This is a genomic window from Ciceribacter ferrooxidans (genome assembly GCF_004137355.1).
Taxonomy (GTDB): domain Bacteria; phylum Pseudomonadota; class Alphaproteobacteria; order Rhizobiales; family Rhizobiaceae; genus Allorhizobium; species Allorhizobium ferrooxidans.
This window is the reverse complement of sequence record NZ_SDVB01000380.1, coordinates 1-57,256: the sequence shown is the minus strand read 5'-3', so window position 1 is coordinate 57,256 and position 57,256 is coordinate 1. Positions and strand designations below refer to the sequence as shown.

General features: G+C 64.8%; 50 protein-coding genes, 2 pseudogenes and 1 riboswitch (1 of these 53 cut by a window edge). Of the genes and pseudogenes, 31 read left to right on the top strand and 21 right to left on the bottom strand.

What is annotated here, in order from left to right:
- From EUU22_RS22650 to EUU22_RS22640, 3 genes are all read right to left on the bottom strand, one after another.
- Positions 1–461, bottom strand: partial view of an SRPBCC family protein gene (locus EUU22_RS22650; RefSeq protein WP_129334230.1) — the 5' portion only. The gene continues 4 nt to the left of window position 1, outside the view; only the first 461 of its 465 coding nucleotides appear in the window; the start codon lies at positions 459–461; its stop codon lies beyond the left edge, outside the window.
- Positions 458–787 (bottom strand): ArsR/SmtB family transcription factor, encoded by a 330-nt coding sequence (locus EUU22_RS22645; RefSeq protein ID WP_129334229.1) that lies wholly within the window; start codon positions 785–787, stop codon positions 458–460. The genes EUU22_RS22650 and EUU22_RS22645 overlap by 4 nt, the downstream gene beginning before the upstream one ends.
- Positions 788–878: 91 nt before the next feature.
- The gene (locus EUU22_RS22640; protein ID WP_129334228.1) at positions 879–2,288 is read right to left on the bottom strand and encodes a helix-turn-helix domain-containing protein; all 1,410 of its coding nucleotides are present in this window, start codon (positions 2,286–2,288) and stop codon (positions 879–881) included.
- Positions 2,289–2,421: 133 nt separating this feature from the next.
- On the opposite strand from EUU22_RS22640, the gene EUU22_RS22635 reads away from it, so the two are divergent.
- The 4 genes from EUU22_RS22635 (at position 2,422) to scpA (ending at position 8,751) form a co-directional block, all read left to right on the top strand.
- Positions 2,422–3,954: an acyl-CoA carboxylase subunit beta gene (locus EUU22_RS22635; RefSeq protein WP_129334227.1), complete on the top strand. Its 1,533-nt coding sequence runs from the start codon at positions 2,422–2,424 to the stop codon at positions 3,952–3,954.
- Positions 3,955–3,966: 12 nt separating this feature from the next.
- On the top strand, positions 3,967–4,344 hold the full coding sequence (locus EUU22_RS22630; RefSeq protein ID WP_129334226.1) for a hypothetical protein: 378 nt from the start codon (positions 3,967–3,969) through the stop codon (positions 4,342–4,344).
- Positions 4,341–6,359, top strand: a complete 2,019-nt coding sequence (locus EUU22_RS22625; RefSeq protein ID WP_165351273.1) for an acetyl-CoA carboxylase biotin carboxylase subunit — start codon at positions 4,341–4,343, stop codon at positions 6,357–6,359. Before EUU22_RS22630 ends, EUU22_RS22625 begins: the two co-directional genes overlap by 4 nt.
- A 253-nt stretch (positions 6,360–6,612) precedes the next feature.
- Positions 6,613–8,751: a methylmalonyl-CoA mutase gene (gene scpA / locus EUU22_RS22620; RefSeq protein ID WP_129334225.1), complete on the top strand. Its 2,139-nt coding sequence runs from the start codon at positions 6,613–6,615 to the stop codon at positions 8,749–8,751.
- Here scpA and EUU22_RS22615 read toward each other — a convergent pair.
- Positions 8,737–9,696 carry a LysR family transcriptional regulator gene (locus tag EUU22_RS22615; protein WP_129334224.1) on the bottom strand — a complete coding sequence of 320 codons (960 nt, stop codon included), beginning with the start codon at positions 9,694–9,696 and terminating at the stop codon, positions 8,737–8,739. The genes scpA and EUU22_RS22615 overlap by 15 nt on opposite strands.
- 176 nt (positions 9,697–9,872) lie before the next feature.
- Between EUU22_RS22615 and EUU22_RS22610 the strand changes: the two genes are divergently transcribed.
- From EUU22_RS22610 to mmsB (EUU22_RS22580), 7 genes are all read left to right on the top strand, one after another.
- Positions 9,873–11,075 (top strand): ABC transporter substrate-binding protein, encoded by a 1,203-nt coding sequence (locus EUU22_RS22610; RefSeq protein WP_129334223.1) that lies wholly within the window; start codon positions 9,873–9,875, stop codon positions 11,073–11,075.
- A 13-nt stretch (positions 11,076–11,088) separates the two neighbouring features.
- Positions 11,089–11,874, top strand: a complete 786-nt coding sequence (locus tag EUU22_RS22605) for an ABC transporter ATP-binding protein (protein ID WP_129334222.1) — start codon at positions 11,089–11,091, stop codon at positions 11,872–11,874.
- Position 11,875: 1 nt separating this feature from the next.
- On the top strand, positions 11,876–12,577 hold the full coding sequence (locus EUU22_RS22600; RefSeq protein WP_129334221.1) for an ABC transporter ATP-binding protein: 702 nt from the start codon (positions 11,876–11,878) through the stop codon (positions 12,575–12,577).
- Positions 12,578–12,580: 3 nt separating this feature from the next.
- A complete protein-coding gene (locus EUU22_RS22595) occupies positions 12,581–13,468 on the top strand; it encodes a branched-chain amino acid ABC transporter permease (RefSeq protein WP_129334220.1) in 888 nt (295 codons plus the stop codon).
- A gap of 1 nt (position 13,469) precedes the next feature.
- A complete protein-coding gene (locus EUU22_RS22590; protein ID WP_129334219.1) occupies positions 13,470–14,456 on the top strand; it encodes a branched-chain amino acid ABC transporter permease in 987 nt (328 codons plus the stop codon).
- A gap of 140 nt (positions 14,457–14,596) precedes the next feature.
- A complete protein-coding gene (locus tag EUU22_RS22585; protein WP_129334218.1) occupies positions 14,597–16,192 on the top strand; it encodes a GMC family oxidoreductase in 1,596 nt (531 codons plus the stop codon).
- 13 nt (positions 16,193–16,205) lie between these two features.
- Positions 16,206–17,096 (top strand): 3-hydroxyisobutyrate dehydrogenase, encoded by an 891-nt coding sequence (mmsB, locus tag EUU22_RS22580; RefSeq protein WP_280956513.1) that lies wholly within the window; start codon positions 16,206–16,208, stop codon positions 17,094–17,096.
- Positions 17,097–17,126: 30 nt separating this feature from the next.
- Here mmsB (EUU22_RS22580) and EUU22_RS22575 read toward each other — a convergent pair whose 3' ends face one another.
- The 5 genes from EUU22_RS22575 to speB form a co-directional block, all read right to left on the bottom strand.
- Positions 17,127–17,927 (bottom strand): ABC transporter permease, encoded by an 801-nt coding sequence (locus EUU22_RS22575; protein ID WP_129334217.1) that lies wholly within the window; start codon positions 17,925–17,927, stop codon positions 17,127–17,129.
- Complete coding sequence (locus EUU22_RS22570; RefSeq protein ID WP_129334216.1) at positions 17,924–18,778, bottom strand: ABC transporter permease; 855 nt, start codon at positions 18,776–18,778, stop codon at positions 17,924–17,926. The genes EUU22_RS22575 and EUU22_RS22570 overlap by 4 nt, the downstream gene beginning before the upstream one ends.
- Positions 18,775–19,806: an ABC transporter ATP-binding protein gene (locus tag EUU22_RS22565; RefSeq protein ID WP_129334215.1), complete on the bottom strand. Its 1,032-nt coding sequence runs from the start codon at positions 19,804–19,806 to the stop codon at positions 18,775–18,777. The genes EUU22_RS22570 and EUU22_RS22565 overlap by 4 nt, the downstream gene beginning before the upstream one ends.
- Before the next feature lie 261 nt (positions 19,807–20,067).
- The gene (locus EUU22_RS22560; RefSeq protein WP_129334214.1) at positions 20,068–21,156 is read right to left on the bottom strand and encodes an ABC transporter substrate-binding protein; all 1,089 of its coding nucleotides are present in this window, start codon (positions 21,154–21,156) and stop codon (positions 20,068–20,070) included.
- A 94-nt stretch (positions 21,157–21,250) separates the two neighbouring features.
- On the bottom strand, positions 21,251–22,306 hold the full coding sequence (speB, locus tag EUU22_RS22555; RefSeq protein ID WP_129334213.1) for an agmatinase: 1,056 nt from the start codon (positions 22,304–22,306) through the stop codon (positions 21,251–21,253).
- Positions 22,307–22,485: 179 nt separating this feature from the next.
- On the opposite strand from speB, the gene EUU22_RS22550 reads away from it, so the two are divergent.
- Both EUU22_RS22550 and EUU22_RS22545 read left to right on the top strand, forming a co-directional pair.
- Complete coding sequence (locus EUU22_RS22550) at positions 22,486–23,526, top strand: LysR substrate-binding domain-containing protein (protein ID WP_129334212.1); 1,041 nt, start codon at positions 22,486–22,488, stop codon at positions 23,524–23,526.
- Between the two features lie 23 nt (positions 23,527–23,549).
- On the top strand, positions 23,550–24,722 hold the full coding sequence (locus EUU22_RS22545) for an aminotransferase (protein ID WP_129334211.1): 1,173 nt from the start codon (positions 23,550–23,552) through the stop codon (positions 24,720–24,722).
- Here the strand turns inward: EUU22_RS22545 and EUU22_RS22540 are convergent.
- On the bottom strand, positions 24,712–25,671 hold the full coding sequence (locus tag EUU22_RS22540; RefSeq protein ID WP_129334210.1) for a LysR family transcriptional regulator: 960 nt from the start codon (positions 25,669–25,671) through the stop codon (positions 24,712–24,714). The two genes, EUU22_RS22545 and EUU22_RS22540, sit on opposite strands and share 11 nt — an antisense overlap.
- 171 nt (positions 25,672–25,842) lie before the next feature.
- Here EUU22_RS22540 and chvE point away from each other — a divergent pair, with 171 nt between their 5' ends.
- The 9 genes from chvE (at position 25,843) to EUU22_RS22495 (ending at position 36,727) form a co-directional block, all read left to right on the top strand.
- Positions 25,843–26,913: a multiple monosaccharide ABC transporter substrate-binding protein gene (gene chvE / locus EUU22_RS22535; RefSeq protein WP_129334209.1), complete on the top strand. Its 1,071-nt coding sequence runs from the start codon at positions 25,843–25,845 to the stop codon at positions 26,911–26,913.
- Between the two features lie 118 nt (positions 26,914–27,031).
- Positions 27,032–28,567, top strand: a complete 1,536-nt coding sequence (mmsA, locus tag EUU22_RS22530) for a multiple monosaccharide ABC transporter ATP-binding protein (RefSeq protein WP_129334208.1) — start codon at positions 27,032–27,034, stop codon at positions 28,565–28,567.
- Entirely contained in the window at positions 28,568–29,779 is a 1,212-nt protein-coding gene (gene mmsB / locus EUU22_RS22525; protein ID WP_129334207.1) for a multiple monosaccharide ABC transporter permease, read from the top strand.
- Positions 29,780–29,789: 10 nt separating this feature from the next.
- Positions 29,790–30,755 (top strand): AraD1 family protein, encoded by a 966-nt coding sequence (gene araD1, locus EUU22_RS22520; protein ID WP_129334206.1) that lies wholly within the window; start codon positions 29,790–29,792, stop codon positions 30,753–30,755.
- A 54-nt stretch (positions 30,756–30,809) separates the two neighbouring features.
- Positions 30,810–32,555 (top strand): L-arabinonate dehydratase, encoded by a 1,746-nt coding sequence (gene araD, locus EUU22_RS22515; protein WP_112691175.1) that lies wholly within the window; start codon positions 30,810–30,812, stop codon positions 32,553–32,555.
- 10 nt (positions 32,556–32,565) lie between these two features.
- Positions 32,566–33,495 carry a Gfo/Idh/MocA family protein gene (locus EUU22_RS22510; protein ID WP_129334205.1) on the top strand — a complete coding sequence of 310 codons (930 nt, stop codon included), beginning with the start codon at positions 32,566–32,568 and terminating at the stop codon, positions 33,493–33,495.
- Between the two features lie 104 nt (positions 33,496–33,599).
- Positions 33,600–35,114: an aldehyde dehydrogenase (NADP(+)) gene (locus EUU22_RS22505; protein WP_129334204.1), complete on the top strand. Its 1,515-nt coding sequence runs from the start codon at positions 33,600–33,602 to the stop codon at positions 35,112–35,114.
- Between the two features lie 18 nt (positions 35,115–35,132).
- Positions 35,133–36,086, top strand: a complete 954-nt coding sequence (locus EUU22_RS22500; RefSeq protein ID WP_129334203.1) for a 2-dehydro-3-deoxygalactonokinase — start codon at positions 35,133–35,135, stop codon at positions 36,084–36,086.
- Positions 36,083–36,727, top strand: a complete 645-nt coding sequence (locus EUU22_RS22495) for a 2-dehydro-3-deoxy-6-phosphogalactonate aldolase (protein ID WP_129334202.1) — start codon at positions 36,083–36,085, stop codon at positions 36,725–36,727. The genes EUU22_RS22500 and EUU22_RS22495 overlap by 4 nt, the downstream gene beginning before the upstream one ends.
- 25 nt (positions 36,728–36,752) lie before the next feature.
- On the opposite strand, the gene EUU22_RS22490 is transcribed toward EUU22_RS22495, so the two are convergent.
- Positions 36,753–37,115 (bottom strand): YbaN family protein, encoded by a 363-nt coding sequence (locus EUU22_RS22490; RefSeq protein ID WP_129334201.1) that lies wholly within the window; start codon positions 37,113–37,115, stop codon positions 36,753–36,755.
- Between the two features lie 73 nt (positions 37,116–37,188).
- Complete coding sequence (locus EUU22_RS22485; protein WP_129334200.1) at positions 37,189–37,425, bottom strand: hypothetical protein; 237 nt, start codon at positions 37,423–37,425, stop codon at positions 37,189–37,191.
- 284 nt (positions 37,426–37,709) lie between these two features.
- On the opposite strand from EUU22_RS22485, the gene EUU22_RS22480 reads away from it, so the two are divergent.
- The gene (locus EUU22_RS22480) at positions 37,710–38,150 is read left to right on the top strand and encodes a DUF3775 domain-containing protein (protein ID WP_205687961.1); all 441 of its coding nucleotides are present in this window, start codon (positions 37,710–37,712) and stop codon (positions 38,148–38,150) included.
- 68 nt (positions 38,151–38,218) lie between these two features.
- On the opposite strand, the gene EUU22_RS22475 is transcribed toward EUU22_RS22480, so the two are convergent.
- Complete coding sequence (locus EUU22_RS22475) at positions 38,219–38,767, bottom strand: HPF/RaiA family ribosome-associated protein (RefSeq protein ID WP_129334199.1); 549 nt, start codon at positions 38,765–38,767, stop codon at positions 38,219–38,221.
- A 97-nt stretch (positions 38,768–38,864) separates the two neighbouring features.
- On the bottom strand, positions 38,865–39,122 hold the full coding sequence (locus tag EUU22_RS22470) for a hypothetical protein (RefSeq protein ID WP_129334198.1): 258 nt from the start codon (positions 39,120–39,122) through the stop codon (positions 38,865–38,867).
- 151 nt (positions 39,123–39,273) lie between these two features.
- On the opposite strand from EUU22_RS22470, the gene EUU22_RS22465 reads away from it, so the two are divergent.
- Positions 39,274–40,365: a CapA family protein gene (locus EUU22_RS22465; protein WP_129334197.1), complete on the top strand. Its 1,092-nt coding sequence runs from the start codon at positions 39,274–39,276 to the stop codon at positions 40,363–40,365.
- Positions 40,366–40,376: 11 nt separating this feature from the next.
- Here the strand turns inward: EUU22_RS22465 and glgP are convergent, their stop codons facing one another.
- Complete coding sequence (gene glgP, locus EUU22_RS22460; RefSeq protein WP_205687960.1) at positions 40,377–42,890, bottom strand: alpha-glucan family phosphorylase; 2,514 nt, start codon at positions 42,888–42,890, stop codon at positions 40,377–40,379.
- Positions 42,891–43,079: 189 nt separating this feature from the next.
- Positions 43,080–43,211: riboswitch (TPP riboswitch) on the top strand.
- Positions 43,212–43,306: 95 nt separating this feature from the next.
- Between glgP and thiC the strand changes: the two genes are divergently transcribed.
- The 5 genes from thiC to EUU22_RS22435 are packed head-to-tail and all read left to right on the top strand — an operon-like array spanning position 43,307 to position 47,716.
- Positions 43,307–45,139: a phosphomethylpyrimidine synthase ThiC gene (thiC, locus tag EUU22_RS22455; RefSeq protein ID WP_129334196.1), complete on the top strand. Its 1,833-nt coding sequence runs from the start codon at positions 43,307–43,309 to the stop codon at positions 45,137–45,139.
- Between the two features lies 1 nt (position 45,140).
- Positions 45,141–46,136 carry a glycine oxidase ThiO gene (thiO, locus tag EUU22_RS22450; protein WP_129334195.1) on the top strand — a complete coding sequence of 332 codons (996 nt, stop codon included), beginning with the start codon at positions 45,141–45,143 and terminating at the stop codon, positions 46,134–46,136.
- Entirely contained in the window at positions 46,133–46,330 is a 198-nt protein-coding gene (gene thiS / locus EUU22_RS22445) for a sulfur carrier protein ThiS (RefSeq protein WP_129334194.1), read from the top strand. Before thiO ends, thiS begins: the two co-directional genes overlap by 4 nt.
- A 1-nt stretch (position 46,331) precedes the next feature.
- Entirely contained in the window at positions 46,332–47,105 is a 774-nt protein-coding gene (locus EUU22_RS22440; RefSeq protein ID WP_129334193.1) for a thiazole synthase, read from the top strand.
- Positions 47,102–47,716 carry a thiamine phosphate synthase gene (locus tag EUU22_RS22435; RefSeq protein ID WP_129334192.1) on the top strand — a complete coding sequence of 205 codons (615 nt, stop codon included), beginning with the start codon at positions 47,102–47,104 and terminating at the stop codon, positions 47,714–47,716. Before EUU22_RS22440 ends, EUU22_RS22435 begins: the two co-directional genes overlap by 4 nt.
- 13 nt (positions 47,717–47,729) lie before the next feature.
- Here EUU22_RS22435 and EUU22_RS22430 read toward each other — a convergent pair.
- From EUU22_RS22430 to EUU22_RS22410, 5 genes and pseudogenes are all read right to left on the bottom strand, one after another.
- Positions 47,730–49,031 (bottom strand): annotated as a pseudogene (locus EUU22_RS22430) (erythromycin esterase family protein); the annotation flags it as partial.
- A gap of 85 nt (positions 49,032–49,116) precedes the next feature.
- Positions 49,117–49,413, bottom strand: coding sequence for a DUF3175 domain-containing protein (locus EUU22_RS22425; protein ID WP_129334190.1), 297 nt, complete (start codon positions 49,411–49,413; stop codon positions 49,117–49,119).
- 150 nt (positions 49,414–49,563) lie between these two features.
- Positions 49,564–52,098: a methyl-accepting chemotaxis protein gene (locus EUU22_RS22420; protein WP_129334189.1), complete on the bottom strand. Its 2,535-nt coding sequence runs from the start codon at positions 52,096–52,098 to the stop codon at positions 49,564–49,566.
- Positions 52,099–52,276: 178 nt separating this feature from the next.
- On the bottom strand, positions 52,277–53,020 hold the full coding sequence (locus EUU22_RS22415; RefSeq protein WP_129334188.1) for a response regulator transcription factor: 744 nt from the start codon (positions 53,018–53,020) through the stop codon (positions 52,277–52,279).
- The gene (locus EUU22_RS22410; RefSeq protein WP_129334187.1) at positions 53,017–54,240 is read right to left on the bottom strand and encodes a GAF domain-containing sensor histidine kinase; all 1,224 of its coding nucleotides are present in this window, start codon (positions 54,238–54,240) and stop codon (positions 53,017–53,019) included. Before EUU22_RS22410 ends, EUU22_RS22415 begins: the two co-directional genes overlap by 4 nt.
- A gap of 270 nt (positions 54,241–54,510) precedes the next feature.
- Between EUU22_RS22410 and EUU22_RS22405 the strand changes: the two genes are divergently transcribed.
- Both EUU22_RS22405 and EUU22_RS22400 read left to right on the top strand, forming a co-directional pair.
- A complete protein-coding gene (locus EUU22_RS22405) occupies positions 54,511–55,527 on the top strand; it encodes an ABC transporter substrate-binding protein (RefSeq protein WP_129334186.1) in 1,017 nt (338 codons plus the stop codon).
- A 104-nt stretch (positions 55,528–55,631) separates the two neighbouring features.
- Entirely contained in the window at positions 55,632–57,080 is a 1,449-nt protein-coding gene (locus tag EUU22_RS22400) for a sugar ABC transporter ATP-binding protein (protein ID WP_129334185.1), read from the top strand.
- An 8-nt stretch (positions 57,081–57,088) separates the two neighbouring features.
- Here EUU22_RS22400 and EUU22_RS22395 read toward each other — a convergent pair.
- Positions 57,089–57,256, bottom strand: a pseudogene (locus EUU22_RS22395) (IS110 family RNA-guided transposase); the annotation flags it as partial.

The window sequence follows — 57,256 nt, the reverse complement described above, 5'->3', positions numbered from 1 at the left end:
TCCGCTTGCCGGATCGTTGCCTTCAGCCGTGGCACGACAACTTTCCAGCCATCGCCCATGTTACGGAAAGCGACTTCGTTCTTTGGCAGCTCGAAGCCTGAATGAACGAGGCGTACGCGCGTCCCCTCGGCCACCGACTCCAATGTCCAGGTGACGACGGTATCGAGCCTCGACCCATACCCCTCATTGCTGTCGTCACCACCACGCCATGCATAGGCAAACCGGACGTTTTCCTGCACTTCCAGCACTTCGCAGTGGATCGTACCGTCCCAAGCACCGGCCGGTTTGGTCTGGTAGGTAAACTGGTTGCCGACGACAGCCTCAAATCCGGAGGGCTGCATCAGCCAACGCGCGATCATTTCGCCTGTGGTCAGCGCTCGCCAGATGACCTGTGGCGCATGCGGAAAAATCTCGTCGACGACGATCTGCTGGAGAGAAGAAATCATGGCTGCGTCGGTCACGGGTCGATTTCCTTCAGAAGAGAACGGAGATTGCCGAAGCGTTCGCGCCAGAAGATGCCATAGTGGCTTATCCAGTCGAACAGGGGTTCGAGACCTTCCGGACGGACCCGGTAGAACGTGTTGCGCCCCTCCGGGCGTTCGATCACGAGCCCGGCCTGCTTCAGCGCTTTGAGATGTTGAGAGATCGCGCCCTGCGTTACCCCGCTTCCACGGGTCAACTCGACGACGGTGATCTCGTTCGTGCTGGCGATACGCTCGTAAATGCCTCGCCGGGTAGGATCGGCGAGCGCACGCATGACGGTGTTGACGGCTGCTGCTTCAATCATGCTTAAATCATTAGTACAGACTATTTGATGAGTCAACACTAATTATTCTTTCGGAGCCCTTGAACTGTCGCGGACTACCGGGTGAGGTGTCTCACTCGATCTCGTACGGCATCGGATTCCGCACCCGGTGATCCACCACCAGTTTGCGCTTCAGGGGAGGCACCGCGCGGCTGGTGCATTTCGTCCGCTCGCAGATGCGGCAGGAGATGCCGATCGGATCGTAGGCGGCGCGGTTGTTGAGGTCGAGGCCGTCGGCATAGACGAATTGATCCGCGTAGGAGATTTCGCAGCCAAGCGCCAGCGCGTAGCTCGGCTGCGAAGCCCGGAAGCCGACCGATCCCTTGTTCACCTGCGTGGCGACGCAGAGGTAGCGCACCCCGTCCGGGGTCTCGGCAAGCTGCCGGATGATCCGGCCGGGCATCTCGAAGGCCTGATGCGCGTTCCAGAGCGGACAGGCGGCGCCGAAACGGGCGAACTGCAGGCGGGCGGCACTGTGCCGCTTCGTGATGTTGCCGGCCCGGTCGATGCGGGCGAAGAAGATCGGCGCGCCCTTCAGTCCCGGACGCTGCAGCGTCGACAGCCGATGGCAAACCTGCTCGAGCGAGGCACCGAAGCGGGCCGCCAGAAGCTCGACGTCGTGGCGCAGGTCCCGAGCCGCCTGCTGAAAGATGCGGTAGGGCAGGACCAGCGCACCGGCAAAATAGTTCTCGAGGCCGAGACGGCAGATCTCCATCGCCTCCTCGGTACGGAATCCCGCCTGCTTCAGCACCTGCTCGATCTTCGGCACCGCATGCATCTGCGCGATCTGCACCGCGAGCTGGAAGTCGCGCGTCGGTGCCGCCGCATAGCGGCTGATCGTCAGGATGCGGCTTGCCGGGTCGAAGCGCCGGATCGCCTCGTCACCGGCCTCGCCGCGCACGACACGCACGCCGTATCGCCGGTCGAGGCAGGCCGAAAGTGCGGCGTGGTTGTCCCCCTCCCCGAGCTTGAGCTCCGCTGCGAGGTTCTCCGCCTCGACGTCGAGCTCGTGGATGTAGTTGTCGACGAAGTGGAAGAAGTCGCGCACCTCGTCATAGGAGGTCGTCTCGTTGGGAGCGGCACCGCCGAAGCGGTCGTCATAGCTTGCGAGCTGTTCGCTGTTGCGCCGGTAGGCCTGATGGCAGTCAATCAGCGCGTGCGCGAGGCCGGGCGCGTTCTGCGTCACCAGCTTCAGCTCCTGCAGGCTCGGCGAATATTGTTCGAAGAGCGGGTCAGACAGCGCTTCGGTCAGAGCCGAGAGCAGCCGGTCGTTTTGCCCCGACGAAAGCTCGGCGATGTCGATGCCGAACTTTTCCGCCAAGGCCAGCAGGACGGCGGCGGAGATCGGCCGCTGGTTGTTCTCGATCTGGTTGAGATAGCTTGTCGAAATGCCGATCTTGTCGGCAAACTGGGCCTGCGTGGCGTGGCTCGCCTGGCGCAGTTCGCGCACCTTGCGGCCGATGAAGAGTTTTCCGATTGCCATTTTGCAATTTCGCATTTCGCTGTTTGCAAATTTATAGATCCGCAACTGCGCCTGTTCAATCATTTTCTTTGCCGGGCACTGTGTTTAAGGGCACAACTTGACTTGCAGGCCTTGAAGACCATCGGGAGGAAGCATGCGATTGATATTGGATCAGCTCGAAGCCCGGCGCGCCGAAGCCCATGTGGGCGGCGGACAGCGGCGCATCGACGCCCAGCACGCCAAGGGCAAACTGACGGCGCGCGAACGCATCGAGGTCCTTCTCGACGAAGGCTCCTTCGAAGAATACGACATGTACGTCACCCACCGCTGCACGGACTTCGGCATGCCGGAGCAGAAGATCGCCGGCGACGGCGTCGTCACCGGCTGGGGCACGATCAACGGCCGCCAGGTCTATGTCTTCTCCCAGGATTTCACCGTCCTTGGCGGCTCACTGTCGGAAACCCACGCCCAGAAGATCTGCAAGATCATGGACATGGCCGTGAAGAACGGCGCACCCGTGATCGGCCTGAACGACTCGGGCGGCGCCCGCATCCAGGAGGGCGTCGCCTCGCTCGCCGGCTACGCCGACGTCTTCAAGCGCAATGTCGATGCCTCCGGTATCATCCCGCAGATCTCCGTCATCATGGGCCCCTGCGCCGGCGGCGCGGTCTATTCGCCGGCGATGACCGACTTCATCTTCATGGTCCGGGATTCCTCCTACATGTTCGTCACCGGCCCGGACGTCGTGAAGACCGTGACCAACGAGATCGTCACCGCCGAGGAACTCGGCGGCGCGCGCACGCACACGACAAAATCCTCGGTCGCCGACGGCGCCTATGAGAACGACATCGAGGCCCTGGAACAGGTCCGCCTGCTGTTCGACTTCCTGCCCTTGAACAACCGCGAGAAGCCGCCGGTCCGGCCGTTCCATGACGACCCCGCCCGCGTCGAGATGCGCCTCGACACGCTGATCCCGGATTCGTCAAACAAGCCCTACGACATGAAGGAGCTGATCTACGCACTCGCCGACGAAGGCGATTTCTTCGAGATCCAGGAAGCCTTCGCCAAGAACATCGTCACCGGCTTCATTCGCATGGAAGGCCAGACGGTCGGCGTCGTCGCCAACCAGCCGATGGTGCTCGCCGGCTGCCTCGACATCGACAGTTCGCGCAAGGCCGCCCGCTTCGTGCGCTTCTGCGATGCCTTCTCGATCCCGATCCTGACGCTGGTCGACGTCCCCGGCTTCCTGCCCGGCACCAGCCAGGAATATGGCGGCGTCATCAAGCACGGCGCCAAGCTCCTCTTCGCCTACAGCCAGGCGACCGTGCCGATGGTGACGCTGATCACCCGCAAGGCCTATGGCGGCGCCTACGACGTCATGGCTTCCAAGCATATCGGCGCCGACATCAACTATGCCTGGCCGACCGCCGAGATCGCCGTGATGGGCGCCAAGGGTGCGACCGAAATCCTCTATCGTTCCGAACTCGGCGACGCCGACAAGATCGCCGCCCGCACGAAGGAATACGAGACCCGCTTCGCCAATCCCTTCGTCGCCGCCGAGCGCGGCTTCGTCGACGAGGTCATCATGCCGCACTCCTCGCGTCGCCGCATCGCCCGCGCCTTCGCCTCGCTTCGCAACAAGCAGGTGGAGCCCCGCTGGAAGAAGCACGACACGATCCCGTTGTGAGGGGAGGACGAGATGGCTGACCTTCCCGACATGACCAAGCACAAGGGGTTTCCGTCCGGAATGCCGGGAACCGGTGTGCAGTTCACCATCCGCCGCGCCAACCCCAAGGGCGTGACCCCGCTGAAGGCCCTGCCGCGCAAGGCGAGGCCGGGCACCAAGGAGCACCGCATCGACGCGGCCTTCCTGCATGCCCTCTGGCATTATTTCGGGCCGGAGCCGTTCGAGCGCGGCAACCTGGATGCCGCCCGGCTGAACCTTCTTTTCGGCCGCGAAGTCGTCGCGGCGGAAAAGAATTTCGACCCGCTTTCCTACGAAGCCATGCTGGTGATCGACGAAAGGGTCGGCCGGCAGAACTTTCCGGAATCTTTTGAAGACGTATTCGAGGTGTGACGGTGACAATCAAGAAGCTGCTGATCGCCAACCGTGGTGAAATCGCCTGCCGTGTGATCAAGACGGCGAAGAAGATGGGCATCGCCACCGTTGCCGTCTATTCCGACGCCGACCGCGACGCGCTGCATGTGAAGATGGCCGACGAGGCGATCCATATCGGCCCGGCACCGTCGAACCAGTCCTACATCGTCATCGAGAACATCCTGGACGCGATCCGCAAGTCGGGCGCCGACGCCGTCCATCCGGGCTACGGCTTCCTCTCGGAAAACGCCGTCTTCGCCGATGCGCTCGCCAATGAAGGCATCACCTTCGTCGGTCCACCGGTTGGCGCGATCCAGGCGATGGGCGACAAGATCACCTCGAAGAAGCTCGCGGCCGAAGCAGGCGTCTCCACCGTTCCGGGCCACATGGACCTGATCGAGGACGCCGATGAAGCGGTGAAGATTTCCGATCAGATCGGCTACCCTGTGATGATCAAGGCCTCCGCCGGCGGCGGCGGCAAGGGCATGCGCATCGCATGGAACGCCGAGGAAGCCCGCGAAGGCTTCCAGTCGTCCCGCAACGAGGCGAGGAACTCCTTCGGCGACGACCGCATCTTCATCGAGAAATTCGTCACCGAGCCGCGCCACATCGAAATCCAGGTGCTCGGTGACAAGCACGGCAACGTGCTCTATCTCGGCGAGCGCGAATGCTCGATCCAGCGGCGCAACCAGAAGGTCATCGAGGAAGCCCCCTCCCCGTTCCTCGACGCAGCGACCCGCAAGGCGATGGGCGAGCAGGCCGTCGCGCTCGCAAAGGCGGTCGGCTACCACTCCGCCGGCACGGTCGAGTTCATCGTCGACGGCAAGGAGAACAAGTTCTACTTCCTCGAGATGAACACCCGTCTGCAAGTCGAGCACCCGGTGACCGAACTGGTAACGGGCCTCGATCTGGTCGAGCAGATGATCCGCGTCGCCTCGGGCGAGAAGCTTTCCTTCGGCCAGGAGGACGTGAAGCTCAACGGCTGGGCGATCGAAAGCCGCCTCTATGCGGAAGACCCCTACCGCAACTTCCTGCCGTCGATCGGGCGGCTCACCCGCTACCGTCCGCCGCGGGAAGGCCGCCAGGACGACGGCACGATCATCCGCAACGATACCGGCGTCTACGAGGGCGGCGAGATCTCGATGTATTACGACCCGATGATCGCCAAGCTCTGCACCTGGGCGCCGAGCCGCCTCGAGGCGGTCGACGCGATGAGCGCGGCACTCGACGATTTCGAGGTCGAGGGCATCGGCCACAACCTGCCCTTCCTGTCCGCCGTGATGGAACACGAGCGCTTCCGCGAGGGTCGGCTCACCACCGCCTTCATCGCCGAAGAATTCCCGGAAGGCTTTTCCGGCGTGGCACCGGACGCGGATTCGGCCCGCAAGCTCGCGGCCATCGCCGCCTTCATCAACCAGATCCTGCAGGATCGCGCCGTGCAGATTTCCGGCACCATCGGCAATCACCGCCGCATCGTCGGCCGCGACTGGGTGGTGACGCTCGCCGGGCACGAATATCCGCTGACGGTGGAAACCTCGGCCGACGGCACCTTCGCCCGCTTTGCCGATGGTGCCGTATCGTCGATCACCGGCGGATGGGTTCCGGGACAGCTGCATGCCCGCTTCCATGTCGACGGCATGACCATCGGCGTCAAGATCGGCCTAGCCGGCGCCGGCATCCGGCTGCGCTGGCGCGGCATGGACGTGATCGCCCGCGTGCGCTCCCCGCGCGTCGCTGAGCTGGCCAAGCTGATGCCGGAAAAGCTGCCGCCGGACACCTCGAAGATGCTGCTCTGCCCGATGCCGGGTGTGATCACGTCGGTGGCGGTCAAGGAAGGCGATCAGGTCGAGGCCGGACAGGCGCTCGCAACCGTCGAGGCGATGAAGATGGAGAACGTGCTGAAGGCGGAGAAGCGGGGCGTGGTCAAGCGCATCGCCGCCAGGGCCGGCCAGAGCCTCGCCGTGGACGAACTGATCATGGAATTCGAGGGATGAGGACGCAGGCAGCGACAACGGTCGGGGCACCCCCCTCTGTCGGCTCCGCCGACATCTCCCCCACAAGGGGGGAGAGTTGCCTCGAACGCTGCGACTTCGCCTCAGGACAGACCCTCACCAGACAACGGAGCGTCGGCGGCATCCCCCTCTCCCCCCTTGTGGGGGAGATGGCCGGCAGGACAGAGGGGGGTAACGCCACGAAACAGGCAAAACACCTCGGCACGCAGTCCGCACGGAGCAGGGAGAAGACCGGATGACCAAGAAGACCATCAAGGACTGGGATGCGCTGGCCGAGAAGGAGCTGAAGCGCCCGGCCGACAGCCTCACCTGGCACACACCGGAAGGCATCGACGTCAAGCCGCTCTACACGGCCGAAGACCTCGAAGGCATCGGCCATCTCGACAGCCTGCCGGGGTTTGCGCCCTTCGTCCGCGGCCCGCGCGCCACCATGTATGCCGGACGGCCCTGGACGATCCGCCAGTATGCGGGCTTTTCCACGGCAGAAGAATCGAACGCCTTCTACCGCCGTAATCTCGCCGCCGGTCAGCAGGGCGTCTCCGTCGCCTTCGACCTCGCCACCCATCGCGGTTATGACAGCGACCATCCCCGCGTCGTCGGCGACGTCGGCAAGGCGGGCGTGGCGATTGACAGCGTCGAGGACATGAAGATCCTCTTCGACGGCATCCCGCTCGAAAAGATCTCCGTCTCGATGACCATGAACGGTGCGGTGATCCCGATCCTCGCCAGTTTCATCGTCGCAGGCGAGGAACAGGGCGTGCCGCGGGCGCAGCTTTCCGGGACCATCCAGAACGACATCCTGAAGGAGTTCATGGTCCGCAACACCTATATCTACCCGCCGGAACCCTCGATGCGGATCATCGCCGACATCATCGAGTACACGGCGAAGGAGATGCCGAAGTTCAACTCCATCTCGATCTCCGGCTACCACATGCAGGAAGCCGGCGCGACGCTGGTGCAGGAGCTCGCCTTCACGCTCGCCGACGGGCGCGAATATGTCCGCGCCGCCCTGAAGAAGGGCCTGAACGTCGATGATTTCGCCGGCCGCCTCTCCTTCTTCTTCGCGATCGGCATGAACTTCTTCATGGAAGCGGCGAAGCTGCGCGCCGCCCGCCTGCTCTGGACGCGCATCATGCAGGAGTTCCAGCCCCAGAAGGCCTCCTCGCTGATGCTGCGCACCCATTGTCAGACCTCCGGCGTTTCGCTGCAGGAACAGGACCCCTACAACAACGTCATCCGCACGGCCTACGAGGCGCTGTCGGCGGCGCTCGGCGGAACCCAGTCGCTGCATACCAACGCGCTCGACGAGGCGATCGCGCTGCCGACCGACTTTTCCGCCCGCATCGCCCGCAACACCCAGCTGATCCTCCAGCACGAGACGGGCGTCACCAGGGTGGTCGACCCGCTCGCCGGCTCCTACTACGTCGAGAGCCTGACCAAGGACCTGGCGGACAAGGCCTGGGCGCTGATCGAGGAGGTCGAGGCGATGGGCGGCATGACCAAAGCCGTCGACGCCGGCCTGCCGAAGCGCCTGATCGAGGAGGCCGCGACCCGCCGCCAGGCGGCGATCGACAAGGGCGACGAGGTGATCGTCGGCGTCAACAAGTTCCGCCTGAACGACGAGCAGCCGATCGACATTCTGGAGATCGACAATTCCGCCGTGCGGGCCGCCCAGATCAAGCGGCTCGAACAGATCAGGCGCCAGCGCGACCCGAAGGCGGTGGAGGCAACCCTTGCCCGGCTCGCCGCCGTTGCCGAAAGCGGCGAAGGCAATTTGCTCGAAGCCGCCGTCGAGGCCGCCCGCGCCCGGGCGAGCGTCGGCGAAATCTCCGACGCCATGCGCAAGGTCTTCGGTGACCATACGGCCGTTCCGAAGGTCGTCAGGAACATCTACGGCAAGGCCTACGAGGGCGATCCCGAACTCGCGACGCTTTCCGATCGCCTGAAGCATTACAGGGACGTCAAGGGTGCGGCCCCGCGCATCCTCGTCGCCAAGCTCGGCCAGGACGGCCACGACCGCGGCGCCAAGGTGATCGCGTCGGCCTTCGGCGACATCGGTTTCGACGTGATCGCCGGCCCGCTGTTCCAGACGCCGGAGGAGGCCGCCGACCTCGCCGTCGCCGAGAAGGTGCAGGTCGTCGGCATGTCCTCGCTCGCCGCCGGCCACAAGACGCTGGCACCGCAGCTTGTCGAAGCGCTGAAGGCGAAGGGGGCCGAAGACATCATCGTCGTCGTCGGCGGGGTCATCCCGCGCCAGGATTACGACTATCTCATGGACCACGGCGTCGCCGCCGTCTTCGGCCCCGGCACCAATGTCATGGACGCGGCGAAGTCCGTGCTCGACCTCGCGGAAGGGCGGTTACGGAACGCGTGAGGGCGCTTCCGCCGTCCCCACAGGACTGCCCTCGCCGGGTTTCGCCGCTGCCGTCCCCAGGAACGCATCCATGTTTTCTCGCACGATGTTCCGCAGAAACTCGATGACGCTCCGGACGCGCGCCACCTGCCGCAGATCGCGGTGGCAGGTGATCCAGTAGTTGCGCAGCAGTTCGACCTCGTCTTCGAGGACAACTTCCAGCTCCGGATAGTTTTTCGCGATGAAGATCGGCAGCACGCAGAGCCCCAGCCCGTTTCGCGTCGCCGTCAGCTGCGCGAAGATACTCGAGCTCTGGAAGCGCGGCTTTATGCGCGGATGGATGTCGCCGAGATAGTCGAGGCCGGGCGCGAAGATCATGTCTTCGATATAGCCGATGAAGGCGTGGTCCAGCAGGTCGTCGCGGCTCCGCGGAGCGCCCCGGTTATCGAGATACCCCCGCGTCCCGTAGATCTTCAGCCTGTAGTCGCAGAGCTTCTCTGAAAAATACGGCCCTGCCTTCGGTGGGTCGAGGACGACCGCGAGATCGGCCTCCTTGCGCGAGAGCGCCATGATCTGCTGGATCGTCACGAGCTCCAGCGAGATGTTCGGCAAGGCTGCTGCGAAGGTCTGAAGCGTGCCGGTGAAGAAGAAGTTGGCGAAGCCCTCCGGCGCGCTGAGACGCACCACGCCGCGCTGCGCGCTGCCGCCTCCGGCGAGGTCGGCCTGCAGCCGCTCCGTCTCCTGCTCCATCTTCTCGGCGGTCTCGACGAAGCGCTGCCCCATGCCGGTCAGCACGTAGCCGCGCGGATTGCGCTCGAAGAGTTTGACCTTCAAGGCAAATTCCAGCCGGTCGATCCGCCGCGAGACGGTGGCGTGGCTCGTCCGCAGCTGTCTTGCCGCAGTCGACAACTGCCCCGTGCGGGCAACCGCGAGGAAATACTGTAGATCGTCCCAGGTGAAATGCATCGTCGCTCCCGATATCTGTTCAAAAACGAACAGAACCTGTTTGCAATTAGTCGGCGCTAAAACTTGCGTCAATCGATCTTTTCCCGGATCATGCGCCCACGATTGGCCGCGTCGAGGAGCGCGGCTGGTCAAAATTGAACAGATTCGCAGTCTGGAAGACTCTGGGAGGAGACCATATGCGCAAGAATCTCATCGCCTCGCTGGCGATCGTGCTGGCGAGCAGCACCGCTGCTCTGGCCGACGCATCGGACGGCAAAGTCAAGATCGGCATCCTGAACGACCAGTCCGGCGTTTACGCCGATTTCGGCGGCAAGTCGTCGGTCGAAGCCGCCAAGATGGCGATCGAGGATTACGGCGGCAAGGTGCTCGGCGTGCCGGTCGAGATCGTCGACGCCGACCACCAGAACAAGCCGGACATCGCCTCGAACATCGCCCGCCAGTGGTACGATACCGAGCAGGTCGATGCGATCATGGAACTGACGACCTCGTCGGTCGCGCTCGCCGTTCAGGCGATCGGCAAGGAAAAGAAGAAGATCGACATCGTCACCGGCGCGGCGACGACGGAACTCACCGGCAAGCAGTGCAGCCCCTACGGCTTCCACTGGGCCTATGACACCCACGCCCTTGCGGTCGGCACCGGCGGCGCGCTCGTGAAACAGGGCGGCGACAGCTGGTTCTTCCTGACTGCCGACTACGCCTTCGGCTACTCCCTCGAACAGCAGACCAGCGACTTCGTCAAGGCGAGCGGCGGTAGCGTCGTCGGCGCGGTGCGCCATCCGCTCGCGACCACCGACTTCTCGTCCTTCCTGCTGCAGGCGCAGTCCTCGGGCGCCAAGGTGGTCGGCCTCGCCAATGCCGGCGCCGACACGCAGAACGCGATCAAACAGGCGGCCGAATTCGGCATCACCCAGGGCGGTCAGCGTCTCGCGGCTCTCCTCTTCACGCTCGCCGAAGTACATGGTCTCGGCCTCGAGGCGGCGCAGGGCCTGACGCTCACCGAAGGCTTCTACTGGAACCGCGACGAGGACAGCCAGAAATTCGGCAAACGCTTCTTCGAACACACCGGCAAGATGCCGAACATGGTCCATGCCGGCACCTATTCCGCCGTGCTGCAGTACCTGAAGGCGATCGAGAAGGCCGGAACGGACGAGACGGAAGCCGTCGCCAAGGCGCTGCACGAAATGCCGGTCGACGACGTCTTCGGCCGCGGCGGTACGGTCGGCCCCAACGGCCGCATGTTCCACGACATGTACCTGCTCGAAGTGAAGAAACCCGGCGACAGCAAGGAGCCCTGGGACTACTTCAACGTTCTCGCGACCATTCCCGGCAAGGATGCCTATATCGATCCGTCCAAGAGCGGTTGCGAGTTCGTGAAGTAAGTCCCGGCCGGAAATGACGAGCCTTCCCTCCGAAAGAACTTCTACGGAGCCGCGCGTGGTCTTGTCCGCGCGCGGCCTCCGCCGCGATTTCGGCGGCTTCACTGCCGTCCGGGACGTCGATCTCGACGTCCATCATGCACGGGTGCATGCCCTGATCGGGCCGAACGGCGCGGGCAAGACCACCGTTTTCAACCTGCTCACGAAATTCCTGCAGCCGACGGCGGGCACGATCACGCTGCTCGGTGAGGAGATCACCAGCACGCCGGCCGACAAGGTCGCGCGGATGGGGCTGGTGCGCTCCTTCCAGATTTCCGCGGTGTTTCCGCACCTGAGCGTGCTCGACAATGTGCGTGTCGCGCTCCAGCGTCCCAATGGGCTCGCCCACCAGTTCTGGCGTCCTCTTTCGGCGCTCGACGCGCTGACGCCGCGCGCCGAGAACCTGCTCGAAAGCGTCGGCCTGATCCGCGAGCGCAACACGATCGCCGCCGATCTTTCCTATGGCCGCAAGCGCGCGCTGGAGATTGCAACGACACTCGCCCTAGATCCCAAGGTCCTGCTTCTCGACGAGCCACTCGCCGGTATGGGCCAGGAGGATGTGCGCGTGATCGCCGGTCTCATCCGCGAGGTGGCAAAGACCCGTGCCGTGCTGATGGTCGAGCACAATCTCTCGGTCGTCGCCGATATCTGCCACCACGTCACAGTCCTGCAGCGCGGCGAAATCCTCGCCGAGGGCAATTACGACACGGTCAGCAGCGACCCGCGCGTGCGCGTCGCCTACATGGGCACGGAGGAGGCGTGAGATGACGGCACTTCTCGAGGTCCGCGGCCTCAATGCCTGGTACGGCGAAAGCCACATCCTGCATGGCGTCGACATGACCGTGCGCGAAGGCGAGACGGTCACCATTCTCGGCCGCAACGGCGTCGGCAAGACGACGACGCTGCGCACGCTGGTCGGAATCGTGCGCGCCCGCAAGGGTCAGATCGTTTTCAACGGCACCGACATGATGAAGGTGCCGCTGCACCGCACCGCCCGCTGCGGCATCGGCTTCGTGCCGGAGGAGCGCGGCATCTTCTCGACCCTTTCGGTCATGGAAAACCTCATGCTGCCGCCGCAGGTCGCGGACGGCGGCATGTCGCTCGACGAGATCTTCGAGCTCTTCCCGAACCTCCAGGAGCGACGCAACAGCCAGGGCACCCGCCTTTCCGGTGGCGAACAGCAGATGCTGGCGATCGCCCGCATCCTGCGGACCGGCGTCAAGTTGCTGATTCTCGACGAACCGACGGAGGGGCTTGCCCCGGTCATCGTCCAGCGCATCGGCGAAGTGCTGAAAAAGCTCAAGGAACGCGGCATGACCGTGCTTCTGGTCGAGCAGAACTTCCGTTTCGCAAGCCGGGTCGCCGACCGCTTCTACCTGATGGAGCATGGCCAGATGGTTTCCGAATTCAAGGTGGAGGAGTTGCCCGAGCGCATGGACATGCTCCACAAGGTCCTGGGGGTCTGAACCATGGCGACAATCTTCGGCATCCCGCTCCAGGCGCTTCTCGGACAGCTTCTGATCGGCCTCATCAACGGCTCCTTCTATGCCCTGCTGAGCCTCGGGCTTGCGATCATCTTCGGCCTCCTGCGGATGATCAACTTCGCCCACGGCGCACAATACATGCTCGGCGCCTTCGTCGCCTATCTGCTGCTGACCTTCGGGGGCATCGGCTACTGGCCGGCGCTGATCCTCGCGCCGCTGATCGTCGGCCTCTTCGGCGCGGCGATCGAACGGCTCTTCCTCCGGCGCCTCTACGACCTCGACCCGCTCTATGGCCTCCTCTTCACCTTCGGCCTGGCACTGACGATCGAGGGGACGTTCCGCTACCTCTACGGTGCGTCGGGGCAACCCTATGCAACGCCGACGGCGCTCGCCGGCGGCACCAATCTCGGCTTCATGTTCCTGCCGATCTATCGCGGCTGGGTGGTCGTGGTGTCGCTCGTGGTCTGTCTTGCCACCTGGCTTCTGATCGAGAAGACCAAGCTCGGCGCCTATCTGCGCGCCGCAACGGAAAACTCGACGCTCGTGCAGGTCTTCGGCGTCAACGTGCCGGTGCTCCTGACCCTCACCTACGGCCTCGGGGTGGCGCTCGCCGCTTTCGCCGGCGTGCTCGCCGCTCCGGTCTACCAGGTGTCGCCGCTCATGGGGTCCAACATCATCATCGTCGTCTTCGCCGTGGTGGTCGTCGGCGGCATGGGTTCGATCATGGGGGCGATCGTCACCGGCTACATGCTGGGGATCGCTGAAGGCCTGACAAAGGTCTTCTATCCGGAGGCGTCCAATATCGTGATCTTCGTCATCATGGCGATCGTTCTTCTCATCAGGCCGGCAGGCCTCTTCGGCCGGGATGCGTGACATGGCTCAGGTAACGACCACTTCCGACATCGGCGGCGGACGTCCCGTCCTCGTGCAGGTGATCCTGCTTGCGGGCGGCATCGGCCTCCTCGCCGCCGCCCCCTTCTTCCTCTATCCGATCTTCGTGATGAAGCTCCTGTGCTTCGCGTTGTTTGCAGGCTCCTTCAACCTGCTGCTCGGCTATACCGGCCTCCTCTCCTTCGGCCATGCGGCCTTCTTCGGAGGCGCTGCCTATTTCACCGCCCACGCGGTCAAGGAATGGGGCTTTCCGCCGGAGCTCGGGCTCCTCGTCGGGGTCGCGGGCGCGGCCGTGCTCGGCCTCGTCATGGGCTTCTTCGCCATCCGCCGGCAGGGCATCTACTTCGCGATGATCACGCTGGCGCTCGCGCAGATGTTTTACTTCTTCTGCCTGCAGGCGGAATTCACCCACGGCGAGGACGGCATCCAATCCGTGCCGCGCGGCAAGCTCCTCGGCTTCATCGATCTCGGCACACCGCTCAACATGTACTTCTTCGTGCTCGCAGTGTTCCTCATCGGCATGCTGGTGATCTGGCGCTTCATCAATTCGCCCTTCGGCATGATCCTAAAGTCGATCCGCGAGAATGAAGTCCGCGCAACCTCGCTCGGCTATTCGGTCGCGCGCTACAAGCTCGGCGCCTTCGTGATGTCGGCGGCCCTCGCCGGGCTTGCCGGCGGGCTGAAGGCCCTGGTCTTCCAGTTCGCAACCCTCACCGACGTCACCTGGCAGATGTCCGGCGAGGTAATCCTGATGACGCTGCTCGGCGGCATCGGCACGCTCGTCGGCCCGGTGATCGGCGCAGGCCTCGTGGTGACGCTCGGGAATTATCTCGCGACCTCGGAATTCCCCGTTACCATCATCACCGGCATCGTCTTCATGGTCTGCGTGCTGCTGTTCCGGCGCGGGATCGTCGGCGAGTTCTATGAGTCCCGCCTCGGACGCAAACTCGGCTTCGAACACCGGCATTAGCCACAAGTTTCCTTCTCCCCGCCTGCGGGGAGAAGGTGGCCGGCAGGCCGGACGAGGGGCACTGCATCACGGGAGGGCGAGGCGTTTGCCCTCACCTCACCCTGTCCCCGTACGCCGGGAGAAGGGACAAGCGGAGCGACATGGAAAACTACGACTACATCATCGTCGGCGCCGGAAGTGCAGGCTGCGTTCTGGCTAACCGCCTCGCCGCCGACCGTTCGACGCGCGTGCTGCTCCTCGAAGCGGGCGGCAGCGACAACTACCACTGGATCCACATCCCGGTCGGCTATCTCTACTGCATCAACAACCCGCGAACGGACTGGTGCTTCACCACAGCGAAGGAAGAGGGGTTGAACGGCCGCGCCCTTCTCTATCCGCGCGGTAAGGTGCTCGGCGGCTGCTCGTCGATCAACGGCATGATCTACATGCGCGGCCAGGCGCGCGACTACGACCTCTGGCGGCAGATGGGCTGCACCGGCTGGGGCTGGGAAGACGTGCTGCCGATCTTCCGCAAGTCCGAGGATTTCTACAAGGGTGCCGACGACGCACATGGCTCGGGCGGCGAATGGCGGGTGGAGAAGGCCCGCGTCCGCTGGGCGATCCTCGAAGCCTTCCAGAAGGCCGCACTCGAAGCCGGCATTCCGATGACCGACGATTTCAATCGTGGCGACAACGAGGGTTCCGGCTATTTCGACGTCAACCAGCGCGCCGGCATCCGCTGGAACACCGCCAAGGCCTTCCTGCGGCCGGCGGTCAAACGCGGCAACCTCACCGTGCTGACGAGGGCGCAGGCGAAGCGGCTCATCATCGAGGGCGGTGCCGTCGCCGGGGTCGAGGTCTGGCACGAGGGCATGACGAAGATCTTCCGCGCCCGCCGCGAGACGGTGCTCGCCGCCGGTGCGATCGGCAGCCCGCACATCCTCGAACTCTCCGGCGTCGGACGCGGCAACGTGCTGCAGAAGGCCGGCGTCGAGGTGGTGACGGAGGTGAAGGGCGTCGGCGAGAACCTGCAGGACCATCTGCAGCTCCGGCTCGTCTACAAAGTGAGCGGCCTGCCGACGCTGAACGAAAAGGCGTCGAGCCTCTTCGGCAAGGCGGCGATCGGGCTCGAATACCTCTTGCGACGCTCCGGCCCGATGGCGATGGCGCCGAGCCAGCTCGGCATCTTCACGAAGTCCAGCCCGGACAAGGACACCGCCGACCTCGAATACCACGTCCAGCCAGTCTCGCTCGACAAGTTCGGCGATCCGGTTCATCCCTTCCCGGCGATCACGGCGAGCGTCTGCAACCTGCGGCCGGAAAGCCGCGGCTCCATCCATCTGCAGAGCCCGGACTTCGCCGCCCAGCCGGTGATCAGCCCGCATTATCTCTCGACGGCCGGCGACCGGGAGACGGCGATCCGCTCGATCCGCCTGACCCGCCGGATCGCGGCCCAGCCCTCCTTCGCGCGCTACCGGCCGGAGGAGTACAAGCCCGGCCCCGCCTTCGAGACGGACGAAGAGCTGATCCGTGCGGCCGGCGACATCGGCACGACGATCTTCCATCCGGTCGGCACCTGCCGCATGGGCGCCGACGCCGAGAGCGTCGTCGACCCGCGGCTCCGGATGCGGGCGCTCAAGCGCCTCAGGATCGCCGACGCCTCGATCATGCCGACCATCACCTCCGGCAACACCAACTCGCCGACGATCATGATCGCCGAGAAGGCCGCCGAAATGATCCTTGCCGACAACCGATAGAAGGAGACACCCCGTGGCAGCACCCATCGCATTCATCGGACTGGGCAATATGGGCGGCCCGATGGCCGCCAACCTCGTCAAGGCCGGGCACGAGGTCCGTGGCTTCGACCTTTCCGCGGAAATCCTGAAGGCGGCGGAGGCAACCGGCGTCACGCCGGCTTCCTCGCTGGCGGAGGCTGCGGAAGGTGCAGGCGTCGTCGTCTCCATGCTGCCGAAGGGCGAGCATGTGCTCGCGGTCTGGCGGGAACTCGTCAAGGTGGTCCCGGCCTCGACGCTCCTGATCGACTGCTCGACCATCGACGTCGACAGCGCACGCCAGGCCCATGAGCTTGCCGCCGGCAAGGGCTGCGCCTCGCTCGACGCCCCCGTCTCCGGCGGCACGGGTGGCGCGGCCGCCGGTACGTTGACCTTCATGGCCGGCGGGTCCGGGGATGCGTTCGAGCGCGCGAAACCGTATCTCGAAGCCATGGGACGCAAGATCGTCCATTGCGGCGGCAACGGCGCCGGCCAGGCGGCGAAGATCTGCAACAACATGATCCTCGGCATTTCCATGATCGGCGTCTGCGAAGCCTTCGTGCTCGGCGAGGCGCTCGGCCTCTCGCACCAGGCACTGTTCGACGTCGCCTCGACCTCCTCCGGCCAGTGCTGGTCGCTGAACACCTATTGCCCCGTCCCCGGCCCCGTCCCGACCTCGCCCGCCAACAACGACTACCGGCCGGGCTTTGCCGCGGCGCTTATGCTGAAGGACCTGAAGCTCGCCCAGGACGCCGCACTTTCGACCGGTGCGGCGACGCCGCTCGGCGCGGAGGCCGCGCAGATCTACGGCCTCTTCGAGAAGCAGGGACAGGGCGGACGCGACTTCTCCGCCATCATCGAGATGCTGCGCGGCGGCCTCCAGGCCTGACGCGGAGCTCGGGGCGATTGCCGTCGGCGGTCAGCGGTCGTCGGCGGCCATGGCACCGAGCAACTTCGGCAGGTCGCCGAAGCGTGCCACCAGCCCGAAGATCAGCGCCGCCGCCACGACGAAGAGCACGGTGACGGAGGCCATCACCGGCGTATAGCCGTAGCGCAGCGCGTTGAAGATCTTGATCGGCAGCGTCTCCATAGTGAAGCCGACCGTCATATAGGCAACGATGTACTCGTTGAGCGACAGCACGAAGGCGAAGGCGTAGCCCGAGACCAGATACGGCCGGATGAGCGGCAGGACGACGGTGCGGAAAACCGTCTTGTCATCCGCACCCATGGTCGCCGCCGCCTCGACCAGCGAGCGGTCGATGGCAGAGAAGCCGAGGGAAAGCGTCACCAGCGGCAGGGTCACGAAGAAGATTGCGTGGCCGATGACCGCCGTCCATGGCTGCCCGTAGAAGCCGGTCGCCGCCCAGAAGGTCAGGAGACCGAGCGCGGTGATCACCGGCGGCAGCGTGAAGGGGGCGATCCCGAGAACGCGGAAGATGTTCGCCCAGGGCGCGATGCGCCGCCACAGGAACCAGGAGAGCGGCAGGGCGATGGCGACCGCAAGCGCCGCCGAGGCGAGCGCCAGCAGCACCGAGGAGAAAAGGGCCGCCCGCCAGCTCGGATCGGTGAAGATCGCGCCGTACCAGGAAAGCGAAAATCCCTGCGGCGGGAAGGTCAGGCTCTGCTTCTCGTTGACCGACACTCCGGCGACCACCACAATCGGCATCGCGAGGAAGATCCCGATCAGGACGAAATAGAGACGTGTCAGATTGCGGCTCATACGGCCTCTCCCTTGCGTCCGACGAGAAGCGTCAGCGCCACCATCCCGAGCGTCACCAGCACGAGGAAAACGGCCATAGCGGCGGCGAACGGCATGTTCGACTGATAGATCGCCTGGTCGGTGATCAGCACCGAAAGCGTCCAGTGCTGCGGCCGTCCGAGAATCTGCGGTAGGAGGTAGCAGCCGAGCGCGAAGATGAAGACCATGATCAGCGTCGCGATGATCGTGTTTCGAAGCGCCGGCACGACGACCGTCAGGAAGGCGCGCACCGGCGAGGCGCCGAGCGTGCGCGCCGCTTCCGTCAGCGTCGGGTCGAGGCGCACCAGCGCGGGATAGAGGACGAGCACGGTATAGGGCAGCGCCTGATAGACCATGCCCGTCAGCACCGCGCCGAAATTCGGCATCAGCGCCACCGGCTTTGCCATGATCCCGAGCATGACGAGAAGGTTCGATATCCCGGCGGTCCGCGAGAGCAGCGTCGACCAGGCAAAGCCGATGATGACCTCGGAAAGCGACAGGATCGACAAGAGCGCCACCAGCCAGACCACCTGCACCTTCCGCGACATGCGCGAGAGCAGGTAGGTGAAGGGTAGCCCGAGCACGACGCACACGACGGCAACCGTGATCGCGAGCAGCAGCGAGAAGCCGAGCACGCCGCCGAAGAAGGCGGAAAGGAACCGCGCATAATTGTCGAAGACGAAGGCCGGCTCGTAGAAGCCGCCCTGCTGACGCTGGAAGAAGCTGACCGCGATCATCGTCCCGAAGGGGATGACGAAGAAGAGGATCAGCATCCCCGCCGGAAAGATAAGCGGCGCATAGTCGAGCGCCTTCTGGGGCGGTTCGCGTCTCATGCGGCAAGCACCACGGCCGTCTGCGGGTCGATGATGACGCCGACCTCCTGTCCGACGCTGACTACCGGCCGCTCGCGCGGCGTCGAGACGGCGATGAGTTCGGTTCCGCGCACGTCCACGAAAGTCTCGATCGTGCCGCCGAGATCGCGGATGAAGGTGACGCGGCCGGAAAGCCGGCCGGCACCCGGCGCCGACAGATGGATGTCCTCTGGGCGGACGGAAAGGCTGCAGGCGGTCTGGCCCGGCGCGGCGATGCCTTCGACCGGCTGGCCGAGGACGAGCGTGCGCCCGCTCTCGACGGTGAGCGGCAGGAGATTGGTCGAACCGATGAAATCCGCGACGAAGCGGTCGGCGGGCTTGCGGTAGATCTCGATCGGGCTCGCCGCCTGGCGGATCTTGCCGCCGTTCATCACCACCACGGTATCGGCCATGGTCATCGCCTCGCGCTGATCGTGGGTGACGACGATGGTGGTGATGCCGAGTTGCTGCTGCAGCTTGCGCAACTCCACCTGCATCGCCTCACGCAGCTTGGCGTCGAGCGCCGAAAGCGGCTCGTCGAGCAGGAAGAGTTTTGGCGAGATGGCGAGCGCCCGGGCGATCGCCACGCGCTGGCGCTGGCCGCCGGAAAGCTTGTTCACCGGCCTGTCGGCATAGCCCGGCAAGTGGATCAGCGACAGGAGCTCCTCGACGCGCCTTGCCTGCGCCTCGCGGGCGACGCCGCGGATCCTCAGCGGATAGGCGATGTTCTCGCCGACAGTCAGATGCGGAAAGAGCGCCAGCGACTGGAACACCATGCCGAGATTGCGCTTGTGCGTCGGCACACGGGTGATGTCCTCGCCGTCGAGCACGATCGCACCGCTCGTCGGCGTGTCGAGCCCGGCGATCATCCGGAGCAAGGTCGTCTTGCCGCAGCCGGACGGCCCGAGCATGCAGACGAAGGTTCCGTGCGGGACGGTCAGCGCCACGTCGTCCACGGCGGTGAACGGGCCGAATTGCTTGGTGACACCGTTGAGAGATAGTCCGGACATCATGTCTCCGAAGTCAAGTAAGGTCTGGGCACATGGCCCTTCCGCCACCGGATACCATTACGTCGGCGAATTGTGTCGCAATCCGGTGGCACGCTCAAGCAGAAGTCTCTGATCGAGACGACAGCCCCTCATCCGCGCTGCCGGGCACCTTCTCCCCGCAGGCGGGGAGAAGGAAAGGAGCGGCACTCGGCGCGCCAGCCTCCCCTCGCCCCGCTCGCGGGGAGAGGGTCAGTCTTGTTGACAGCCGTAGCTCCCGCCAAGTCAACCGACGATCAGTTCGGTCCACTTCTGGTTCAGCCAGTCGGACTTGGTCTGGTAGAGGTCATAGCGCGGGATGACCGGATCGATGTCCGAGGAAACCGCGGCAAACTCCTCCGCCGTCAGGTCGAGCAGGTCGCGTTTGACCGTCGGCGCGGTACCGACCTTGCGCGACAGCGTCGCCTGGATCGAGGGCTGGCACATGTAGTCGATGAAGACATGCGCTTCCTCCGACTTTTCGGAAGCCCGCGACAGCGCCCAGCAGCCGGAGTCGAGAATGCCACCCTCCTTCGGGAAGGTGGAGCGGACCGGATGGCCCTCCGAAGCGGCAAGCCCCGTCACGTCGTGATAGTACTGCCCCATCGGGATCTCGCCCGATTTCAGCGCCTGCTCGAACTGCGCCTCGTCGCGATACCACAGACGGACGTTCGGCTTCACCTCGGCGAGCTTGTCGAACACCTTCAGGATGCCTTCCTCGGTGTCGAGCGCGTTGGTGCCGCCGAAATAGGTCTTCGCGGTCACCTCCAGCAGGAAGGAGTTGGAGACGAGTGCGAGCAGGCCGAGCTTGTCCTCGTTCGCCGGATCCCAGAGCGCCGCCCAGGAGGTCGGCGGTTCCTTGTACACGTCGGTGTTGGTGACGAGCGTGATGTACCAGGCGACGGCACCGAGGCCGGCGACCCTGCCGTCCGGATACTTGTTGACGAAGTGATCGACGAGGTTCGAGGCGTTCTTGATCTTGCCGAGGTCGAGCGGCGCCCAGAGATCCGTCGCCTGGCCCTTCAGCATCGCGACCTGCGACATCATCGAGACGTCGGCAGGCGCCTGGCCAGCCTTGGCGGCCTGCTCGAGCTGCACGAGCCAGGCTTCGCCGGTCGGTTCGGCGACGGATTCGATCGCAATCCCGGTCGCCTTGGTGAATTCCGGGAAGATGTTCTTGTCGAAGGAGTCCTTGAAGTAGCCGCCGTAGACGCCGACCTTCAGCGACTTGTCCTGGGCCCGGAGAATGGAGGGCATGGCCAGCATGCCTGCACCGGCGATAGAGCCGGCCAGCACGCCGCGGCGGCTGATCGAAGTCTGCAGAAATTTCGTCATGGCTTTGTTCCCTTTATGTGGTTCTTGGTTGTCATCACTCAGTTGAAGCCGGGATGCGTCTCCGCGCAAGTTCCGGCTGTTCCCTGCTTTCGGTTCAGCGCCTCGCGACGGCCGGGCTGAAGACCATCAGGCTCAGGATTTCGAAGAGAACCTGCGCCGCGGCATGGGCGGTATTGTGGGTGGCATCGTATTGCGGCGCCACCTCAACGACGTCGCCGCCGACAAGGTTCATCCCCTTCAGCCCGCGAATGAGCTCCAGCACCTCGCGCGAGGTGAGCCCGCCGACCTCCGGTGTTCCCGTACCCGGAGCGATCGAGGGATCGAGGCTGTCGATGTCGAAGGAGAGATAGGTCGGGCCGTCGCCGATGATCTTCCTGGTCTTCTCGATGATCGCCGGCATGCCGAGGCCGGTGATCTCTTCGGCATGGATGACGGTCATCCCGGCCTCGTAGGAGAATTCCCAGAGATATTCCGCCGAGCCGCGGATGCCGATCTGGATCGTGCGGGTCGGATCGAGCGTGCCGTCGAGGACCGCGTTGCGGAACGGGCCGCCGTGGTGGAATTTCGACTGGTCGAACGGACCGCCGGTGTCGCAATGGGCATCGATGTGCACGAGGCCGACAGGACCGTGCTTGCGGGCAATGGGCTTCAGGATCGACTGGGTGATCGAATGGTCGCCGCCGACCGAGAGCGGCAGCACGCCGGCATCGACGATCTTCGAGAGATAGCGCTCGATGTCCTCCTGGCTGAGCTCCAGCCGGTAGCGACTGGAAAACGGCACGTCGCCGATGTCCGCCACCTTGAGGTCGAAGACCGGCGCGCAATCGAGAACATGGTTGTAGGGACCGATGCGGTCGATGCTGCGCAGCGCGCGCGGGCCGAACCGCGATCCCGGACGGTTGGTGACGCCGAGATCCATCGGCACGCCGACGATCGCCACCTGCAGGTCACCGAAATCCGGCGCCTGCGGGTCGACCTGTCGATGCGGAGCGCTGAGGAAGGTCGGCACGCCGGCGTAGGGAGCCGCGCGGGTGCCGTTCGAAAAGATTTTCGCGCCGACCTTGGCGAACTTCGGATCGAAGATCTCGCCGGCTCCGTCGCCGCCGTATTTCGCCCGCAGCGCCTCGAGTCTCGCCGGATCCCACGCCATCTCGTCGTTCCTTTCCTCGCCGTTTCAAGGACGCATTCGCGGCCCGGCCGCGATGTGCCTTCAAAAGGGCAGCATTCGGTCCTGCCTCTATGATGAGCATTATCCCTACAAAAGGGATGGAAATGCAATTGACGATGTAATAGCAATCCATGTGAGAAAAACTCACAAACATCGAGCCCATGACCGCCCGCCTGCCTCCTCTCAATCCGCTCCGCGCCTTCGAAGCCGCCGCAAGGCTCGGCTCGATTTCCGCCGCCGCACGCGAGCTGAAGGTGACCCACGGCGCGGTCAGCCACCAGATCAGGACGCTGGAGGAGAGCCTGAAGGCGAGCCTGTTCGTACGCGGCGGCAACAGGCTCAAGCTGACGCCGCAGGGCGCGCTGCTGCTGCCCGCCGTATCCTCCGCTTTCGAGGGTATCGCCGCGGCGACCGCGCTGGTGAACCGCCCGTCGACCAGCGGCAACCTGCGCGTCTCCTGCGTCCCCGCCTTGCTCTCGCTCTGGCTCATCCCGCGCATGGGCTCCTTCAGCGAGCAGTATCCGGAGATCAGCCTGACGCTGACCTCCAGCAACGACGCCGCGCTGGTGCAATCGCCGGAGATCGACGTCTCCATCCTCTATGGTCCGGGAGGCTGGCGCGACTGCTGGGCGCGGCTGTGGAGCAGCCTCGAACTCTTCCCCGTGGCGAGCCCGACACTTCTCAACAGCCGGCCGCTGCGCTCCGTCCGCGACCTGCGCGACCACGTCCTGCTGCACGGCGACGACGGGCGGGAATGGAATACCTGGCTTGCCGCCGCCGACCAGCTCGACATGCCGCGGCTCAGGGAGCATTTCATGAGTGACGCGCGGCTCTCCACCGAAGCCGCCCGCCACGGCCAGGGCATCGCGCTCGGCGACAACATCACCGCGAGCAGCCTGATCGCCTCCGGCGAACTCGTCATTCCCTTCGATCTGTCGGTTCCGGCCTCCGACGCCTTCTATGTCACCTGTCGCAACGAGGTGCGCTCGGCCCCGATCGCCAAGGTCTTCATCGACTGGATGTTCTCGACCATCGAAAGCGAGCGGCTCTCCCGCCCGAGCACCTCGGCCCGTCACCTGATCCGCAGCCGCGGACCACGCGCGACGCCCATGCAATCCGATCCGCTCGGCACGTTCTCGACGCGGCCCCACCCGCGGGCGACGCTTGCCACCAAGCCCCGTCGCAAGAGCGAGAAGCGATAAGCAAACTGGAAAGACGACGAACCATGCCCTCCGCCTCCTTCAATCCGCTCGTATCCCGACTATCTCCGCCACCGGTTCCTTCGGTCTTCGCCTGGGGCCGCGCCTATGACGGCGCATCGGGACCGCTGATCGACCTCTCGCAGGCCGTCCCCGGCTATCCGCCGCATCCAGACATGCTCGCCTGGCTCGGCGAAGCCGCCGCCTCAAGGGCCTATGCCGGCTACGGCCCGATCGAGGGCGAGGACATGCTGCGCGGAGCCTATGCCGCGGAGATGGCCGAAATCTACGGCGCGCCCGTCATCGCACAAAACATCCACATCACCTCCGGCTGCAACCAGGCCTTCATGGCGGCCGTGATGGCGATCGCCGGCGCCGGCGATCGGGTGGCGCTCACCGATCCCTTCTATTTCAATCAGGAGACGACACTCGCGATGCTCGGCATCGGGCGCGAGTTGCTGCCGCTCGACGCCGCCGACGGTTTCGTGCCGCGGCTCGACGAGGTACGTGCGACCTTGAAGAAGGGCGTGAAGGCGATCGCTCTCGTCACGCCGAACAACCCGACCGGCGCGGTCTATCCCGATCCGCTTTTGAAGGACATCTTCGAACTGTGCCGTGAAGCCGGCGTCTGGCTGATCCTCGATGAGACTTACCGCGACTTCCTGCCGGCCGGCGAACGGCCGCACGGCCTGCTGTCGATCGCAGGATGGGAGGAGAACCTCATCCTTCTCTATTCCTTCTCGAAGTCGTTCTGCATTCCCGGCCATCGGCTCGGTGCCGTCACCGCCGGGGAGCGGACGGTCGCTGAAATCGCCAAGGTCATGGACAACCTGCAGATCTGCGCGCCGCGCGCGCCGCAGGTCGCCGTCGCAAGAGCCATTCCGGCGCTGAAGCAATGGAGAGACGCGAACCGCGCCGAAATCCTCGCTCGCGCAAACGCGCTCCGCGCCGTCATGGCAGGCCTTCCCGCATGGAAGATGGACTCGCTCGGCGCCTATTTCGCCTTCATCCGGCACCCCTTCGACGACCGGAAGTCGGCCGAGGTGGCGGAAATGCTCGCCAGAAAGGCCGGCGTGGTGTGTATTCCCGGCGCCTATTTCGGCGAACGTCAGGAGGCCTACCTGCGTTTCGCCTTCGCCAACGCCGACGCCGGCACGATCGCGACACTCGCAGACAGGCTGGGCGGTTTCACGCCTTGACGGGGCCTATGGGCACCGGCCGGCCGCCGTGGAGCTCCTGCATCACGAGATCGCGCAGCCGTGCCGCCACCGGCGTCATCTGCTTCCGCTTGACCGTGATGAGATGGTAGGGCGCCACCACGATCGGCACGCGGATGTCGAGTTTGCAGAGGCCGGTGCCCGTGCCGCCGCAGAGCAGGTCGGAGACTTCCCGCGACATCGGCGCAATCGCGTTAGAGGATGCGAGCATGGCGATCATCACCAGCAGCGAGGTCGTGTTGACGATGTTCGAGGGGATCTGCACGCCTGATTCGATGAACACCGCCTCGACGGCCTGACGCACCGGGGCACCTGGCGCCTGCATCACCCAGGCGAAGTGCACGATGTCAGCCGGCGAAAGATCGTTCGCGTCGGCGAGCGGATGGCTCTCGTGCACGAGGAGGTTCACCTCCTCCACGCGCGCATCGAGAATATCGAACTGCCGCGCGTCGATCCCTGCCGGAATACGACCCAAGGCGAAATCGAGCTGGCCCGACAGGAGATCGCCGATCAGCGCGTCGCTGGAAGCGACATCGACATGGATGTCGGCCGACGCGGCCTCCACCTTGAGCGCCTGGATAGCCGGAACGATGAAGCCGACCGCCCCTCCGGTGACGGCACCGGCGCGCACCGTGCCGGTGAGGCCACGCTTGATCGCATCGACCTCGCGGATCGCCTCGTCCATCTCCTCCAAAAGGGTCCGCGCCCGCCGCGCCAGCGCCAGCCCCACCGCCGTCGCCTCCATGCCTTTCGGCGTGCGGACGAAGATCGGAGCGTCGACCAGCCTCTCGATATCCCCGAGCATTCGCGAGGCTGCGGGCTGCGTAATCGACAGCGCCTGCGCGGCGAGACTGAGCTGCCCGAGCTCTGCGACGGCACGGATCAGGCTGAAATGCTTCGGCTGCAGGCGTTGAAAATGGACTTCGGGCATGAACTGTATATCAACTATGATATGCAGAAAGTCAAAATAATCATTTGATCGATATGTCGGGCGCGATAAAACTCGCCTCGGGAGCTGGGGGCTGGGAAGCCAGCCACCCGTTCTTGTTTCAGCGGCGCCAGGAGGGGCTTGGCGCTGCACGGTATGACCAGGGAGGTTACCATGAAGAAACTCGGCGCTCTGATTGCGTCCGTCGCAATCAGCATCGCATCCTTTACGTCCAACGTCTTTGCCGAAGACAAGGGCATGGTTGGCATTTCGATGCCGACCAAGACCTCGACCCGCTGGATCTCGGACGGCGAAACCATGGAGAAGCTGTTCAAGGACGCCGGTTACAGCCCGGACCTGCAGTTTGCCGACGACGATATCCCGAACCAGCTCGCCCAGATTGAGAACATGGTAACCAAGGGTGCCAAGGTTCTGGTCATTGCTGCGATCGACGGCACGACGCTCTCCGACATCCTGCAGAAGGCTGCCGATGCCGGCGTGAAGGTCATTGCTTACGACCGTCTGATCCGCGATTCGGGCAACGTCGACTACTACGCCACCTTCGACAACTTCCAGGTCGGCGTTCTCCAGGCGACCAGCCTCGTCAACGGCCTCAAGGAACGCTTCCCCGACGTCAAGCCGTGGAATGTCGAACTCTTCGGCGGCTCGCCGGACGACAACAACGCGTTCTTCTTCTATGACGGCGCAATGTCGGTCCTGCAGCCCCTGATCGACAGCGGCGACATCGTCGTCAAGTCCGGCCAGATGGGCATGGACCAGGTCGGCACCCTGCGTTGGGACGGCACCGTCGCCCAGGCCCGTATGGAAAACCTGCTCTCCTCGACCTACACCGAAGACAAGCTGAACGGCGCTCTTTCGCCTTATGACGGCCTGTCCATCGGCATCCTGTCGGCTCTCAAGGGCGTAGGCTACGGCTCCGGCGACCTGAAGATGCCGGTCGTTACCGGTCAGGACGCGGAACTGCCGTCCGTCAAGTCGATGCTTGCCGACGAACAGTACTCCACCGTCTTCAAGGACACCCGCGAACTGGCAAAGGTCGCCGTCTCCATGGTCGACTCGATCATGAGCGGCAAGGAACCGGAAGTGAACGACACCAAGACCTACAACAACGGTGTCAAGGTCGTTCCGTCCTACCTGCTGAAGCCGGTCGCCGTCGACAAGGCAAACGCCAAGGACATCCTCGTCGGTTCCGGCTACTACACGGCCGAGCAGATCGACAACTAATCCTTGCGATCATGGCGGGTCCGCGACCTTTCGCGGACCCGTTTTTGTATCATACGCGTTGAGGGAGCTTGCGCCGCCGGCTGTACCTTGGTCGCCCGCCTGCGCTGGAATTCTGCACATGGACAACATCATTCTCGAGATGCGTAGCATCACCAAGACGTTTCCCGGGGTCAAAGCCCTGGACAACGTCAACCTCAAGGTTCGCGAAGGCGAGATCCACGCCCTGGTCGGAGAAAACGGCGCCGGCAAGTCGACCTTGATGAAGGTCCTGAGCGGTGTCTATCCCGCCGGTTCCTATGAGGGCGAAATCCATTACGACGGCGAGGTCCGTCACTTCAGCACCATTTCCGACAGCGAGGAACTGGGCATCATCATCATCCACCAGGAGCTGGCCCTCGTGCCACTGCTGTCGATCGCTGAAAACATCTTTCTCGGCAACGAGATCGCCGTCAACGGCGTGATCGACTGGCCGCAGACCTTTGCAAGGACCAAGGAGCTTCTTGCGAAGGTGGGCCTCAAGGACGCTCCGAGCACGCGCATCACCGACATCGGCGTCGGCAAGCAGCAGCTCGTCGAGATCGCCAAGGCGCTCTCCAAGAAGGTCCGCCTGCTCATCCTCGACGAGCCGACGGCCTCGCTCAACGAAAACGACTCCGATGCCCTGCTCAACCTGCTGATGGAATTCCGCAAGCAGGGCATGACGTCGATCATCATTTCCCACAAGCTGAACGAGATCCGCAAGGTCGCCGACCAGATCACCATCCTGCGCGACGGCACCACCGTGGAGACCCTCGACTGTCACACGCAGGAGATCAGCGAAGACCGCATCATCAAGGGCATGGTCGGCCGCGACATGGAAGACCGCTACCCGCCGCGCGAGCCGAAGATCGGCGACGTGCTGCTCGAAGTGAAGAACTGGAACGTCTTCCATCAGAACCACCGCGACCGGCAGTTCCTGCACGATGTGAATTTCACCGTCCGTGCCGGCGAGGTCGTCGGCATCGCCGGCCTGATGGGTGCCGGCCGTACCGAGACCGCCATGAGCATCTTCGGCCGTTCCTGGGGCCACAAGATCACCGGCGAGGTGCTGATGCGTGGCAAGCCCGTCGACGTGAGCACGATCCCGCGGGCGATCGATGCCGGCCTCGCCTACGTGACCGAAGACCGCAAGCAGCTCGGACTCGTGCTTCAGAACAACATCGTCAAGAACACGACGCTCGCCAATCTCGACGACGTTTCGAAGAGCGGCGTCATCGACGAGCGCAAGGAAGCGCAGGTCGCGTCGGGCTACCGCAACAAGCTGCGCATCCGTTCGCACTCGATCTACCAGGAAGCCGTCAACCTTTCGGGCGGCAACCAGCAGAAGGTCGTGCTGTCGAAATGGCTGTTCACCAACCCTGAAGTCCTCATCCTCGACGAGCCGACGCGCGGCATCGACGTGGGGGCGAAATTCGAAATCTACACCATCATCAACCAGCTTGCCGCCGAGGGCAAAGGCATCCTGATGATCTCATCGGAAATGCCCGAGTTGCTCGGCACCTGCGACCGCGTCTACGTCATGAACGAAGGCCGCATCGTCGCCGAACTTCCGAAGGGAGAAGCAAGCCAAGAGTCCATCATGCGTGCCATCATGCGCTCTGGGGAGAAACGCTAAATGACCACCGAAACAAGAACCGAAACCCCCAAGGTCTCCGTGGGCGACTATCTGCGTCACAACATCCGCGAATACGGCCTTCTGCTGGCGCTCGTCGTCATCATGCTGCTGTTCCAGGTCCTGACGGACGGCGTTCTGTTCCGCCCGGTCAACATCACCAACCTGGTGCTGCAGAACTCGTTCATCGTCATCATGGCGCTCGGCATGCTGCTCATCATCGTGGCGGGGCACATCGACCTCTCGGTCGGTTCCATCGTCGCCTTCATCGGCGGCATATCGGCGATCATGCTGGTGAAGTGGGGGTGGCATTTCTCCCTCGTCGTGCCGCTGTGTCTGGTGCTCGGCGGCCTGATGGGCGCGGCCCAAGGCTACTGGGTCGCCTACCAGAAGATCCCGTCCTTCATCGTGACGCTCGCCGGCATGCTGGTCTTCCGTGGCTTGACCTACGTGGTCCTCGGTGGCCGCCCGATTGGCCCGTTCCCGAAGGAATTCACACTTCTTTCGACCGGCTTCATTCCGGATTTCCTGTCGGTCACCGATCCGGGCACGAGCCTGATCAAAAACTACGTGGCCCTGCTCGTCGTCTTCGCGCTTGTCGCTCTCGCGATCTATTCCGGCCTGAAGAACCGTCGCCTCAACGAGCGCCACGGCACCGAGAACGAGCCCTTCGTCTTCTTCGTCGTGCAGATGGCGATCATCAGCGCCGTCGCGCTCTTCCTCGGCTTCCAGCTCGCAACCTATCGCGGCCTGCCGAACGTGCTCGTCGTCATGGGCCTCCTGATCGCGCTCTACTCCTTCGTCACCAACCGCTCGACGATCGGCCGCCGCATCTATGCGCTCGGCGGCAACGAGAAGGCGGCGAAGCTCTCGGGCATCAACACCGAGCGGCTGACCTTCTACGCCTTCGTGAACATGGGCGTTCTCGCCGCGCTCGCCGGCATGATCATCGCGGCCCGCCTGAACTCGGCGACCCCGAAGGCCGGTGTCGGCTTCGAACTCGACGTCATCGCAGCCTGCTTTATCGGCGGTGCCTCGGCATCCGGCGGCGTGGGCAAGATCACCGGTGCGGTCATCGGCGCCTTCATCATGGGCGTGATGAACAACGGCATGTCGATCATGGGGATCGGCATCGACTACCAGCAGCTGATCAAGGGCCTCGTGCTCCTCGCGGCTGTCTACTTCGACGTCTACAACAAGAACAAAGCAGTCTGAGGATAGGCTTATGTTTCTCTCGCAATTGAAGACTGGCGGCGTGATTTGCCGCCAGGGTGACGCCGCACGCCTCGTTCCCGGCTTCACCTCCACCTACGAACTCGCCAAGGCAGCAGTCGCCGCCAAGGCTCCGCTCGCTTCGATCGTCGAGCGTCAGGGTGCAGGCGAAGCGGTCGATCTCGCTGCGCTTGCGGCCGCCGGCAAGCTCGACTGCCCTGTCCGTCACCCGGATGCGGCGCATATGTATCTCACCGGCACGGGCCTCACCCATACCGGCTCCGCCTCCGCGCGCGACAGCATGCACGCCGACACCGCGGGCATGAGCGACTCCATGAAGATGTTCCGCATGGGCATCGAAGGCGGCAAGCCGAAGCCGGGTGAGACCGGCGTGCAGCCGGAATGGTTCTACAAAGGCACCGGCGTCGAAGCCGTGGCGCCGGGCGGCGACCTCGTCTCCCCCTCCTTCGCGCTCGACGGCGGCGAGGAGCCGGAGCTTGCCGGCTACTACATCATCGGCGAGGACGGGACGCCCTTCCGCATCGGCTTCTCGGTCGCCAACGAATTTTCCGATCACGTCACCGAAAAGATCAACTATCTCTATCTTGCTCATTCCAAGCTCCGGCCGGCAGCCTTTGGCCCGGAGCTCATGGTCGGCGCCCTGCCCGACCATGTCGAAGGTACGTCCCGCATCCTGCGCGACGGCAAGACCGTCTGGGAAAAGCCCTTCCTCTCCGGGGAGGCCAACATGTCTCACACGATCGCGAACCTCGAATACCACCATTTCAAGTATGCGCTGTTCCGCCAGCCGGGGGACCTCCATGTGCATATGTTCGGAACCGCCACGCTTTCCTGCGCCGACGGTTTCGTGACGAAGGAAGGCGACATCTTCGAGATCGAAGCGCCGCAATTCGGTCTGCCGCTGCGCAACCGGCTCGTTCGTGCAGCGGAGCAACCCGTCACCGTCAACATGCTCTGAGGGTTTTCCGCCGGTCGGGCGGCGGGCTCTCCCAGAAAGAGACAGAGAAACGTCATGAGTGCTTTCAAACCGGCGGCCTGGCCCCGCAAACTGCGATCCCAACACTGGTTCGGCGGCACCAGCCGCGACACGATCTATCACCGCGGCTGGCTGAAGAACCAGGGACACCCGCATGACCTCTTCGACGGACGCCCGGTCATCGGCATCCTCAACACCTGGTCGGACCTGACCCCCTGCAACGGCCATCTTCGCGAACTCGCGGAGAAGGTGAAGGCGGGCGTCTGGGAGGCCGGCGGCTTCCCGGTCGAAATTCCGGTCTTCTCGGCCTCGGAAAACACCTTCCGTCCGACTGCGATGATGTTCCGCAACCTCGCCGCACTCGCCGTCGAGGAAGCGATGCGTGGCCAGCCGATCGACGGCGCGGTGCTGCTCGTCGGCTGCGACAAGACCACGCCGTCGCTGGTCATGGCCGCCGCCTCCACCGACCTGCCGTCGATCGTCGTCACCGGCGGTCCGATGCTGAACGGCTATTTCCGCGGCGAGCGCGTCGGCTCCGGAACGCATCTCTGGAAGTTTTCGGAAGCCGTGAAGGCCGGCGAGATGACCCAGGAAGAGTTTCTGGAAGCGGAAGCCTCGATGTCGCGCAGCTCCGGCACCTGCAACACGATGGGCACGGCCTCCACCATGGCCTCCATGGTCGAGGCCCTCGGCATGGCGCTCTCGGGGAATGCCGCGATCCCCGCCGTCGACAGCCGCCGCAAGGTCATGGCCCAACTCTCGGGTCGCCGTATCGTGCAGATGGTGAAGGACGACCTGAAGCCCTCCGACATCATGACGAAGAAGGCCTTCGAGAACGCCATCCGCGTCAACGGCGCGATCGGCGGTTCCACCAACGCGGTGGTCCACCTGCTCGCGATGGCCGGCCGCGTCGGCATTGACCTCTCGCTCGACGACTGGGATCGCCTCGGTCGCGACATCCCGACCGTCGTCAACCTGATGCCGTCCGGCGAATACCTGATGGAAGAGTTCTTCTACGCCGGCGGCCTGCCGGTGGTCATCAAGATGCTCGGCGAGGCGGGCAAGCTGCACAAGGACGCGCTGACCGTCTCCGGCGGCCCGATCTGGGATGAGGTGAAGGACGTCAGGAACTGGAACGACGACGTCATCCGTCCGGTCGAACGGGCGCTGACCCAGCAGGGCGGCATCGTCGTCCTGCGCGGCAACCTCGCGCCGAAGGGCTGCGTCTTGAAGCCGTCGGCAGCCTCCCCGCACCTGATGAAGCATCGCGGCCGCGCCGTGGTCTTCGAGGACATCGACGACTACAAGGCCAAGATCAACGACGAGAGCCTCGACATCGACGAAACCTGCGTCATGGTCATGAAGAACTGCGGCCCGCGCGGCTATCCCGGCATGGCCGAGGTCGGCAACATGGGCCTGCCGCCGAAGGTGCTGCGCAAGGGCATCACCGACATGGTGCGCATCTCCGACGCCCGCATGTCCGGCACCGCCTACGGCACGGTTCTCCTGCACACGTCGCCGGAAGCCGCCCGCGGCGGACCGCTCGCGATCGTCAGGAACGGCGACTTCATCGAGATCGACGTCGAAGCCCGCCGTGTGCACCTCGACATCTCGGACGAGGAAATGCAGCGTCGTCTCGCCGACTGGCGTCCCTCGGTCGAACCGCCGGCAAGCGGTTACGCCCGCCTCTACCACGACCACGTGGAGGGTGCGGACACCGGCGCCGACTTCGACTTCCTGAAGGGTTGCCGCGGCGCGCCCGTCGGCCGCGACTCGCACTGAGGAGAAAGACATGTCCAAGCGTATTTCGCTGGCGCTTGTCGGTATCGGCAAGATCGCCCGGGACCAGCACATCCCGTCGATTGCCGGCGGCGAAGATTTCGAACTCGCCGCCGCCGTCAGCCGCCACGGCAAGATCGACGGCGTCGAGAACTTCGAGGACTTCGACGCCTTCCTGAAGGCCCGTCCGGATGTGCAGGCGGTCTCGCTCTGCACGCCGCCGGAGGTTCGCTTCGACATGGCCCGCAAGGCGATCGAGGCCCGCCGCGATGTGCTCCTCGAAAAGCCGCCGGCGACCACGCTCGGCGAAGCGGAAGCGCTGGCCGCGATGGCTTCCGCCGCCGGTGTCACACTCTTCGCCACCTGGCATTCCCGCTTCGCGCTCGGCGTCGAGCCGGCCCGGCAATGGCTCGCCGGCAAGGCGATCAGGTCCGTCTCGATCGTCTGGAAGGAAGACGTGCGTCGCTGGCATCCCGGCCAGGCATGGATCTGGGAAGCGGGCGGCTTCGGCGTCTTCGATCCCGGCATCAACGCGCTCTCGATCCTCACTGCCATCGTCCCCGGCGCGATCGTCGTGCATCAGGCGGCCCTCTCCTTCCCGTCGAACCGGCAGCAGCCGATCGCCGCTTCGCTCTCCATGGCGAGCGCGGCCGGGTCGCCGATCAGCGTCGAACTCGACTGGCGCCAGGAAGGACCGCAGACCTGGGACATCACCGTCGAGACCGACGGCGGCGAACTTCGCCTTTCAAAGGGCGGTGCGGAGCTCTATATAGACGGGGCACTGGCATCGTCCGGCCCGGACAGAGAATATCCCGGCATCTATGATCGTTTCGCGGCGCTCGTCCGCGCGCGGCAGGGCGATGCCGATTTCCAGCCGTTGCGGCTTGTGGCCGATGCCTTCCTGCGCGGCAGCCGTCAGGACGTGGACGCCTTCCACGATTGAGGCGGTCGCCAAAGACGAATATGACGCGGGCGGAGCCCGGAATCCGGCATGACGTGCCGGATTCCTTTCGCCATGACGCAAAGCGAAGACAAAAGGATGATGCGATGACATTCGAGTTCACTGGAAAGCACCTCATTGCCGGCGAGTGGGTAGCGGGTAACGGGACCTTCGCCTCCTCCCCCGCACACGGGCCGGCACGCGACTTCGCCGTCGGCACGCCTGACCTCGTCGACCGTGCGGCGCGCGCCGCCGAGGAAGCCTTCCTGACCTACGGCTACTCGACCCGCGAGGAGCGAGCCGTGTTCCTTGAAGCCATCGCCGAGGAAATCGACAAGCTCGGCGACGAGATCACCGAGATCGGCACGCAGGAAACCGGCCTGCCGCAGGCGCGCCTCGTCGGCGAGCGCGGCCGCACCGTCGGCCAGCTCCGGCTCTTCGCCTCCCATATCCGCAAGGGCGACTACCTCGACCGCCGGCACGACGAAGCGCTGCCCGACCGTCAGCCGCTGCCGCGTCCGGAAATCTTCCTGATGCAGCGCCCGATCGGCGCCGTCGCCGTCTTCGGCGCCTCGAACTTCCCGCTCGCCTTCTCGACGGCCGGCGGCGATACGGCTGCCGCTCTCGCGGCCGGTTGCCCCGTCGTCGTCAAGGGTCACGGCGCGCACCCGGGCACGGGTGAAATCGTCGCCCACGCAATCCACGCCGCCATCAAACGGCTCGGCCTGCATCCCGGCGTCTTCTCGCTCGTCCAGGGCGGCAAGCGCGATGTCGGCGAAGCGCTCGTCCAGCATCCGCTGATCCGCGCCGTCGGCTTCACCGGTTCGCTGGCCGGCGGCCGTGCGCTCTTCGATCTCTGCGCCCGCCGCCCCGATCCGATCCCGTTCTTCGGCGAACTCGGTTCGGTCAACCCGATGTTCCTGCTGCCGAACGCGCTTTCGGCCCGCGGTGAGGCGATCGCCAAGGGCTGGGTCGGCTCGCTCACCATGGGCGCCGGCCAGTTCTGCACCAATCCCGGCATCGCCGTCCTGATCGAAGGTCCCGAAAGCGAAGCCTTCGTCGCGACCGCCAAGCGGGAACTCGAAGGCGTCGGCGCCCAGACCATGCTGACCGACGGCATTGCCGAGGCTTACCGCTCCGGCGCCAAGCGCATCGAGGGTTCGACCGGCGTCCAGGCAGTGCTGACCTCCACCTGCGACCTACGTAACGCGACGCCGTACCTGTTCGCCACCACCGGCAAGGCCTGGCTCGAAAACCATGCACTCGGCGAAGAGGTCTTCGGACCGCTCGGCCTCGTCGTAACGGTGACCAGCGAAGAAGAGATGGTGAAGATCGCCGGCAGCCTCGCCGGGCAGCTCACCTGCACCCTGCACCTGAACGAGCCCGATACCACGCTCGCCCGCCGGCTGATGCCGATCCTCGAGCGCAAGGCCGGCCGTGTTCTCGCAAACGGCTTCCCGACCGGCGTCGAGGTCTGCGACGCCATGGTTCACGGCGGCCCCTACCCGGCTTCCACCAATTTCGGCGCCACCTCCGTCGGCACGCTGTCGATCCGGCGTTTCCTGCGGCCGGTCTCTTACCAGAACCTGCCGCACGCGATCCTGCCGGAAGACCTCCGCTGAAGGCCGGGAGCGCGCATCGTGACGGACACCGGAGCTGAGAAGACGACGGCCGGCGCGTTCTGCGCGCTCGCCGACTGGGGAACGAGCAACTTCCGCCTCTGGGTCGTCGACCGGGCCGGCAACGTGCTCGGGCGGCGGCAGTCGGACGAGGGGCTTCTCACCTGCGCCGACGGCCGTTTTGCCGCGGTGCTTGAAAGCCATCTCGCCGCCCTCGGCGCGTCCGCCGACCTGCCGGTTGCGATCACCGGCATGGCCGGCGCCCGCACCGGCTGGCGCGAAGCCCCTTACGTCGAAACTCCGGCTCCACTCGATGCGCTCTACAGGCAAGCCGTGACGCCGGAGGGCGTCACCCGGCCGGTCTTTATCCTGCCCGGCGTCTGCCAGCGAACGACCGGCCCCTTCGACGTGATGCGCGGCGAGGAGACCCAGCTTGCCGGCGCCGTCGCGAGCGGTCTTGCCGACGGCATCTTTTGCCTCCCCGGAACCCATTCGAAATGGGTCGAGCTGAAGGGCGGCCGGATCGCCGCCTTCCGCACGGTGATGACCGGAGAGCTTTTCGATCTCCTCAGTCGCCACTCGATCCTCAAGCATTCGATCGGCGATGATCTCGCCTTCACCGCCGACGATCGCGGCTTCTCTGACGGCGTGACGGAGGCGCTTGCCGAAGGCTTCGCCCTCTCGGCCCACCTCTTCTCCATCCGCGCCGCAGGTCTTCTCGGCGGCGACGCGCCGAAGCCCGCAGCACGGCTCTCCGGCATGCTGATCGGCGCCGAGATTGCAGCGACCCGCACCTTCCTGCCGCAGGGCATGACCGTGCATCTCGTCGGCTCGGCACGGCTCACCGCGCTTTACGGTCGGGCGCTCGAAATCGCCGGCACGCAGTCGCGCCTCCTCGACGGCGAGGAGTTGGTTCGCAAGGGCCTGTTCGCAGCCGCATCTTCACTCTTCCAAAGCTCCGAGGTTTCCCGATGACCCGCCCGACCGTCTCCTGGCCGAAGCTCGACCGCAACCTCGTCGCCATCCTGCGTGGGATCACCACGGCCGAGGTCGAAGGGGTTGTGGCGGCCCTCGTCGGAGCCGGCTTCGAGGCAATCGAGATCCCGCTCAACTCGCCCGATCCCTTCGCCTCCATCGAGAAGGCGCGGAAGCTCGCGCCCGCCTCCTGCATGATCGGGGCCGGAACCATGCTGACGCCCGAGGATGTCGACCGTCTGGCTGGCGTCGGCGGCAATTTGGTCGTCACCCCGAACACTGATCCCGCCGTCATCCACCGCGGCGTCGAGCATGGCATGGTGACCATGCCCGGCGCCTTCACCGCGACCGAGGCGCTCGCGGCGATCAAGGCCGGCGCAGCGGCGATCAAGTTTTTCCCCGCGAACGTTCTCGGCCCGCAGGGCGTCGGCGCGATCAGGGCCGTCCTACCGCCGGAAATTCCGCTCGGCGCCGTCGGCGGCGTGACCGAAGGGGATTTCGCAGCCTATATGCGGGTCGGCGTCCGCTGCTTCGGCCTCGGCTCGAACCTCTACAAGCCGGGCGATGCGGCCGATGTCGTGAAGACGCGGGCAACCGCGCTCGTCCGTGCCTATGACGAGGCGAAGGCGGTACAGCGCTGAACCATCCTCACCGGAGCGCCGATGTTCAGCCGCTCGGCTGCGGGCGGCTGAGGACGAAGGCCGCGCAGGCAAGCAGAATGACGCCGATCGTAAGCTTCAGCCAGATCATCGGCGGCCCGGCGAAGAGCACGATGCCGTAGCTGACTGCCATCAGACTGACCGAAGCGATCTTTGCCGGCCGCGAGATCGCGCCCTGCCGCCTCCAGTCGAGAAGCGGCTTGCCGTAGCGGGGATGATCGAGCAGCCATTGCTCGAAGCGCGGTGAGGAACGGGCAAAGAGCGCCGCAGCCAGGATCATGAAGGGCGTGGTGGGCAGCACCGGCAGGAAAATGCCGACGATGCCGATCGCGACCATGATCCAGCCAGTGCCCAGGAGGACGATGCGCATAGGTTTCCCTCGACGTGTTGCCTGCACTATGTAGGCAACGCGCTTTCCGGGTCAAATACCCCGGAAGCGTCTCTCAACCGGCCTCGCCTTCCTTCCCCTTGTCCTTTGCCGCTCCGCCGCCGAGATCCTTCATCGGCGGCATGTCGCGCTCGGCGTTCAGCACATCCGGCATCAGGAACTCCGTAGGTCGGTCGCTGCCGGAATGGTAGACTGCCGCCTTGCCGCCGTAACGCAGGATGCCGAGACGTGCCAGCGTCCTGAGCAGGCCGTCGAACCAGCCTGCAGATTGAGCTTCTTCGGGTTTCGCCATTATCATACCTCCGGAAAAGGAGAATGCACGGCATTTGCCGTACAAGGACAGGTTGCGCCCGCGGCAACGCCTGCGCAAGCGAAAACGCGCATCTCCAGCGCGGGAAGGCCGCGGCAAAACGCCTGTCTGTCTGGTCTGGGGCAGACCGCGTGGAACGGCGTGCCCGAGATTTGCGTTCCGTCAGAAGCGCAACCGAAACCTGTGGCAGGAAAATCTCCGAGGCGTATAGTTGGGCGTTGTTGAAGGCGCCGTCGTGAACCAACAAGTATTGCGGGAGACACACTATGGCACGTGAGCCAGTAGAAGCCGCCGATCTGCCTGAACTTTCAATATCTCCGGAAAAGGTCTGTTTCATCGTCGTCAAGGCGCGGGAATTCGACGCGAAAGATGAGCCGACGATCCCGGATTCCGGCTCCAATCCATCGGACGACCATATGTACTCGGTGCTCGAGGACAATCCCGACGATCCGGTCGTCGAGGAAATCACGTCCCTGATCTACGACATGAACATCGATGAGCAGGTCGATCTCGTGGCGCTTGCCTGGCTCGGGCGGGGCGACGGCACCATTGCCGAATGGGCGGATATCCGTGCCGAGGCGGCCCGGGCGCACAACAACAAGACCGCCGAATACCTGCTCGGTCTGCCGCTGTTGGCCGACTATCTGGAGGAAGCGCTCTCGCAGTTCGACATGTCCTGCGCCGATTTCGAGCTCGGCCGCCTCTGAGCGGGCCGGGCGGCGCCTGAACGATAGAGGGCGGGCGCCTCGTCGCCCGCCCTTCTTTCACTTTCCGCTCAGTCCGGGGTTACGGCAGAGGCATACGGTCCCTTTTCGCCGTCGTGTTCGGCGAAACGCACCTTCGTGCCTTCGCCAAGTGCCGCCCAGTTCTCCGTGGTCACGCTCTCGCGCCGGAAGAAGTATTCGCGCCCGTCGGCGCCGAGGATGAAGCCGAAGCCCTCCTCAGGGACGACACGGGCGACGGTCCCTCTCATGGCGACCGGATGCGCCTTGACCCGATAGGAGCTCATCTTGCGTACAACGTCCTCGAGCTGCCGCTGCGCTGCGTCGAAGCTGTCGCGGATCGCGACGAGAACGTCTTCGTGGGCGTGGTTCTCCTCCGCCTCGCGGCCGACGACGATCTCGCGGCCGGGCACGTTGATGTTGACCCGGACATGATAGATCTTGCCCTTCTGGCTGTGCTTGTGCGGAGCCTCGATCACGACGCTGCAGGAGGTGATGTGATCGTGAAAGCGCGAAAGGCGCTCAATCCTCTCATGTACGGCAGCTTCGACCGCTTCCGAATGGTCCATGCCTCGGAACGTGACGCGGGGTGTGACTTCCATAATTGTTCTCCAGATGCTGTTGCCGGGTACGATGGCGGCAGGGCCGCGACAGGCTGAGGTCACCCCGGCAGATGACCGGCCCCGACGGACGAACCCGTCATTCCGGGCCGCGTCCAGCCTCCCATTCATCCTGTTCTTCTTCGGCGAGAAGCACATCCAGGATCTTCGCTGCCGCGCTCTCGGGCGGCAGATGCCTTTCGGGCGTCGTCTCGTCGTCGCCCATCGACCACGCCGTGGCCTCTTCGAGCGCCGCAACGTCGCCGCCGCAGGCAAGTATCTCGGTAATCTTCCAATCGGGGAGGTCGCCGCAGATGCGGCGGATGTCGCTGCTGGTGAGCTGTGATTGTGACACCATGTCGGCATTCCTTTCTCAACCACGTTGACTAGAATGGAAGCGCCGTTTGCGCATCGATGTATTGATCAAGGTCAAGTCGACCCCCGTCAATATCTGCATGAATTCTAAAATTACTGCTTTGCCGGGCGGCAGTCCACACGGGAACCTGGAGATGAGGCTCTTCCTCTGCGGCGATGTCATGACCGGGCGCGGGATCGACCAGATCATGCCGCGCCATTGCGATCCCGAGATCCACGAGCCGTATATGCGCTCGGCGCTCGGCTATGTCGGGCTCGCCGAGCAGAGATCGGGACCAATCCCTCGAGCCGTCCCGCCCGACTATATCTGGGGGGACGCGCTCGCGGACATCGAGGGGCGAAAGCCCGACCTCCGCATCGTCAATCTCGAAACCAGCGTCACCGACCGCGGCAGCCCGGAACCGAAGGGCATCAACTACCGCATGCATCCCGCCAACGTCGCCTGTCTCGCCGCCGCCCGCGTCGACTGCTGCGTGCTCGCCAACAACCACATCGGCGACTGGGGAACGGTGGGAATGACGGATACGCTGGACAGCCTGCACAAGGCAGAGATTGCGATCGCAGGCGCCGGCTTCGATGACGCCGCCGCAAGACGACCGGCGATCCTCGACGATGGCCGCGATGGCAGGCTGCTCGTCTTCGCCTATGCCTTTCCGTCGAGCGGCACACCTCTTGCTTGGGCTGCAGGAAGACACCACCCCGGCGTCAACCTGCTCAACGCCCCCGACGGCGACAGCGCCGTCCGGGTCGCAGGTGACATCGCCGCCTGGCGAAGGCCGGGCGACACCGTACTGCTTTCACTGCACTGGGGCGCCAATTGGGGCTACGGTATCGCCGAGGCACATCGCACTTTCGCCCATCGGGTCATCGAGGAGGCCGACGTCGACATCCTCCACGGACATTCGTCGCACCATCCGATCGCCATCGAAATCCATCGCGGACGTCCGGTCCTCTATGGCTGCGGCGATTTCATCAACGACTACGAAGGCATCGGCGGCAACGAGAAATATCGCCCGGACCTCGTGCTCGGCTATGTGCTGGATTACGACAAGCTGGACGGGCTGCAAGCGCTCGAAGCCCTGCCCTATCGCCTGCGGAAATTCAGGCTCGAACGTCCGCCGGCCGCCGATGTCGCGTGGCTGGCGACGCGGCTCGATCGGGAATGCGGACGTTTCGGGCACAGGGTCGAGACAACCGCTAGCGGCTCGCTTGCACTTCTTCGGTGACCGCACACGCCTCAGCGCTGCCAGAGGATCTCGCCGGCCTCGAGAGGCACGGAGAGGTCGGGATGGAAGGGGACGATCCGCGCCGTGAAGTCCGACACCGGTCGCTCGGCCGGGACATGCGCCGAATAGAGGTTCCAGCCATCGGAGGGGATAGCGGGGAGGAGACGCTCCATTCCGCCCTTGAAGACGGGCCACCTCCCGACAGCGTCGGCATAGAGTTCGACCCGGACGGACTCGACCGGAACGTCGCCGAGATAGACCTCGACGGAGAAGACATGCTCGCCGTCGGCTGTCGTCGTCCGGATCTCGCCGAAATGAACGTGCGGCCAGCACCGGCTGACCTGCGCCTTCCATTGGCAGAGCGCATGCGCGGCCTCGCCGCCTTTCGCCGTCCGTGCAGCATGGGCCCGCACACCGGGCAGGTAGAAGTCCTCGGTATATTCCCGTACGGCCCGGTTGGCCGAAAAGCGTGGTGTGAGCCGCGCCATGCTTTCGCGGATACGGTCGACCCAGCGCAGCGGAACGCCGGAGGCATCGCGCTCGTAGAATTCCGGAACGACGTCGCGCTCGAGGTGAGCGTATAGTTCCACCGCCTCCCGCCGGTCGAGATCGATGATGTCGTCGTGTTCTCCACCGTCGCCGATCGCCCAGCCGACATCGGGGGCGAACGCCTCGGCCCACCAGCCGTCGATCTCCGAAAGATTGAGGCCGCCGTTGACGAGAACCTTCATCCCGCTCGTGCCGCTCGCTTCCCAGGGACGGCGGGGCGTGTTGATCCAGACATCCACCCCCTGGACCAGTTGCTGGGCGAGCTGCATGTTGTAGTCACGCAGGAAGACGACCCTGGAACGGACATCCTCCCGTTTGGTGAAATCGGTCCACAGCTTGATCAGTGCCTGGCTGGCGATGTCCCGCGGATGCGCCTTGCCGGCGACGATGAGCTGGACGGGGCGCTGCCTGTCGGTGAGAAGGTGGACAAGGCGTTCGGGATCGAAGAGCAGCAGGTCGGGGCGCTTGTAGGTCGCGAACCGCCGCGCGAAGCCGAGGGTGAGCGCATCCGAATCGAAGATCGCGTGCACCGCGTCGATCTCGGCCTCCGGCGCACCGTCCTCGGCAAGCTGCCGGGCGCAGCGGCCCCTCACCTCTTCGACGAGCTGTCTGCGGCCTTCGGTCCTCATCTGCCAGATTCGCGCAGGCGGAGCATCCCGTATGGCCGCCTCGTGCCCGGCGAGATCGCCCCGCCAACGGTCCTTGCCGGCAACTTCGGTCCAGAACGTGTCGGCGGCCGCGGAGTCCCAGGTCGGGACATGGACGCCGTTTGTCACATGACCGATCGGGACCTCGGCCAGCGGCCAGCGGGGAAACAGGGGCCGGAAGACCAACTTGCTCACCCGCTCGTGAGGGGCGCTGACCCCGGTCACGGCACCGCTCGCACGGACGGCAAGATAGGCCATGTTGAACGGCTCGGAGGCATTTCGGGGATCGCTTCGGCCAAGCGCCAGGAACTCCTCCACCGAGATTCCGAGCTCCTTTTCGGCATAGCGGCGGAAGAAGCGGGCCATCATGTCGGGAGGAAACCGGTCGACACCTTCGGTGACCGCCGTATGGGTGGTGAAGAGGTTGCCGGCGCGCGTGGCAAGCAGCGCCTCGGCGAAGGGCACGCCATGGTCCTGCATGAAGAAGCGGGCCCTTTCCAGGGTGGCGAAGGCGACGTGCCCCTCGTTGAGATGGCAGATCTCGGGATTGAGACCGATGGCCCTCAGGAGCCGCCACCCGCCGATGCCGAGGACCATTTCCTGCTTCAGGCGCGTTTCGGGTCCGTCGCCATAAAGCTCGCTGGTAATGCAGCGATAGGCCGGCGGGTTCGCAGGATCGTTGAGGTCCAGCAGGAAGAGTTTGGTTCGCCCGACCTGCACCTCCCAGGTTCGGACCCAGAGCCTGTAGCCCGGCAGTTCCAGCTCCAGTCGCAGCCATTCGCCGCTCGGCTCGCGCAGCGGCCGCAGCGGCAACTGGTCCGGCTCGTTGACGGGATAGAGCGCCTCCTGTCGGCCGTCCGGCGTGATCGACTGGCGGAAATATCCTCGGGCGTAGAGGAGCCCCACCCCGACCACCGGCACGCCGAGATCGCTCGCCGCCTTCAGCTGGTCGCCCGCCACGTTTCCGAGCCCGCCGGAATAGAGCGGCAGCGCCTCGTCGAGCATGAACTCGGCGCTGAAATAGGCGACGGTGCGCAGGCCGCTGTTCGGATGAGTCTCCTGGAACCACCCCGGCGCCAACCGCAGCCGGCGTGATTCCGCAAGTTGTGCGTTGAGGTTGGTGGAGAATTCGGGATCGGAGAGAAGTGTACGGATGCGATCGCGCGCGACACTGCGCATGATCGCCCAGGGATTGCGGGTGAGCGCCCACATCTCGGCGTCGAGCGCTTGCCAGATCGTGTCGGTCGCGTGGCTCCACGACCACCTGACATCGAGGGCGAGCTCGCGCAGGGCGTCGAATGCTTCCTTGAAGTCCGTTTGGTTCTGCACCCTTCCCTCCACTTCCCCCCGTGAAGGCAACATCTCGATCGACCCGTCGGCGACGGTCGATCGCCGGCGGGATTGTAGCAGCATTCGAGATTTCGGCTATCCCCTTGAAATTTAAGGTTCTCAGCAGGCTGCTCGACGTTCGTCCGCGCTTGCCGATTGACAATGCCCGGCAAGCAGCCTTAGCATTCGGCCATTCACCAGGGGGGTCCCGCCAAGGGGCTGAGATACTGCTGGGCGATCCCGGACAAGGGCAAGCAGCGCAGTGACCCGTTGAACCTGATCCAGTTCATACTGGCGTAGGGACGGTGCGAGCGCTGGCGTTGCGGGAATCCCGGTCTGGGATCTGTGTCAAGCGTTTTTCCATCATTCCAACACTGGAACTGGGTCTCCAAACGTCAAACCTTGGAGCCTCAACCATGAATATTGCCGCAACCAGACCGATGCCACAGGTGACGACCGGTCCCCTGCCCGCCTCGCGCAAGATCCACATTGAAGGAGAGCAACACGGCGACATCCGCGTGCCGATGCGGGAAGTCGCCCTGCATCCAACCTCGGGTGAGCCGCCGGTCGTCCTCTATGATGCCTCTGGTCCATACACCGACCCCTCCGCGACGATCGACATCAAGGCCGGCTTGCCGCGGCTGCGCGAACGCTGGATCGCCGTCCGCGGCGATGTCGAAACCTATGCCGGCCGGCATGTGCTGCCGGCAGACAACGGCTTTGCCTCCGGCGAGCGGCTGGTGCCGGAATTTCCGGTCCGCAACACGCCCTGGCGTGCGAGCAACGGTAAGGCGGTGACGCAGCTCGCCTATGCGCGCGCCGGTATCATCACGCCGGAGATGGAATTCGTCGCCATCCGCGAAAACCTCGGCCGCAAGGCGGCGAAGGAGGCGCTCATCCGCGACGGCGAGAGCTTCGGCGCGGCGATCCCCGATCATGTGACGCCGGAATTTGTCCGTCAGGAAATCGCCGCCGGCCGGGCGATCATCCCCGCCAACATCAACCACCCGGAAAGCGAGCCGATGATCATCGGCCGTAACTTCCTCGTGAAGATCAACGCCAACATCGGCAACTCTGCCGTCACCTCCTCGATGGAGGAAGAGGTCGAGAAGATGGTCTGGGCAATCCGCTGGGGCGCCGACACCGTGATGGACCTCTCGACCGGCCGCAACATCCACAATATCCGCGAATGGATCGTCCGCAATTCGCCGGTTCCGATCGGAACCGTGCCGCTCTACCAGGCGCTCGAAAAGGTCGGCGGCATTGCCGAGGACCTGACCTGGGAGCTCTACCGCGACACGCTGATCGAGCAGGCGGAACAGGGCGTCGACTACTTCACCATCCATGCCGGTGTCCGGCTCCACTACATCCCGCTCACCGTCAACCGCGTCACCGGCATCGTCTCGCGCGGCGGCTCGATCATGGCGAAGTGGTGCCTGCATCACCACAGGGAGAGCTTCCTCTACGAGCATTTCGAGGAGATCTGCGACATCTGCCGCGCCTATGACGTCTCCTTCTCGCTCGGCGACGGCTTGCGTCCCGGCTCGATCGCCGACGCCAACGACGCCGCGCAGTTCGCCGAACTGGCGACGCTGGGCGAGCTCACGCAAATCGCCTGGGCGAGAGATTGCCAGGTGATGATCGAAGGCCCCGGCCATGTTCCCATGCACAAGATCAAGGAGAACATGGACAAGCAGTTGAAAACCTGCGGCGAAGCGCCGTTCTACACGCTCGGACCGCTGACCACCGACATCGCGCCGGGCTACGACCACATCACCTCCGGCATCGGTGCGGCGATGATCGGTTGGTTCGGCACCGCCATGCTCTGCTACGTGACGCCGAAGGAGCATCTGGGGCTCCCCGACCGCAACGACGTGAAGGTGGGCGTCATCACCTACAAGATCGCCGCCCACGCCGCCGACCTCGCCAAGGGCCACCCCGCCGCGCAGGTGCGTGATGACGCGCTGTCGCGCGCCCGCTTCGAGTTCCGCTGGGAGGACCAGTTCAACCTCTCCCTCGATCCCGATACCGCGCGCTCGATGCACGACGAAACCCTGCCGAAGGAGGCGCACAAGGTCGCCCATTTCTGTTCGATGTGTGGTCCGAAGTTCTGCTCCATGCGCATCTCCCACGATCTGAGGGCCGAGGCGCAGAAGGAGGGACTGGAAGCCATGGCCGCGAAATATCGTCAAGGCGGCGATCTCTACATGCCGGTCTCGGACACAACCGAAGCGCAGCCGGGAGAGTGAGATGACGGTTCTAATCAAGGGGGCCGGCGTCGCCGGTCTCACCGCCGCCTTCGAGCTCTCCCGCCGCGGCATCGCCGTCGAGGTGATGGATGCCGCCGAGACGGTCGGCACGGGTGCCTCCACCTATGCCGGCGGCATGCTCGCGCCCTACTGCGAACGCGAGGCGGCCGAGGAAGCCGTGCTCACCCTCGGGCTTTCCTCCGCCGACTGGTGGGCGGAGGCTGTCCCCGGCGAGGTCTCCCGCAAGGGGACGCTGGTCATCGCCGCCGGCCGCGACAGCGTGGAACTCGACCGCTTCGCCTCCCGCACGCGGGGCTACGAGTGGGTCGGCGGGAACACGATCGGCGAGCTCGAACCGGATCTCGCCGGCCGCTTCGACCGCGCGCTGTTCTTCCCCGAGGAAGCCCATCTCGACCCGCGCAAGGTGATGACTGGGCTTTACGAGGCGCTGGTCGAAAGAGGCGTCCGCTTTCATCTCGGCAGCACCGAAACACCGACGGAAACGGCCTACTCGGCGGTCGTCGAATGCACCGGCGCGGCGGCGATCGGCTCGACGCCGGGATTGCGCGGGGTGCGTGGTGAGATGCTCTTCCTCGAAACCACGGAGATCACCCTTTCACGTCCGGTTCGCCTGCTCCATCCCCGCCACCCGCTCTATATCGTGCCGCGCGAGGATCATCGCTTCATGGTCGGGGCGACGATGATCGAGACCGACGACGACGGCCCGATCACGGCACGCTCGGTGATGGAGTTCCTGAACGCCGCCTATGCCGTGCACCCGGCCTTCGGCGAGGCCCGGCTCGTGGAGACCGGTGTCGGCGTCCGTCCAGCCTTCGCCGACAACCTGCCGCGCGTTCTCGAGCAGGAGGACGGCTTCTCGATCGCCGGCATGCACCGCCACGGCTTCCTGCTCGCCCCCGCGATGGCGCGGCAACTGGCCGACAGCATCTGCGCCGGACGGCATGATCCGGTCTACGCAGAGGGAGCGCTACAATGACCTATATCGTGAACGGCGAAACCGTCGAAAGCGGTGCCGCAACGCTCGCCGACCTCCTCACCGCCCTTGAATACGAGGGCGAATGGCTGGCGACCGCCATCAACGGCGAACTCGTGCACCGCGAGGACCGTACCGCCTGCCGGCTCTCCGAGGGTGACCGGATCGAAATCCTATCGCCGATGCAGGGAGGCTGAGATGCTGGAACTCTACGGAACACAGGTCTCCTCCCGCCTCCTCCTCGGCACGGCGCGCTACCCCTCTCCCGCGATCCTCGCCGAAGCCGCACGCCGGTCCGGCACGGAAATCGTCACGGTTTCGCTTAGGCGGGAGACGGCCGGCGGCAGGACGGGCGGTGCCTTCTTCGAGCTCATTCGCGGCCTCGGCGTCCGGGTGCTGCCCAACACCGCCGGCTGCCACAGCGTCTCGGAAGCCGTGCTGACCGCGAAGATGGCGCGCGATCTCTTCGGCACCAGCTGGATCAAGCTCGAACTGATCGGCCACCACGACACCTTGCAGCCGGACCTCTTCCAGCTGGTCGAGGCGGCCCGTATCCTCTCCGCCGACGGTTTCGAGGTCTTCCCCTACACGACCGACGACCTGGTGGCAGGCGAGCGGCTGCTTGCCGCCGGCTGCAAGGTCCTAATGCCCTGGTGCGCACCGATCGGCACCGCCGCCGGGCCACAGAACGTCTCGGGCCTTCGTGCGATGCGGGCGGAATTCCCGGACATTCCGCTGATCGTCGATGCCGGGATCGGCCGCCCGTCCCATGCCACCGCTGTGATGGAGCTCGGCTTCGACGCCGTCCTCCTCAACACCGCCGTTGCCGGCGCCGGTGATCCCCCGGCGATGGCCGAAGCCTTCGCGGAAGCCATCATCGCCGGTCGCAAGGCCCATCGCGCCGGGCTTCTTCCACCGCGCGACATGGCCGTTCCTTCGACGCCGGTCATCGGCAAGGGAGTTTTCGCATGAGGCTCGATCCGTTCTACCTGATCGTCGACAGCGCCGCGTGGGTCGAGCGCCTCGTGCCGCTCGGGGTCAAGCTCGTTCAACTGCGCATCAAGGACATGCCGGAGGCAGCGCTCCGCGAAGAGATCCGTCGTGCCCGCACCCTCTGCGCGGGGGCAGGTTGCCAGCTGATCGTCAACGACTACTGGCAGATCGCCATCGACGAGGGATGCGATTTCGTGCACCTCGGACAGGAAGACCTCGCCGACGCCGACGTGGCGGCAATCCGCGCCGCCGGCATGAAGCTCGGCATCAGCACCCATGACGAGGCTGAGCTCGAAACGGCCCTTGCGGCGCAGCCGGACTATGTGGCGCTCGGCCCTGTTTACCCGACGGTCCTGAAGCAGATGAAATGGGCGCCGCAAGGCCTCGACCGTCTTTCGGCCTGGCGGCAACGGATCGGCGCGCTGCCGCTGGTGGCAATCGGAGGCCTCACCGTCGAACGGCTCGAAGGCGTTTTTTCCCACGGGGCCGACAGCGCCGCCGTCGTCACGGACATCACCCGCAACCCGGACCCCGAGGCCCGGACGCGGGCGTGGATTTCCGCGACCGAACACTGGCGCGGGAGAGACTGACGCCAGGGCGGAACTACAGCCCGAACGGATAGGTCTCCGGCACACCTTCGTGTTCGGAATGAACCGTCAGCGGATGCACGGCCCGCGTCTCGTCGAACCAGACATAGGCGTCGAACTGGCTCGGCAGCGACGCCTCGACATAGTGGCTGCGGCGCTCCGTCTCCGGCCGGTATATCACGCCGATCAGCCTTTCGAGCATCTGCGTCCCGAGCAGATTCCGCAGCTCCCGGCGCTCGCCGAAATCGACGAGGGCGGGCGAGAGGCCGGCATCATGGAAGAGCCGCTCGTAACTCTCCTCCAGCGCCGGCCGCACGGTCTTCACCTCCATGTCGCCGTCCCAGTCGCTCGCGGCTGCGACCGTGCCCGAATGCGTGCCGAAGCCGATCAACGCCGCCGCCTCGCCGAACCGCCGCCGGCAAAGTTCGCCGAGGCTGAGCTCGCCATGGGCGCTGCCGAGTTCGGTGTGCCGCGCGTCGCCGATATGGGAATTGTGCGCCCACACCACCGCCCTGGCATTCGGACCATGGGCGTCGAGCACCCGTTCGAGCGTGTCGAACATCTGGGTGTCGCGGAGGTTCCAGGCTTCCGCGCCGCCATAGAACATGACCCGGTAATAGCGTTCGGCCGCCGCGACGAGGCGGGCGTTCTGGGCGGCATCGAGAAAGCCTTCCCGGTCATGCGGTTCGTATTCGAGCTGCTTTTCGAGCAGGCTGCGGCACTGCTCAACCACCTTTTCCTCACATTTGCGATAGGCGTCGGTGAGCACCGCACGGCCATAGGTCGAAGGGTCGTGCTGCCACGGCGTGAGGCAGCCGTAATGCTCTCGCGCCGTCGCCGCCGCTGTCGGGTCGATGCTTTCCAGATAGGTGAGCACCGAAGCGATCGAGGCGGTGAGGTTATACATGTCGAGACCGTAGAAGCGGCAGCATTCCGCGCGCGGACGCCCGCTGTTGTGCCGTCGCATCCAGGCGAAGAATTCCGACATCTCGGCATTGCGCCACATCCAGACCGGAAAACGCTCGAAGGGTGGCGGCTGGTCCGGACGCGGCGGAAGGCCACGCGCCTGCCGGTCGACCACGGCTGCATCCGGCCAGTCGGCCTCCACCGCGACGATGGTAAAGCCGTGCCGCTCCACCAGATGGCGGGTGATCGAGCCTCGCGCGCGGTAGAACTCGGAGGTGCCGTGCGTCGCCTCGCCGAGCAGCACCACCCGCTTGTCGGCGAAGCGATCGAAGGCTTTCGCAAACCCCGGCTCGCCGGGCTCCGGCAGCCGGTCGGCCGCCGCGCGGATCGCCATTGCAAGCGACTGCCGGCGAGGGTCTGCACCGGACGACCGGTATCCCGTCCCATGTTGATCAGACATTCAGGCGACCTCCGTTCTCTCGGTGAACGATACGAACCTAACGACGCGGACGGCCGTAAAGCTCCCGCAGTTCGTTCTTGGCCGCCTCCAGCACCGCTTTCCGCTCCTCGGGCAGGTTGCTGCCCGCCCGGTTCAGATAGAACGTCAGCATCGACATCGCCGACCGGAAGGGGCTGCTCTTGCGTCGCGAGGACGCCTCGGCGGAGGCCTTCAACGATTTCGCCACCGCCTTCGGATCGTCCTTCAGGAACACGTCCTCTTCCAGATCGAGCGCATTGCTGTACTCGGTGACCTCCTGGGACCACCGCTTGCGCCTCCGCTCGTCGCCGGCCATCGCCTGCCCTCCGCGACTCGTCGCCTCGACTCCGCTCGAAGTCTACCACGGATCGCGCGGACAGTCCGCCCGTCAGGCCTGTTCGCAAAACGCGACGAGCCGCCGGGGATGCCGGCGGCTCGAAGGTCGAAAGGCGGTGGTCGCAACCGGTTACGCCGCGTAGGCACTCCGTTCGGAGCGGGCGTTTGCTTCCGGCAGCCGGAACTGGCTGACGAGATGCATGAGCACGTCCGCCTCGTCGGCGAGCTGGCGGGTCGCGGCATTGGTCTCCTCGACCATGGCGGCATTGCGCTGGGTCATCTGGTCCATGGCGTTGACGGAAGAATTGACCTCTGCCAGCGCGTTCGACTGGTCGCGGCTTGCCATGGCGATCATGGCGACGCGCTCGGACACGGTGATGATGTTCGCCGAGATTTCGGCGAGCACCGCACCCGTCTGCTGGACCAGCTTGGCGCCGGAGGAGACCTCGGTGCTCGACTTGTGGATGAGGTCCTTGATCTGCTGGGCCGCACCCGCCGAGCGCTGGGCGAGCTCACGCACTTCCTGCGCGACCACCGCGAAGCCCTTGCCTGCCTCCCCGGCCCTCGCCGCCTCGATGCCGGCATTGAGCGCAAGCAGGTTGGTCTGGAAAGCGATCTCGTCGATGACGTCGATGATCTGCACGATCTGGCCCGACGCGTCCTCGATCCGGCCCATCGCGGCGATCGCGTTGCCGACGACGACGGAGGAGGTGTCGGCACGGCTCTTGGTGTCGGCGACGATCACGTTGGCTTCCTCGGCCTGCTCGGCCGAAGACTTGACCGTGACGGTGATCTCCTCGACGGCGGCAGCGGTTTCCTCGAGCGAAGCCGCCTGCTGTTCCGTGCGCTTGGCGAGGTTGTCGGCAGCAGAGCTCATCTCCGCGGCGTTGCGCTGGATCATATAGGTGTTCGAGCGCACCTGCGTCATCGTTTCCTGCAGGCGCTGCAACGACTGGTTGAAGTCGTTGCGAAGCTGCTCCAGGCGGCCATGGAACGGCGTGTCGATGGTCTCGGAGATATCGCCTTGTGCAAGGCGGCCGAGACCCGCGGCGAGTGCCGTAACGGCAAACTCGATCTGCCGGTCGATCTGCTGCTTTTCGAGGTCGTTGCGACGGCGCTCTTCTTCCGCCTCGGCCCGTTCGGCCTCGCTGCGGTGTTCGATCTCCATCTTCGAGAGCGCGTTCTGCTTGAAGACGCCGAGAGCGCGCGCCATCTCGCCGATCTCGTCGACGCGGCTTTCGCCGGTGATCTTGGTGTCGAGCACGCCGTCGGCGAGCCGGCGCATCGCCGCGGTGATCTGGCCGATCGGGCCCTTGAAGGTGAGGACGAGGCCGATGCCGGCGAAGACCGAGATGGCGATGCCGAGCGCGGTCGCACTGATCGAGATAGAATTGGCTTCGCGGCGGTCGTTGCCCGCGCTCTGCTTCTGCACCTCGGCGAAGGAGGTCAACTGTCCCCAGATGACACCGAGGTCCCCGGCGGCTTCATCGAAGCGTGCCTTGCGCTCCTGGCTGACCTTCACGAGATCGGCACTCGCCTTCTCCATCGTGTCCACCGCCGGCACGAGATCCTTCTCGAGCGCGGCATAGAAGGGCAGATCCGACGCGGTCTCCTTGAGCTTGCCCATGTCCTTGCGCATGGAGGCGAATTCCTGCTCCAGGCGCTTGCGGTTCTCCTCCGTCGGCGCGAGCAGGAAACGCGCCATCATGATCTGGATCGAGTAGCCGGAGGTCATCAGCTGGCGCCCGTCGTTGAGCTCGGCCGTCGCCTTTTCGAGCGGCGCGTCGAGTTCACCGAACTTGATGGTCGCGTCCTTCATCTTCTGCTGCGCGGCAAGTCCGAGATAGGCGTTGAGCTGGGTGAAATTGCGGACCTTGCCCGCCATGTCAGTCACCGCAGCTTCCGACTTGTCGTTTGCTGCCACCGCCGCTTCGAGATCGCCGATGAGCTTCTCGATGGTCTTTGCGGCGGACTTGTTGGCATCCGGCAGCGACATGGCGAGGACACGCAACCGCTTCTTCATGTCCGGCAGGGCGCCGGCGATCACCGTAAACTTTTCGTCCGGGGTCGCCGCCTTGCCGAAGGCGCGGCCGGTATCGACGAGGAAGCTTCCCATGCCGCGGATGTGTTCGGCCTCGCGCAGCATGTTCTTGGCGGCGGTGTCGTCGTCCTGAACCGCGCGCTGGACCTTCTTCAGGGACTCGGTGATATCGACCTGCGAATTGACGACGGTGCTGACGCCCTTCTGGATCGTCTTGACGAGACCGGCTTCCGTCTCGTGCAGCGACCAGAGGTCATCGATGCGGGTCACCACCTTGTCGACCAGGCCGGAGGCGCTTTCGAGTTCTGCGCGCCCGTCGGCATCCCCGCCGAGCTGGGCGAGCGTCGTCTGGAGCACATCCTGCTGTTCCTTCAGCCGGCCCTTGACGTCGTCACGGCCCTGCTCGGTCGTGTGCGCGAGGAATTCATTCATCGCCGCCGATACGTCGCGGAAACCGCTCAAGGACTGCAGCACGCTGTTCGATATCTCGATCCGGCCCTGCAACAGACCAGAAGCCCACAGCCCCGTGAACCCGACGGCGGATATGCTGATGACGAAAGGCAGGATGAAGATCAGCACCTTCGTCTGGATATTGAAACGTGACAGAACTCGATCAATGAACACTTGCAATCCTCCTCCGGAGTCCCCGTCCGGCAAATATCGTCACATGCTGCACCGGCAATGCTGCACGGATAACTGGTGGAGACTAGGCGAAAGTTCACTAACAGCCGCTTAAGAGGGACGGAGTTCTTGCCGCTTCAGCACATCGCATTTGCGACCACCGCAACGGCGGGAATAACCTTTAGTGCTCGGGATGCGCCTTGCCGGCCCGCTTCAGCCAGCCCGATAGTTCAGCTTCCGCCCTTTCGAGCGCGGCGTGGTTGAGGAGCTTGCGCAGGAAGGCGACCGTCACCGCCCGGGCGCGGAGGTTGAACCAGGCCTCGCCATGCGATTCGACGGATGGCTGGTAGACGCCGAGCTTCTCGTAAAGGCTCTGGAGGCGGTTCTGCACGCTCCTGAGTGACAGATGGCGCCGTGAGGCGATCGCCCTGTCGGTGAGCCCGAGCGCGATGTCGACGAGGATTTCGTATTCGGAGTCGGTGAAGCCGCGGGCAGCGCCGAGGCTGCGCTGCTGCAAGCCGCGGATTTCGCGGTCGATCATGCACTGACTCTCGACGAAGATCGCCCGCAGCGCGAGACGCAGCCGCTCGTCGGAGGCCGATTTCAGGATATAGCCGTAGGCCGCCCCGTCGGGCACGATGCGGGCGATCCCCCGCACATTCGCCTCGTCGGCATAGTTCGACCAGAAGAGGATGCTGGTGTCCGGCCGCTCGTGCCAGATCGTCCGCGCCGCCTCGATGCCGTTTTTCGGACTCATCTGCAGGTCCATGACGATCCGGTCGAACCGGTGTTCGCGTGCGAGCTTCTCGGCCGCGACGCCGTCCTCGGCCTCCATGATGAGGTCGCATTCGGGCAGGGCGGCGCGAACCGCCTCGTTCAAGTAGCTGCGGTGCAGAGGATCATCCTCGACGATCAGTACCTTCATGTCCTCTCCCCTTCCCCGGGCGCGGCGAGCCTCACCCGCACATAGGAGCCGTTGGCGTCGCTGCCGCAGGAAAACTGCGCGGCGATCAGGCGCGCCCGCGTGCGCATATTCTCGATGCCGCTGCCACGGGCGCCCGATTTCTGTTTCATGCCGACGCCGTTGTCGCGGATTTCGAGGATGAGATGGTGCGCGTCCCGGGTGAGATGCACGTCCAGCCGGTCGCCGTCGGAGTGTCGGATTGCGTTGTTGATCGCCTCCTGCGCGATGCGGAAGATCGCCAGCGAAACCGTCTGGGGCAGCCGGTTGCAGGCGCCGTCGGTGTCGTCGACCAGATGCCAGTCGAATGTCATGCCGCTGTCGCGGACCGACCGCTCGATCTGGGTCTCGATCGCCTCGACCAGCCCGAAGAGCTGCAGCACCGAGGGGCGCGCCTGTTCGATGATCTGGCGCAGGTCGTGCATGGATTCCTGCAGGCTGCGTGCCAGCGGCTCCAGCATCTCTCCGGGCAGGCTCGACATCAGGCTCAGCCGTTCGAGGCGGCGCGACAGCCGCGTCATGTCGGCGAGCGTCTGGTCGTGCAGTTCCATGCCGATGCGCTGCCGCTCGGCGTCGAGCGCCTCCGTCAGGCGGCGCGCCCCCTGCCGCAGCGCCTCCTCGCGGACCCGCGTTTCCGCCTCCACGATCGCCGAGCGCTTCGCCTCCTCGACCGCCCGCAAGGCGTAAAAATAAGGAGCGATGAGGTCGGCGATGGAACAGGCCCGGTCGAGGTGGCGAGCCGTATAAAAATCCGGCGTGAGGCTCGAGAACGAGAGCGCCCCGATGGTCTCGCCGTGCACCTTCAGCGCTGCGTGGAGCCGGCTCCGCAGGTTGTTTTCGAGAATCGGCGTCGAGAATGCTCCCTCGAAATGAAAGATGGGATCGGTGCTGGCGTCCGCAGTGATGAGCCGGTCAACTTCGCCGACGAGCAGGCTTCTGAGCGGGCTCTGCTGGATGCTGGCCGGAGGCCGTTTGCTCCAGTCGGTCGCGAGCCCGCTTTCATACGCCGTGTGGAACGTGCTGCCCGGAGTGATGATACAGACGTCCATGTGGTCGTGCGGAACAATCGACTTGATTTCCTTGGCGACTGCATCTATCGCCGACTGGAAGTCGAGCTGACCGGCCAGAAGCCGGGCAATGCGCATGTACTGCGCGAAAAGTTCCGCCGATAGCTCGTCCGGCATCGTTTCCTCCCGCCGGCATCTCTTCCGACGCCGGCCTGCGCCAGGGCATTTAGCATAGCGCAATCGCCGGCCGCGATGTCTTGCGGTTTCCCGCAAACGATCTGCGGGTTCCCGCAACGGCGTTGCTTGTAATCGTCTATACAGTTTTTGGCATTTCCCGCATCCTCCTTTTTGCCGAGGCCGTTCCTCGGCGTCAGATAAGCCCGGGAGATAGCCGTAGAGGAGCGGTCTCGGGAATAGCCGCCGAAGGGCGTTTAGGGAGAAAGAAAGATGAATTTCAGGTCGATGCTGATGGCGTCTGTCGCCGTCCTTTGTGCTGCGGTGCCGATGACTGCGCAGGCGGACACGTCGTCGAAGAAGATCGCCTTGTCGAACAACTATGCGGGCAACTCCTGGCGCCAGGCGATGCTGACGAGCTGGGACAAGGTCACCAAGGAAGCGGTGAAGGCCGGCGTCGTAGCCGCTGCCGATCCGTTCACGACGGCCGAAAACCAGGCGACCGAACAGGCCGCTCAGATCCAGAACATGATCCTGCAGGGCTACGACGCGATCGTTCTCAATGCCGCGTCCCCGACTGCTCTCAACGGCGCCGTCAAGGAAGCCTGCGATGCCGGCATCACGGTCGTTTCCTTCGACGGCATCGTCACTGAGCCATGCGCATGGCGCATCGCCGTCGACTTCAAGGAAATGGGCCGCAGCCAGGTCGAATACCTGTCGAAGAAGCTCCCCGATGGCGGTAATCTGCTCGAAATCCGCGGCCTCGCCGGCGTCTTCGTCGACGACGAGATCTCCGCGGGCATCCATGCAGGCGTCGAACAGTATCCGCAGTTCAAGATCGTCGGCTCCGTCCACGGCGACTGGGCCCAGGACGTCGCACAGCGCGCCGTCGCCGGCGTCCTGCCGAGCCTGCCGGAAATCGCCGCCGTCGTGACCCAGGGCGGTGACGGCTACGGTGCCGCCCAGGCCTTCGAAGCCGCCAAGCGCCCGACGCCGATCATCGTGATGGGCAACCGCGAGGACGAGCTGCAGTGGTGGAAAAAGCAGAAGGATGCGAGCGGCTACGAGACAATGTCCGTCTCCATCGCTCCCGGCGTTTCGACGCTCGCCTTCTGGGTCGCACAGCAGATCCTCGACGGCAAGGAAGTGAAGAAGGACCTCGTCGTTCCGTTCCTGCGCATCGACCAGGACACGCTTGAAAAGAACCTCGAGACGACCCAGAAGGGCGGCGTTGCCAACGTCGAGTACTCGCTGGAGGATGCACAGGCCGTGATCGCGGCCGCCAAGTAAGGCCGGCCTCACGACCTGAGCCCGTGCGCTCCCGACGTCTGCCCCTCGACGTCGACGGAGCGCCGGGCCTTCTTCTCTCTGTTTCAAGGACGGTGCGCGCACACATGCCCGGAACCAATACGGTTGTTTCAGTTCAAGGCGTCAGGGTCGAATTCGGTGCCGTGAAGGCGCTGAACGGTGTCGATCTCGAGGTCGGAGCCGGAGAAGCGATCGGCCTGGTCGGCCATAACGGTGCCGGCAAGTCGACCATCGTCCACGTCATCAACGGTGTGCTGACGCCACACCAGGGCACGATCTCCTACGCCGGAGAGGCTGCGAGCGGGATTTCCGCGGCACGCGCCGCCGGTGTGCGCTGCGTCTTCCAGGAGCTGTCGCTCTGCCCGAACCTGACGGTAGCGGAAAACACCCGCCTTATGCATGCCGGCCTCCAGGGCTTCGGCTGGCGCACGAAGGCCGGCGGGCTGGTCCGCAAGAAGCTCGACGAGATCTTCCCCGGCAACCGCATCGACGCCTCCGCGCAGGTGGGGGATCTCTCGATCGCCGAACGCCAGATGGTGGAGATCGCCATCAATTTCCTGACGGTCACCGAAAAGCCGAAGCTGGTGATCCTCGACGAACCGACCTCCTCGCTCGACGCCGGGCTGGCGGAGCAATTGCTTGCCTATGTCCGCCGCTTCGTCTCCGAGGGTGGTTCGGTCCTCTTCATTTCCCACATTCTCGGTGAAATCCTCTCGACCGCCGACCGCATCGTCGTGATGAAGGACGGGAAGGTGGTGGCGTCGCGTCCCGCCGACGGCTTTTCGGTGCGCAGCCTCGTCGAGACCATGGGCAGCGTCGTCAAGGAGCGCAACAAGACCGAAGGCCGCGCCGCGAGCACCGCACCGGTCGTTCTCGAACTGCCGGCGCGCGGCGTCAGCACCATCGATTTTCGCGCGCGCAGAGGCGAGATCATAGGGCTCGCCGGTCTGGCCGGCCACGGCCAGACGGAAACACTGCTCGAACTCTTCGCCCGCAATTGCAGCAACTGGCTTCCGACGCGAAAGGCACCCGTCGCCTTCGTCGCCGGCGACCGTTCGTTGAACGGCACGTTCCCGCTCTGGAGCATCCTTCGCAATCTCACCATCGGCCACCTGAGGGCGCTGGCGCGGCTCGGGACGGTCGACACCGGGCGCGAAGACGCCGTCGGGGCCGACTGGAAGGAACGCATCGCCATCAAGACCCCGGATCTCGCCAACCCGATCCTGTCACTCTCCGGCGGCAACCAGCAGAAGGTGCTCTTCGCCCGTGCGCTGTCCGGCGACGCCGAAACCGTTCTCATGGACGATCCGATGCGCGGCGTCGACATCGGCACGAAACAGGAAGTCTACAGTATCCTCCGCAGCGAAGCCGCCGCTGGCCGGACCTTCATTTGGTATTCCACCGAGATGGACGAAATCTGCCTTTGCGACCGCGTCTACGTCTTCCGCGATGGCGCGATCGTCGCCGAACTCCTAGGCGACGCAATAACCGAGGACCACGTGCTGGCCGCCTCCTTCTCGGGAGAGGCAGCCTAATGCGTTCGTCAAGCGGCAACTTTGAAGCTGGCCTGGAAGGTGGAGCGAGTTTGCAGCATGGCCCACAGAACGTTGATGCGACGTCTGGCCAGAGCGATGACGGCCTGATGATGGCGTTTGCCCTCGCGGCGTTTACGGGCGTAGAAGGCGCGGCTGTCTGGCTGGGCGAGCGAACA

Bases quoted from the DNA above. Each gene is read 5' to 3' on its own strand.
- EUU22_RS22415 (WP_129334188.1), bottom strand. From the start codon at position 53,020: ATGAAGGTACTGATCGTCGAGGATGATCCTCTGCACCGCAGCTACTTG.
- EUU22_RS22615 (WP_129334224.1), bottom strand. From the start codon at position 9,696: ATGCATTTCACCTGGGACGATCTACAGTATTTCCTCGCGGTTGCCCGC.
- EUU22_RS22590 (WP_129334219.1), top strand. From the start codon at position 13,470: ATGGCTCAGGTAACGACCACTTCCGACATCGGCGGCGGACGTCCCGTC.
- EUU22_RS22510 (WP_129334205.1), top strand. From the start codon at position 32,566: ATGTCCAAGCGTATTTCGCTGGCGCTTGTCGGTATCGGCAAGATCGCC.
- EUU22_RS22465 (WP_129334197.1), top strand. From the start codon at position 39,274: ATGAGGCTCTTCCTCTGCGGCGATGTCATGACCGGGCGCGGGATCGAC.
- thiC (WP_129334196.1), top strand. From the start codon at position 43,307: ATGAATATTGCCGCAACCAGACCGATGCCACAGGTGACGACCGGTCCC.
- speB (WP_129334213.1), bottom strand. From the start codon at position 22,306: ATGGCGTGGGATCCGGCGAGACTCGAGGCGCTGCGGGCGAAATACGGC.
- EUU22_RS22480 (WP_205687961.1), top strand. From the start codon at position 37,710: ATGGCACGTGAGCCAGTAGAAGCCGCCGATCTGCCTGAACTTTCAATA.
- EUU22_RS22475 (WP_129334199.1), bottom strand. From the start codon at position 38,767: ATGGAAGTCACACCCCGCGTCACGTTCCGAGGCATGGACCATTCGGAA.
- scpA (WP_129334225.1), top strand. From the start codon at position 6,613: ATGACCAAGAAGACCATCAAGGACTGGGATGCGCTGGCCGAGAAGGAG.
- EUU22_RS22550 (WP_129334212.1), top strand. From the start codon at position 22,486: ATGACCGCCCGCCTGCCTCCTCTCAATCCGCTCCGCGCCTTCGAAGCC.
- EUU22_RS22405 (WP_129334186.1), top strand. From the start codon at position 54,511: ATGAATTTCAGGTCGATGCTGATGGCGTCTGTCGCCGTCCTTTGTGCT.
- EUU22_RS22605 (WP_129334222.1), top strand. From the start codon at position 11,089: ATGACGAGCCTTCCCTCCGAAAGAACTTCTACGGAGCCGCGCGTGGTC.
- EUU22_RS22635 (WP_129334227.1), top strand. From the start codon at position 2,422: ATGCGATTGATATTGGATCAGCTCGAAGCCCGGCGCGCCGAAGCCCAT.
- EUU22_RS22410 (WP_129334187.1), bottom strand. From the start codon at position 54,240: ATGCCGGACGAGCTATCGGCGGAACTTTTCGCGCAGTACATGCGCATT.
- EUU22_RS22435 (WP_129334192.1), top strand. From the start codon at position 47,102: ATGAGGCTCGATCCGTTCTACCTGATCGTCGACAGCGCCGCGTGGGTC.
- EUU22_RS22440 (WP_129334193.1), top strand. From the start codon at position 46,332: ATGCTGGAACTCTACGGAACACAGGTCTCCTCCCGCCTCCTCCTCGGC.
- thiO (WP_129334195.1), top strand. From the start codon at position 45,141: ATGACGGTTCTAATCAAGGGGGCCGGCGTCGCCGGTCTCACCGCCGCC.
- araD1 (WP_129334206.1), top strand. From the start codon at position 29,790: ATGTTTCTCTCGCAATTGAAGACTGGCGGCGTGATTTGCCGCCAGGGT.
- mmsA (WP_129334208.1), top strand. From the start codon at position 27,032: ATGGACAACATCATTCTCGAGATGCGTAGCATCACCAAGACGTTTCCC.
- EUU22_RS22490 (WP_129334201.1), bottom strand. From the start codon at position 37,115: ATGCGCATCGTCCTCCTGGGCACTGGCTGGATCATGGTCGCGATCGGC.
- EUU22_RS22575 (WP_129334217.1), bottom strand. From the start codon at position 17,927: ATGAGCCGCAATCTGACACGTCTCTATTTCGTCCTGATCGGGATCTTC.
- EUU22_RS22570 (WP_129334216.1), bottom strand. From the start codon at position 18,778: ATGAGACGCGAACCGCCCCAGAAGGCGCTCGACTATGCGCCGCTTATC.
- EUU22_RS22470 (WP_129334198.1), bottom strand. From the start codon at position 39,122: ATGGTGTCACAATCACAGCTCACCAGCAGCGACATCCGCCGCATCTGC.
- EUU22_RS22565 (WP_129334215.1), bottom strand. From the start codon at position 19,806: ATGTCCGGACTATCTCTCAACGGTGTCACCAAGCAATTCGGCCCGTTC.
- EUU22_RS22495 (WP_129334202.1), top strand. From the start codon at position 36,083: ATGACCCGCCCGACCGTCTCCTGGCCGAAGCTCGACCGCAACCTCGTC.
- EUU22_RS22630 (WP_129334226.1), top strand. From the start codon at position 3,967: ATGGCTGACCTTCCCGACATGACCAAGCACAAGGGGTTTCCGTCCGGA.
- araD (WP_112691175.1), top strand. From the start codon at position 30,810: ATGAGTGCTTTCAAACCGGCGGCCTGGCCCCGCAAACTGCGATCCCAA.
- EUU22_RS22645 (WP_129334229.1), bottom strand. From the start codon at position 787: ATGATTGAAGCAGCAGCCGTCAACACCGTCATGCGTGCGCTCGCCGAT.
- EUU22_RS22400 (WP_129334185.1), top strand. From the start codon at position 55,632: ATGCCCGGAACCAATACGGTTGTTTCAGTTCAAGGCGTCAGGGTCGAA.
- EUU22_RS22485 (WP_129334200.1), bottom strand. From the start codon at position 37,425: ATGGCGAAACCCGAAGAAGCTCAATCTGCAGGCTGGTTCGACGGCCTG.
- thiS (WP_129334194.1), top strand. From the start codon at position 46,133: ATGACCTATATCGTGAACGGCGAAACCGTCGAAAGCGGTGCCGCAACG.
- EUU22_RS22540 (WP_129334210.1), bottom strand. From the start codon at position 25,671: ATGCCCGAAGTCCATTTTCAACGCCTGCAGCCGAAGCATTTCAGCCTG.
- EUU22_RS22585 (WP_129334218.1), top strand. From the start codon at position 14,597: ATGGAAAACTACGACTACATCATCGTCGGCGCCGGAAGTGCAGGCTGC.
- EUU22_RS22545 (WP_129334211.1), top strand. From the start codon at position 23,550: ATGCCCTCCGCCTCCTTCAATCCGCTCGTATCCCGACTATCTCCGCCA.
- EUU22_RS22505 (WP_129334204.1), top strand. From the start codon at position 33,600: ATGACATTCGAGTTCACTGGAAAGCACCTCATTGCCGGCGAGTGGGTA.
- EUU22_RS22600 (WP_129334221.1), top strand. From the start codon at position 11,876: ATGACGGCACTTCTCGAGGTCCGCGGCCTCAATGCCTGGTACGGCGAA.
- EUU22_RS22425 (WP_129334190.1), bottom strand. From the start codon at position 49,413: ATGGCCGGCGACGAGCGGAGGCGCAAGCGGTGGTCCCAGGAGGTCACC.
- mmsB (WP_129334207.1), top strand. From the start codon at position 28,568: ATGACCACCGAAACAAGAACCGAAACCCCCAAGGTCTCCGTGGGCGAC.
- chvE (WP_129334209.1), top strand. From the start codon at position 25,843: ATGAAGAAACTCGGCGCTCTGATTGCGTCCGTCGCAATCAGCATCGCA.
- EUU22_RS22595 (WP_129334220.1), top strand. From the start codon at position 12,581: ATGGCGACAATCTTCGGCATCCCGCTCCAGGCGCTTCTCGGACAGCTT.
- EUU22_RS22560 (WP_129334214.1), bottom strand. From the start codon at position 21,156: ATGACGAAATTTCTGCAGACTTCGATCAGCCGCCGCGGCGTGCTGGCC.
- EUU22_RS22640 (WP_129334228.1), bottom strand. From the start codon at position 2,288: ATGGCAATCGGAAAACTCTTCATCGGCCGCAAGGTGCGCGAACTGCGC.
- EUU22_RS22610 (WP_129334223.1), top strand. From the start codon at position 9,873: ATGCGCAAGAATCTCATCGCCTCGCTGGCGATCGTGCTGGCGAGCAGC.